The sequence below is a fragment of the Sphingobacterium pedocola genome (assembly GCF_015209965.1).
Classification (GTDB): domain Bacteria; phylum Bacteroidota; class Bacteroidia; order Sphingobacteriales; family Sphingobacteriaceae; genus Sphingobacterium; species Sphingobacterium pedocola.
Genome location: NZ_MU158691.1, coordinates 132,482 through 190,152, shown reverse-complemented (window position 1 = coordinate 190,152; position 57,671 = coordinate 132,482). Strand labels below are relative to the sequence as shown.

Genomic DNA, 57,671 nt, shown 5'->3' with positions numbered 1-57,671 from the left:
GCCATGTGGCTACAGTAGGTGGAGACTCATTTGGAAATAACAACTATATCCGTCTTTCCTATGCCGCATCTGATGAGAGCTTGGTAGAAGCATTAAGAAGAATAAAAGAAGCATTAGCAAACCTGAGCTTCTAACTACTCGAAACCAAAAAAGGCTGAATGATCAGCCTTTTTTGGTTAAGTACATTGTTACTTCAGTGTTAACAGGTAGAAACTAAAACTTCGAAGAGCAACCTATGCTCGTACCATTGGGTATAACGGCATTTTTTTTCACGACGACAATCCCTTCTACCACCGTATAATGTTCGAAATCACCATCTTCTAGATGTTTCCCACCCTTAATCCGCACATCGTTACCAATGCGGCAGTTCTTATCTAAAATTGCTGTCTCAATATAACAGCGCTCACCGACTCCAATTGGCGGGGGTGTCTGTGAGCTGCTTAATTCTACAACCTCATTCAGATCTTCATAATAGTCTGTTCCCATCATGTAAGTATATTTAATGACAGATCCCTTGCCCACCCTTGACCGTATTCCTATTACGGAGCGCTCTATTTTGTCTGCCATTAATATGCATCCGTCGGCAACTATAGCACTATTTAAGGTCGAGCCCGAAATTTTAGAAGGAGGAAGCATTCGCGCCCGTGTATAAACGGTTTCTCCAAACAAGTTGAAAGATGGAATATCGTCTGTCAATCCGATATTCGCCTCGAAAAAGGAAGGAATTGTACCAATATCGGTCCAATAGCTATCAAACTGATAACTCAATACTCGACAATTTTCGATAGCCTCAGGAATAATTTCCTTTCCAAAATCCATCCCCGGGTTTTCCGACAACAGCCTTCGCATTACACCCTTAGAAAAAACATAAATACCCATAGAAGCTAGATAATTACGTCCCTGCTGTTCCAAATCGGGGGCGACTTCCGAGGTCCAATCGGGAAGCAGGTCCTTAATCGGCTTTTCAATGAAAGATACAACTTCATTTGCCTCGTTAGATTTCAAAATTCCAAAACTAGAAGCTTCTTTTGCAACAACAGGAATGGTTCCAATCGTGATCTCTCCACCATTTTGAACATGGAAATCCACTATATCGGAATAATCCATTTGGTACAACTGATCACCCGATAAAATCAACACATAATCGTAATCTACATTAACCAAGTTTTTTTGTGTTCTACGCACTGCATCTGCCGTACCTTCAAACCACTTGTCACCATCATTTGTCTGTTCTGCAGCTAGGATATCAACAAACCCCTTACTAAAAATACTGAAATTATAGGAGTTTTTGATATGCTTATTTAACGAAGCAGAATTGTATTGCGTTAATACAAAAATCTTATTGTATCCCGAATTGAGACAATTAGAAATCGGAATATCCACTAAACGATATTTTCCTGCGATCGGGACTGCAGGTTTTGATCTTTGATCTGTGAGCGGGTAAAGGCGTGTGCCTCGTCCTCCCCCTAACACGATTGAAACTACTTTGTGTTGCGCCATACCTATTTGAGTAATTGGTTATATAATTCTACATATTTCTGAGCCGACCTTTTCCATGAAAAATCAAGCTGCATTGCCTTTTTACGAATACCTTTCCATATTTTATTATCAGTATACATATCCAACGACCGTTCAATTGTTTTAACAGCTTCGTCAGCATTTAGTTTTTCAAAAACAAAACCGTAACCCTCCTCAAGTACATCCACCACAGTATCCCTTAGTCCGCCTATGCCACGAACTATGGGAATAGTACCATATTTTAACGCATATAGTTGATTTAGGCCACAGGGCTCCACCCGCGATGGCATAAGTAACATATCAGAAGCCGCGTATACTTGGTGTGCAAGTTTTTCATCATAACCGAAAAACAAATTTATTTTTCCCTCAAACTGAAGCTGGAGCTCGATAAGTCCATTCTGAATCTCGCGATCACCCGATCCCAGTATAAACACACTCACATTCTGTCGAACAGAAAATAATTTCACACAAATATCAAAAAGCAAGTCTGCGCCCTTTTCTTTAGCAAATCGTCCAATAAAAGAAATAAGAGGAAAAGCCAGCGGAAGATTAAATTGCTTACACAACGCCTGCTTATTTTCTTCCTTACCTCTGTTTACTGTCACTCTATTGTAGTTTCTTTCTATTAACTGATCACTACTGGGATTCCAGTACGCTGTATCTATACCATTAACAATGCCATATGCTTTTCCCGATTCCGCGTTAAATAAAGCCTGTAATCCATTAGCATCTATAAAAAGCTCATTCAGATAACCATCGGAAACAGTAGTGTATGCGTCGCTACATTTAATAGCTGCCGCAAGTGGATTAATTACCCCGTCCCAATCTAACAGCCCCCACTTCCACGTATCAAAAGAGGGCAGCAATATCCCTTTGCTCCAGTTCATCCAGCCTTGATACTGGCCATTGTGAACTGTAAATATAGTCCTGATATCTGCCAGGTTTCTAAAATCTACACCATGTTGCAGTAAAAAGGCGATTAGTCCCACATGATGATCGTGACAATGAATAATGGAGGGGTATATACCGTGGTTTTGTATCCAATGTAAAAAAGCGTGCTGAAATGCGATCCATTGTTCCGCTTCATCAGGATAACAATACACCTCTTCCCTATCCAATTTTCCCGGTATTTTAATCAAAAAAAGTGGAAATCCCAACACATCGCTTTCTTCTTTATGGATCTCATATTGCAATTCATCAGATCCTTGAAAAAAAGAACCAGTTGTTACAACTTCAAATTGTTGCTCTTTAACAAAAGGACAATCAAACCAAGGCATAACTACTTTTGCATCTATCCCTAATGCACGTTGGTATTTAGGCAAAGCTCCCACAACATCGGCTAAGCCGCCAACCTTCGCAATAGGGAAGCATTCCACACTTAGATGTATAACTTCCATAACAAAATTTTTATATCGTTCTTTTAAGGACTAGACCACCCAAAGGAGGCAAATTAATTTTAATGGAATCGGTTTTATCCATCCAGGGAATCTGCTCCGATTTAGCATTTGGCGTTTCCATGCCAGAACCAAAAAAAGAAATATCATCCGAATTGAATATTACTTCCCAATTACCGGATTCCGGCACACCAATTCGATAATCCTGTCTCACAATCGGTGTTAAATTAAGAGCTATTATAACATCACTTGAAGGTATAAGTCCTTTTCTTATAAAAGCAAGTACGCTGTTATCATTATCACCATATTCCAACCATTCAAATCCATCAACACTGAACGCTTTTTCATATAAAGCAGGTTCTGATTTGTAGATCTCGTTTAGCTGTTTTATGTATTGATGCATACCTTTATGCGATGCGTAGTCAAGCAGATGCCAGTCTAAGGATTGATTTACATTCCATTCTGAAGTCTGTCCGAACTCTCCTCCCATAAACAAAAGCTTCGTACCCGAAAAAGTAAACATGTATAAATACAGGGCTCGCAAATTGGCAAATTTCTGCCATTCGTCTCCTGGCATTTTATATATTAATGACTGTTTACCATACACAACCTCATCGTGTGACAAGGGGAGCATAAAGTTTTCATGGAATGCATAGACCGTTGAAAAAGTCAATTTGTCATGATGAAACTTTCTATTAATTGGATCTTCCTTAAAATAATTGAGTGTATCGTGCATCCATCCCATCATCCATTTCATACCGAATCCTAATCCATTGCTAAAAGTGGGTCTACTCACACCAGGCCAAGAGGTGGATTCTTCTGCGATCATCTGTACGTCCGGATAATTGGCATATACAGCTTCATTGAGTTCCTTTAGAAAATGAACGGCCTCTAGGTTTTCACGTCCTCCAAATTCATTTGGAATCCACTGCCCTACCTCTCGCGAATAATCGAGATAAAGCATAGATGCAACAGCATCTACTCTAATCCCATCCACATGATAACGATCCAACCAAAATAAAGCATTACTGATTAAGAACGAACGAACTTCATTTCGTCCGTAATTGAAAATATACGATTTCCAATCCGGATGAAATCCCTTTCTCGGGTCTTCATGTTCATACAGCGATGTACCGTCAAAATTGCGAAGTCCATGATCATCACCCGGAAAATGAGAAGGAACCCAGTCCAATAGCACCCCAATTTCATTTTTATGAAGTTGTTCGATTAAGAACATCAAGTCCTGAGGGCTACCATACCGCGAGCTTGCAGCATAATATCCTGTAACTTGGTATCCCCATGAAGGGTAATAGGGATGTTCCATTATCGGCATAAATTCTACATGCGTAAAACCTAAATTTTTAACATACGGGACTAGTTTTTCGGCGATCTCACGGTACGATAGAAGCCGCTCTGGGTCATTTGGATCTCTGACCCAAGAACCTATGTGTATCTCATAAACCGAAATCGGACTATTCAGGTTATTATTCTCATTACGATGCCGCATCCATTTTTCGTCATTCCATTGATACCAAGTCGTACTTACAATAGACGCAGTATGCGGCGGTATTTCAGTCATTAAAGCAAAAGGATCACTTTTTTCTACATGATCGCCAGAAGAAGATTGTATGTAGTATTTATACACTTCTCCCATTCCGATTCCAAAAATAACGCCTTCCCAAATACCACTTCCGTCCCATCTTACATTTAAGAGATGGCCATGGGGATTCCAGCCGTTGAAGTTCCCTACGACAGATACAACCCGTGCATTAGGTGCCCAAACAGCAAAGTAAACACCTTGCTTGCCCTCTAAATAAACTGTTTGAGAACCCAACTTTTCATATAATCGAAAATGCTTCCCGGCTTTAAAGAGCTCAATATCAAAATCTGTCAGCAAAGAAAAAACTTCTACAGCTTTATTCATAATAGATTATTCTATGGTTATTTTTTTGAAATCATTATCTACAACTACATATTTATCGCCGTTCTCTTTGGACAACACGGGTACCACGATACCATCTGCTATTACTTGTCTTACTTCAAAGGGGAAACCGATCAGATAGATGTTGTAATCGTCATATCTTTCGGTAAATAATCCGTCTCGCTGCTGCAAAATTTTCGCGCTATTCGCTTCTGCTGTGAAAATAAAGTGTTTCTCCAAATACACATTTTGTTCAAAAGCAAACGTATCTCCATGATCCGTGTATCCATAGCTGTGATGTTCACCTTCAGAATAGTATACATTCAATTTTAATGCTTCTATCTTTTTTTCGCCTACGTACTGCATAACAGGATATTCAGGGAGAATCGTCCCCCCTTTAATAAACATTGGCATTTGATCTAATGGAGTCGGAATAGATACTTCTTCTTCTCCTTTAAATACTTCATTGGTAAAATAATAAAACCATTCTCCATTCGGAAGATAAACCACTTTAGACGTCTGGCCGGGATTCAAAACTGGAGATACAAGTATTTTGTCTCCAAATGCAAATTCTTCCTCTCGAAGTAAATTTTTATAGACATGTTGTTCCAGCAACGCGACAGGGCGTAGGATCGGAAGTCCATACTTGTGCTGTTGCCAGAAAATGGAATAAATATAAGGCAACAGGCGGTATCTCAACTCAATAAACTTTTTGCATATGGTTTCCCATTCTGGCCCGAAGCTCCATGGCTCTCTATCTCTCGTATCACCAGCCGAGTGGACACGCATAAATGGTGAAAACACCCCAAACTGCATCCAACGTGTATATAGTTCACCATCTGGATTACCTGTGAAACCACCTATATCTGTACCACAAAATGATAATCCAGAAATAGAGAGGCGCTGTAATTGTAATACACCTATACGTAAATGTTCCCAGGTAGCAATATTATCACCTGTCCATACGGATGAATAACGTTGCGTACCCGAATACGCCGCTCGTGTTAGCGTAAAAGGTCTTTTATTTTTGTATAATTTAAGAAGTCCTTCATACGTGGCACGAACCATTTGCATACCATATATATTATGCGCTTTACGATGCGATCCCCTATATCCGTCGTAATTATGACGGACATCATCCGGAAATGTACCTCGTCCAAAGACCGCCGGTTCATTCATATCATTCCAAAACCCAGCGACGCCATCTTCCACAAGTCCTTTATATAGTGTACCCCACCAAGTCCGTACTTCAGGATTCGTATAATCCGGAAACTGGCAACGTCCAGGCCAAACGAATCCTTCCATAAAATAATCATCACCTCGACGACAAAAATACTTATTGTCGTGTCCCTCCTTGAAAACCCAGTAATTTTCGTCCACTTTAATACCCGGATCGATCATTACTACCGTCTTAAAACCATTAGCCGACAAGTCACTGATCATTTTTTTCGGATCAGGAAAGTATTGTTTATTCCAGGTAAAGCACCTATAACCTTCCATATAATCTATGTCCAGATAAATCGCGTCGCACGGTATTTCCCGCTTTCGAAATTCAGAAGCTACCTCACGAACCATCTTTTCGGGATAATAACTCCATCTACACTGATGGTAACCAATTGCCCACATAGGAGGTAAAAAATGAGTCCCCGTAAGGGCATGGTAACGTTGTACTACATCCATTATCTGCGGACCATGAATGTAGTAATACTGCAGTTCCCCCCCTTCAGACCAGAAACTGGTTTGATCCTGATGTTCTGCAGCAAAATCGAAAAAAGTTTTAAACGTATTATCAAAAAAAACACCGTAGGCATCCCCTTGGGTCACACCAATATAAAAAGGAACTGTTTTATACAAGGGATCCTGATTAAAAGCGAAAGAGTAGGTATCCGAATTCCAATTCTTAATCCTCCGCCCCCGTAAATTCAAATTGGATGCTTTATCACCGCCCCCAAAGAAAACCTCATCTTCATATGCTTTTTTCGTACAGTAGACATAATAGCCTCCAAAGTCGGGGTTTTCCTCCCAATGCATAGGCGCATGATCTGCATTGAGCGTCTTACCGCTTATATCTGAAAATGACACCAGAAAATCTTTCTTTGTAATGGTACAGATCACATTATTTGTCTTAACATGAAAATTTTCATCATCTTCCTTCACATCATAAGAGTGTGTGTGTTTTTCCTGATCGATTACAGCATAAGAAAAATCATCCAAAAAAGCTCCCTGGGGAGCCAAGCGCACACGGATCACATCATCAGTAACCACTCTAACTTCAACTTGAGCCTTCCCATCTGTAAACACAAAATTATTTCCATCTTTGACATATCCAATTACCGATCGAAGGTATTTTTTTTCTATCTCTGGTAAATCGAGGATTGGATTATTTACGTGTTGGATATCCCCTTCCAAGGATTCTTCAGTTACCATTACTGAAGCTATTTCTTGCTTTTTTATATCACCCATAAAACATTATTCTATTTTTTATAACTGCCCATATTAGTTGCATTTAAAATACGACTAATTTTTAGAAAATCAACTTTTTAGGAGAAATAAATAAAATTGTTCTTTCTTAAGAAAGAACAATTTACCCCAAACTCAGTTCTACATTTTTATAACGCCAAGAATACCTCAATATCCAATAAAATACTTACCTTTGTATTCTTTTTTATCTCAATATATTAAGCAGGATAAAAATCATTAATATTGATTACACGATGAAATTATCACAATTCAAATTCAATTTACCAGAATCACTATTAGCATCTGAACCTTCGGAACACCGCGACGAATCTCGCTTAATGGTTTTACACCGTGATACTGGTAAAATAGAACATAGAATCTTTAAAGATGTTTTGGATTATTTTGATGACAAAGACGTCATGATCCTTAATAACACAAAAGTATTTCCTGCCCGTATGTACGGGAATAAAGAAAAAACAGGTGCTACTATAGAAGTTTTCCTATTGCGCGAATTGAATAAGGAATTACGTCTATGGGACGTATTGGTCGATCCGGCACGTAAGATACGCGTAGGTAATAAATTATATTTTGGTGATGATGATTTATTAGTAGCTGAAGTAGTGGACAATACTACTTCTAGAGGTCGTACCATCCGTTTCTTATTTGAAGGCACGGACGAAGAATTTCGTCGTAATATCGAAATATTAGGCGAGACACCATTGCCTAAATACATTAAACGTAAAGCTACTCCAGAAGATAAATTCCGTTACCAAACGATTTACGCAAAAAACGAAGGTGCAGTAGCGGCCCCAACTGCAGGTTTACACTTTTCACGCGAATTGATGAAAAGGTTAGAACTTAAAGGAGTTGACTTTGCAGAAGTGACACTTCATGTAGGATTGGGAACATTCCGTACCGTTGAAGTAGAAGATTTAACAAAACATAAAATGGATTCCGAGCAAATCATCATCACGGATGAAGCTGCCAAAACTGTAAATAAAGCTATTGATAATAAACGTCGTATCTGTGCGGTAGGCACTACCTCAATGCGAGCAATAGAATCTTCAGTATCAGCAGATAAGCACCTGAAGCCGGCGTCAGATTGGACCAGTAAATTCATCTACCCGCCGTATGACTTTAGTATCGCGAACGCCATGATTACAAATTTCCACACGCCTGAATCTACTTTGTTGGTTATGATTGCAGCTTTTGGTGGTTACGAAAATGTAATGAACGCTTATGAAGTAGCTGTTAAAGAAAAATATCGCTTCTATAGTTATGGCGATGCAATGTTGATTATCTAATTTAAAAAATATTCAATAAATTTAAGCGTGAATGGTGCATTCACGCTTTTTTGTTTAATTCACAGTTCATGGTCAACAATATTGTAATCATAGTGGCTGGCGGCAGGGGTTCCCGCATGCAATCGGATATTCCAAAGCAATATCTTTTACTGAAGGGTAAACCGGTCTTGATGCACACAATTGAAGCCTTCGCTCCTATCGCAACCCAGATTATTGTCGTATTACATTCCGAAATGGAAAAATACTGGACAGCACTTTGTCGAAGTCACGAATTCACTATTCCGCACGACATCGTATTCGGAGGTACCACTCGCTTTCAAAGTGTTAAAAATGGATTAAATTATCTAAAAAAAACGTATAGTGAGATGTTGTTACTCGACACCGTTGTCGCAGTCCATGATGGAGCAAGGCCGTTGACAGATCAAGTATTGATCGAGAAATCCTTCGAAATGGCCCACCAAGGTAAAGCTAATATTTTAGCTGTACCGAGTAGTAATTCAATACGTCACGGAACAATAGACGGTTCAAAAGCGATACAACGAGACAAAATATGGATAATACAAACACCACAAACTTTCCCATTGCAGCTTCTGATAAACGCTTATGAACAGAATGAACAGCCTGACTTCACAGATGATGCTTCCGTGGCAGAAAAAATGGGCAACCCCATCTATCTTATAGAAAGTAATCACAGAAATATCAAAATTACGTTTCCAGAAGACATCGAAATTGCCCAAATCTATTTAAAAAAATAAGGTATTAAGCGTTGCCGCGTATCACCCGCAATAACACAACAATTATTGCAATTACCAATAAAATGTGTATAATGCCACCGGTGGCATAACCTCCAAAAAAACTGATTGCCCAAATAATTACTAAAATTACCGCAATCGTGTAAAGTAAATTTCCCATAGTTTGAATAATTAATAAATTTTACCCCTTTTAACTAATTATTTATAGCGTTATAATAAAATAACAAACTGGGCTATGGAAAGTTTTGCAAGAGCCGATTTTTCTATCCTATTTCAATGCTCAATTGGTCAAAAGACACAAATACATTATTAGGTAGTAGGGATTGAATGTCTTCATGCGTACCGAAACGATGACTAATATGGGTAAGGTAAGCTTCACGGGGATTGATATCGTCAATAAATGCAAGCGCCTCTTCCAACGTAAAGTGGGATATATGTGGGATCATTTGAAGGGCATTTACAACCATAACCTTTACACCATCTAGGAGTCTCCTAGATTCAGGAGAAACAGTTTTCGCATCCGTAATATATGCAAAATCGCCTATACGAAAACCCATTACCGACATTTTGTAATGCATCACCTCAATAGGCATAATCTCGCTACCAAATAGATCAAAAGGTATTCCCGGTTCAATTTTTTTCAATTCTAAAAGCGGAGCGCCCGGGTATTTGGCATTACTGAATGCATAGTAAAATTCCCGTTTCAGTGCTTCATGCGTTGAAGCAGTGGCATATATAGGAACAGATGCTTGCTGTATGTAGTTAAATGCACGTACGTCGTCTAACCCCGCTATATGATCTTTATGGGAATGTGTCATTAATACCGCGTCTAAGTGTGTCACATGCGCTCTCAACATCTGACACCGAAAGTCTGGCCCTGTATCAATAACGATATTATATTTATCCAACTCGATGAGAACAGAAGACCTTAATCGCTTATCTCGCGTATCTGCTGATTGACACACTTTACATTGACAGGCGATAACAGGTACACCCTGTGAGGTTCCGGTTCCTAGAAATTGAATTTTCATCTATTCTTTTTTTTATCAATTGCTGATGAGAGCTCGAAGTAAATAATCCAATATTATTTACTTCTCGGTTTCAAAATTTATGCAGTTGTTTTAATTAAAGATTTAAAAAATGTATGCTGTTTTTCATCTAATTGTTCCTTCTCTAAATCGAAATCTTTCAAAAGTTGAATCAAGGACAAAATCTTAATTTCTAGATTAGAAAATCTATTGACCACAATAACTTTAGAATTCTGGATCACGCATGCACCCGTTTTAAAATTTCCTTTCTCATAACGGACTTTGTATCCCAACTCGTTAAGGAGGTTTTCTATTTTGTCTAAATTATATTGCGTAAACGATATCACCATATTATATTAAATATACTAATCCTATTTTTTTAAACAAAAGTTTACCGTACTGTATTTTTTTTCAACCCAACACGATCGATATAATGTTGAACAAATCCGCTCCCATATGCTATCAATTGTATAAAAGATGCTAAAACCGACAATATCGCCACACGAATACTTTTAGTCACCCAGAGACTATGTACGAATAAAATTCCACAAAAAAACAAGACTAATGTATTTCCAATCAATGCTAAATAATGTAATAGGTCGATTTCATCGAACGTAAGGATGTTAACAAAATTTAAAATCAGTAATCCGATAACGCCGACAGTAAAACAAGAAGGAAGTGCGTGAATAAGTTTCAATTCGTCGGGATATAATTGCGCAATATCTATTCTTCCTTTACCAAATGAATATGTTTGTCGATAAAACTGTGTAAAATTCGCTCTCCGTTTATGGTACACGAATGCTTCCGGAATTAGACCAACTTTATATCCGTTACCGATCATTCGAATACTAAATTCAATATCTTCCGAACGCCTAGACAGTTTAAACCCTCCTGTATTTTGCCATACCTCGCGGGATATCCCCATATTAAAGCTGCGTGGATGAAATTGCCCTACATGCCTTTTATTTCCTCGTATTCCACCTGTCGTAAAAGGACTTGTCATCGAATAGCTGATAGCCTTCTGAATAGGAGTAAAAGAATAATGGGTAGCGTCCGGACCTCCAAATGCATCCCAGTTATTTTTTTGAATACTAGACAAGACTATAGAAAGATATTCAGCAGGAACAATAATATCGGAATCGAAGACAATAAAATAATCACCCTTTGCCTTTTCAAATCCGTAATTACGTGCAAATCCTTGACCTTCATTCTCCTTGAAAACGTAATTAATTTGGAGATCGGTAGAGAATGATTCCACGATCTCTTTCGCCGAATCCATCGATCCATCTTCCACGACGATCACTTCAAAATTACCATAAGTCTGAGAAACTAAAGATTTTAAAAGTTCCTTAATTTCTTGAGGCCTGTTGTAAAGAGGAATAACAATGGAAAAAAACATACTGATTATATTACGCGTTCGATCTGATATTTATTTCGTTCCGAACTATTTCTAGCTATTAGTTCCGCGATAAATCCAGTCAAAAACAATTGCGTACCTATCACAATGGTCAACAAAGACAAGAAGAATAAGGGTTGATCTGTTACATTTCTGTAGGGTGTTCCTTGCGCTATACTCATTAACTTCTCACAGATCAAATAAAATGTAATGAAAAATCCGATCAAAAAGCTAATTACTCCAATAGGACCGAAAAAGTGCATTGGACGTTTACTAAACTTGCCAACAAAAAATATAGATAGTAGATCTAAAAATCCTTTTAAAAATCTTCCTGCACCGAATTTAGTCGTTCCATATTTCCGAGGATAATGCTGTACTATCTGCTCTTGAATATTCGTAAATCCTGCCCATTTGGCCAATACTGGAATATATCGATGCATTTCACCATAGACTTCAATGCTTTTAATGACATCTTTATGATAGGCTTTCAATCCACAATTGAAATCATGGAGATTGTGGATCCCGGACATGCTGCGCGTTACCGAGTTAAATAATTTAGTAGGTATCGTCTTTGTTGGAGGATCATATCGTTTTTGCTTCCACCCCGACACCAAGTCCGCACCCTGGTTTTTCACTCGATCATAAAGCGCCGGAATTTCATCAGGACTATCCTGCAAATCTGCATCCATTGTTATAACCACGTCTCCCTGAGCTGCAACGAAGCCCACATTGAGTGCAGCCGACTTCCCATAATTCCTCCGAAACTTAACACCAGAGATCTGTTCATTTTTCTTTTTCAAATCCATTATTACTTGCCACGAAGTATCTTTACTTCCATCATCTACAAGAATAATCTCGTATGAAAAACTATGTTGCTCCATCACCCGTTGGATCCATGCCGTCAATTCGGGCAATGACTCCGCTTCATTATATAAAGGTATAACTACCGAAATATCCATAAAAGATCTATAATTAATCGCTTAGTTAATTTTTTGTGTATTATTTTTAAACAATAAAGCTAAAATCAAAGCAAAAATAAAGTTCAACAATAAACTGATAAAAATTGGGGGAATGGTATTTCTAAAAGTCATCGAACTAAACGCAAATTCGCGATCCTGTTCGATAACCTCCATTTGTTGATCTATCTCTTCATTAGTAGCTCCTTGTTCTTCCATCTCTACTATTTTCAAGTTCATCAAATTTTGGTAACTTTCTTCCAACAAGACTTTATCCATGGTCTTCTGATAAATGGTAAGGCCGAGTGAACTAACTACTATACTAGCGGCCAAAAGGATATAGATACTTTTAAGTGCTTTGCTAAACACCCAATCTCCGCCACTACTGCGCCTAAGTAGGTATACAAAAAAAACAGGTATAGCTATAGATCCAACTATCTTCAATATTGTACTGACAACATATAAGTTAGAATAAGTTTCCGCATTTCGAGTATAATAAATACTCAGAATGGAAAGGATTATAGATATAACTCCTACGACTGCCCCATATATCAATCCGTTTTTTTTTTCCGTCGTACTTAAATCATTCATAAACTACTGTTGATTAAAACGGCTAATGATTTGATATAATGCCGTCTCGAGTGATTTATTTGAAGCGTGGCTAGTAAACTCAGCAAGTTGATCAGACGAAGGGTTTGGTTCGTAGAAGAAACTAACTATAGGATTAAAAAGCTCATATAATTCATCTTCATCATGTACGGTAGTAGATACTTTTGCAATTTCAGAATAATCACTTTCAACAAGGATTTGATTTGCGATTACTTTTTCATAGATTCGATACTCATCCTGAAATTCATCCTCTTCCACCAACAAGAATTCTTTCAAATAGTCTTCTAATTCTGGAGCAATCTTATCGTCCGCACATTCTTTGAGGTATAAAAATACATTTAACAATTCTGTACCCCTATCTAACGTATCTTCTTCTATGGCCTCCCACTCTTCAGAGTCAAGGTAATCCTCTTCCAGTTTTTGCACGTCCTCTGCAAAAAAATTGATCATTAACAAATCGAAAAACACTTCCCGAAGTTCTTCAAAAGATTGATAGTCGTCAAACACAGCATCTACCTGTTCAACCTTATCCATGAATTTAGCTTCCGAATCGAACGCAACTTCGAGCGCTTTTTGAAACGCTGTTGCATCTATTTTTTCAAGGGCAGCGTAGGAATTAATCCCTGCCTCTGCTGCTTTTTTTACTTTAATATCCATAATACTAATTATTAATAACCACTTGATTATTATTTATTACTGCTAATACTTTTCCTTTTAAAGTCTGGCCGAAAAACGGATTATTCCGACTCTTCGATTTATTTGTTCTATCGTTAAACTCCCAGGTATCCTCTAAACTAAATAAAACTACATTAGCCTCCTCACCTATTGCTAAGTTAGGTATTTTTAAGCCCACTATTTTACGTGAGTTTATCGCTAATTTTTCAACAATCTGATCTTCATTCAGCCCGGCTTCAAGCAACATCGGCAACACCGTTTGTAAACCAGTAATGCCATTTTTTGCAATCTGAAATTCAACAGCTTTAAACTCAATTTCTTGCGGGGTATGTTGAGAAACTATGGTATCTATCACACCATCTTTAAGACCATTTATCAATGCTTTTACATCCTTATGCGTACGTAAAGGAGGATTCACTTTATAATTACTATCAAACCCCTCTACATTGTCATCTGTAAACACCAAATTATGAGCTGCTACATCACAGGTGACTGCCAAGCCCTTGGCCTTCGCCTTTTTTATCAAATCGACTGATTCCGCTGTGGAAATAGTTGTAAAATGAATAGGTGCTTCATTATACTCAGCCAGATACAAATCACGCGAAACCATCAACGCCTCTGCCAAATTCGGGACACCCTTCATACCTAAGAATGTACTCATCACACCTTCATTCATTTGATTACCTCCGGCGATAGATTCGTCTTGTGCAAAAGATATTACTAACCCATTAAATCCACGAGCATACAATAATGCCCGTCCCATTAATCCCGCTTGCTGAATACTGTGATTACCGTCTGAAAAAGCTATCGCGCCATTTAGCTTCATATCATAAAGCTCTGCCATCTCCTTGCCTTCTCGCTTTTTGCTTACAGCGCCAACTGGATATACATCTACAAGATTACCTTTAGCCAGATTCACAATTAGCGAAACTTCCGATCGGCTTTGAATAGCAGGATTAGTATTCGGATGAACAGCAATACCTGTAAACCCTCCTGCCGCAGCAGCGGCAGTACCCGTCTGCAAATCTTCTTTTGTCTCGCACCCCGGTTCACCGATATTTACATTCAAGTCAAAAAAACCAGGTGCTAATACTGCTCCTTTGCCTGCAATAACCTGAATTTTCTCATCAGGTTGTTTAATTTTCTTATTTATATCCGCAATTTTACCTTTATTTATCAGCACATCAACTTCTTGTTGATGAAACCTATGCCCTGGTAAAATTAATTTTGCAGAAGTAATTAAGATCGTATTCATGGATATAATATGCTAGAAATTAAGTTTTGCTAGTTAATACAAAGAAACTGAAGCCATTTCGTAAAAAAACTTTCACGGCTCGCAGTCGTACCCACATCCATGAAAGTTTCGGGAAGGTTCTTGATGGCCATTGAAGGCAAACACTTTCAGAAAAAAAAAGTGGTTTAGCGTATTGCGCTAATAAAAGATTTCTTTCCGAAAACGTCGAAAAATCAAATTGCTCCATTAAAAAACAAATGTACAAAATACTTTAATTTTAAGTGTATTTATTATAGTTTATTCCTGTCCTGCCCCCATTCGTAACTATCGATCTTAAGACCAGCCAAAGAGATAACCCTGTCCACTACTGTCGAAGCCAGATCTTCCATGCCTTTCGGTTGGCTGTAAAATGACGGACTAGCCGGACAAATAATTCCGCCTGCTTGGGTTACTGCTAGCATGTTTTGTAAGTGTATTACATTTAAGGGGGTTTCTCTCGCGACAAGAATTAATTTTCTTCTTTCTTTCAGAATAACATCTGCGGCGCGAGTAGTTAAATCCGAAGAGATACCGTTTGCTATTCGCGCTAAAGTCCCCATCGAACAAGGACAAACAATCATCGTATCAAAGTTCGCAGATCCCGAAGCAAAAGGAGCCATAAAATCATTTTTTGAATAAAAAACGAGGGGATATGTGTTAAACGCTTCATTCTGCAATTCAAATTTCCAGACATCCTTCGCATTATCCGACATAACAACACCTATCTCTTCTACCTGATCCGTCAGCAGACTCAGTTTATCCAACAACAGTTTTGCATAAATTGACCCCGATGCTCCTGTGATCGCAACTATGATTTTTCGTTTCATGGAACAAAGCTATAAAATAAGGGTCGAATAAGAAAAATTCGACCCTACATCTACCTATGAAAAACATGCCCTTGGGGAGGGCTCTACAAAAGTACGCAACCTTTCTTTATTTGCAACCTTTCACCGCCACTTTGATCGTTAAAATTAAAAATTTGTAGTTTGAATACTACATAAAATACACTTTTTACGTTTTACGTAGTATATATAAGAGATCTTTAGCTAAGAACTCAAATCGTAGCATTATTAATCCACAAAAGAAATTTTACTCACAATTTGCGTCGAATCCATATTTTTTTCTTTATTTCGGAGCTAAAACAGGAAATTCGAAAATGAGCTTAACAGTACTAGAGGAATATATTGAAACGGGTAACTTTCAAGATTTAGATTTGTTACTAAGTAAAAACCCTTATTTGGTTAAAGAAAATACAAGCCATGATATTTCACCTTTATTATTGGCCTGTTATTATCACAAATCACAAATTGTACAGATAATTTTAAAATACATTACGTCGATCACCATCCATGAAGCATGTGCAGCGGGCTTAGCTCAACATGTTCAAATGATGGTCGAACAAAAAACAGATGTAATTAATGAAATTTCGTCTCATGGCTTTACACCTATTGGTATTGCAGCACATTTTGGGAAAGAAGATATTGTAAGAATTTTGTTAGCCCATCACGCAGATCCAAATATACCATCGCAAAATGGCTACAATGTACATCCATTGCACGCTTCACTAAGTATCAACCACGCGGCAATTAGCAAAATGCTTATTGAAGCAGGAGCCGAAGTAAACGTAATACAAACTGCCCGTATTACTCCGCTACATTTGGCCGCTCAACATGGCAATATTGAACTGATTATTTTATTATTAGAACAAGGCGCAGATATTTCCATCACTACGGATCTAGGGGCTACGGCAGCAGATTTGGCCGCAGAAAAAGGTTTTCATGAAATAGCGGAGATTTTAAAAGTGGGCTAGTATTTTAAAAGAGAAACACCGATAGCACATTCTAAACATTTTTTTGTATCGCAATAGTTATTTTTCAAATGCAGCAAAGCTTGCGAGTCGGCAGCAGTATCTGATTTCAAACTCATTTTTTTGAATCGTGTGATAATGGAATTGTTTTCCGTTTCAATTTCCTCTAACCATTGTATAGCCTTCTCCATGTATTTTTCTATGTTGTAAAACTTACCATAAGCAAATACTATTGGTACGAAACAATTAATAAAAAGATGGGATATAAAATCCTTAGACCATGAGATAGAATGAATTTTTGTACGTTTGTCAAACCTATAATGATCTCTCCAATATCGCTCCAGTTCAAAGGATTGAATTGCAGTCGAGATGGTCGGCCTATCTTCCCTTAATATAAATTCAAACCAATATGCTTTATGACACAATAAAGCCGACAGTTGTGCAATACGATAAGTGGGAAAATTGTATGGCCGCATCCTCAAAAATTTCCACTCCTCTGTCCGCATCGGTTGTAATTTATGGATTCTCTTCAAGTACTCGAACTCAGATAGCAGCGCTTTGGGGTAATCGTCATTCACATCGCGCTTCAATAGACCGGCGGTTCCAAAAAGCAAGCTACTCGTCTTTATATCATCATTTTGATACTTTTGAAACAAAAGCAAATCCACATCAGACATCAACTTTTCAAAAGCTTTTGCGTTTACCCGCATACCAAACGCTCTTCCCAATGCAATAGCCAACACACTTTCCCAATCCTGTTTAGTTTCCAGAATCATTTTTAAAAAATAGTCGTACTTATCCGCCAACCGCTCTACGGTAAGTCGCTTTAACCACGGATAAATCACAATGTCATTAATTTGAGAAATTTGATTTTCGCAGGGTATCCAATTCAGATTTTGCATAAGAGATTGATATTTCAACAATCTTCCTTCTTCTACATAAGGTTGTAAACATATGGAGGGAACCTTAGTTCCGTCGGATCTCAGTACAGAAAAGTCATTATTCCATACCACATGCAATACCGTATTATCATATGCGGGATCAGATGAGTGACCGTGCTTTCCCCAATCTTTGGCATTAATATGAATCTCTACATGACCATACCATAACACATCGCCAATTCGGATACATGCGAATTCAAAGTCGGGGCCGGCATTAACATTGTACTGTCCTATTTCGACCACCCGCAACGCCTCTCCATCAGAAGTTTTTAAATCTAATTGGTTATATAAGCGAAAACGCCAGATGAAGTGAAGTAACTCTTCTGGAAATGACATGGTTTAAATTTACCTTTTTAATGTGTAAATTTAAAATAAACTACTAAAGAATTGGACGATAGACCAACAAATGGTCGTCGGAGACCTGCAATTTTATATCTAAAGCGCCATTTATTTTTGGAGCAACCATTCCAACTCCCCAAGATTCTTCGGACACAAAAACCCGTGCTTCGTCCCACAGACCAGCATTGATAAACATCTGTAAAGTTTTAGCACCACCTTCAATAATAATAGACTGCACGTCCATCAGATACAACTGATACAAAACACTCTGAGATAGGTACAGGTCAAAATTTTCTATCTCGATATATTTGAGATTGGTATGCCATTCCGATTTAACGGCGTTAAAAACAATTGTTTCGGTAGACTGGTCCAACAGGTGATAATCGGCAGGAATATCTAGATCTCTATCGATCAGAATACGTTTGGGAGATTTGCCCGTCCAACATCGATTCGTTAGACTTGGATTATCAATTAGTGCCGTATTCTTCCCGACCAAGATAGCATCCTCTTCACTCCGCCATTTGTGTACTAATTGCTTACTAGCTGCATTGCTTATCCAACGCTGAACTGTATCCGCCGGTGCAAAATATCCATCGCTCGTTTCGGCCCATTTTAAAATCACATAAGGTCTATTTTCGTTTATCTGCATGAAGAATCTACGATTCATATATTGACACTCTTCTTCCAAAACGCCTGTGACAACTTCTATTCCGGCCAACTGAAGCTTTTCTATCCCCAAACCATTTACCTTAGAAAAGGGATCTAAACATCCTACCACAACTTTTGGTAAACCACAACTTATCAACATGTCCGCACAAGGCGGAGTTTTCCCAAAATGTGCACAGGGCTCCAAGCTCACATAGATGGTGCTAGTGGCGAATAGTTGTCGTGCTTTTTCCGTCCCGTATTTTGCAATCACAGACTGTACAGCGTTGACTTCTGCATGTGGCCCACCGTATGGAGAGGTATACCCTTCTCCAATAATAGCATCATGACATACGATGACTGCACCCACCATGGGGTTAGGGCTTACTGTTCCCATTCCCAACACAGCAAGATCTAAACATCTTTTCATATAACATTCATGCCTATTTATCGGGATATGTTTATTCATTAGTGTGAATCTTTAAGAATATTGTTCATTCGTGTTATGCTCAAAAGTATTAATGAGTTCGCAAGCTCCGTTCGCTTTTTAGCGAAACCTATTCACTACGGCGTGGAATATCCAGTGCTGACGACTCCGAAAACATACATATTTCAGATAACAAACTTAGTAAATAACACGTAGATAATGTAGAATCATTGTATGTTTGTATCATGAAATGGAGTGAGATAGAACAAGTATTTTTGGACGAATTATCTGATCTATATGATTCGACGGAAATTAAGGCAATTTTTCATATAGCGGTAGAACATGTCGCCCAGCAAAAAAGGCCAAATTTTCTCCTGAACAAAAACAATATCGTTATACCCGACCAACAGCGTCAATTGACTGAAATGCTCGATTTACTAAAATCAGGTAAACCGATACAGCATCTCACCGGTAGTGCACACTTTTATGGATTCGATTTTAATGTAAATGAACATACGTTGATCCCCAGACCAGAGACTGAAGAACTCGTCGATTTAATCGTAAAATCCCATGGCACACAGAAAAAGTTACGTCTCATAGATATTGGAACAGGCACTGGATGTATCCCTATAAGTCTTGCTAAACATTTAAGAGATCCACAGATTTGGGCTATAGATATTTCATCCGAAGCTCTTCTAATTGCAAAACAAAATGCAAAAAAACAAGAAGCAGATATCCAGTTTATTCGTGCGGATATTTTAGAATGGGAATTTTTGTTTACCAATGGCGAACGTTTTGACATTATCGTGAGTAACCCCCCTTACATTACGCCAATAGAGAAAGAAAAGATGCACAAAAATGTTGTTGCATTTGAACCGCATCTCGCCTTATTTGTTGAAGGTAGCGCTCCATTGATTTTTTATGATTACATTTCCGACTTTGCATTAGCGCACCTTGAGGAAACTGGTACACTTTATTTCGAGATCAATCAGTACCTAAGTAGTGAAACCACCTCTCTACTTCGCAAAAAAGGATTTACACAGATAAATATATTAAAAGACATTAATGGTTCAGACCGTATGATTAGTGCAAAAAAACAACCATCTCCTATAAAAATTAGCAAATAGATTGTTTTTTTTAAACTGAAAAACAAACACTTAATATCTTTTCCACAAAATAAAAACCATTTCATTTGGTCTATATCGTAGATTTTTCTACCTTTGCATCACTTCAAACAACGAAGGATAATTCATCACAGGATTAGGATTCCGTAGCTCAGCTGGTAGAGCAATACACTTTTAATGTATGGGTCCTGGGTTCGAATCCCAGCGGGATCACAAAAAAAGCTTCACTGAAAAGTGAGGCTTTTTTGTTTCCGTAAGATTCGAACGAAGGGTTGGGCTGGGTTCGATCCGAAGAAGGCTCAAGGTTTGTGTCTGGGGAACGTGTGGCTGAGCCAATCCCGGATCATACCGAAAGTTTGGGGGGTAATCCTTTTTAAGCATATAATTTCATTACCCTATAAAGAAAGAATTGGGTATCTCTAACCCCACGGAAGATACTTCTGAATGCTTTTAGTTTAGCATTAAAGGATTCTGCAGAAGCGTTTGTACTTTTGTTATCGAAGTAATGTAGGATATAGGGATGATGGGCAGCGATAGATCTGGCCACGCTTTCAAAAGATGCTATTCCTGAAGCTTCTACCTGATTATGCCATAGACCAAGTTTGGTAAAAGCGACTTTCTTGTCTTTGCATTTCTGGAAGATATCTCCCAATGCTATTCCCAGATCATGTGCTTTTTTGAGAAGAGGGAATCGTAGAAATAAGAGTTCTGCCCGGTGCTTTTGACTCTCGGTCCATCTTGTGGGATGCTTGAATAACAGATATCTAGACCTTGCCAACAATTGTTTAAGGGTATCACCGTTGGATAGCACTCCAGGGTCATAAGGAATACCGCATTTACGTGCCTGGGCAATCTTTTTACTTTCCTCATCTAACACCTGCCAGCGGTATCTGATACGAAGTTCCTGAACAGCATCATAAGCAAGTTTTTGTACATGAAACCGATCGATAACCCTTCGAGCATTCCGAAAACACCTACGGATAGCTTTTGCCATATTGGGAGCCATATCCATCGTTACTTCTTTAACTTTGTTTCTTAGCCTGAGTGGAATACGCTCTAATACGGTGATAATATCTTCTGCCTTTGTTCCTCTAATGGTGGCTAGAATAGTCCCCTTTTTGCCTTTGGAGGCTTTGCTGGTGACGATAGTATAAAGTTCGCCATTGCTAAAACTGGTTTCATCAATACTGAGCTGTGGGGATATATTGCCAGGAAATACAGTCCAGTACTCCGCATGAGGTTTTTGGTCCCAATCATGAAAGTCGCTCAAGTGATTCTTATACTGATCTTGAAGTTGTTTGCCATCCAGCTGAAACAGAAGCCCAAGAAGATGGGCACTGATCGGATAGTTATCCAAATATTCCCTTTAAAAAAAGCCCGAATTCCGTAGTCATTCGAGCACCTTCACGAACCAGGTTCCAATCCCGGGTAATGATTTTCCGGGTATCTGACACCGTCCAACGCCTGCGTTTAATGTGAAGAGTAACTTTCTGACCCCGAATCGGAAAGTCTTTAATCTCTGAAACAGGCATAAAGCCCTTGGATGCTAGTTTAGTGTTTTCATATCCTGAAGGAGCAATATTTTTTTCATCCAAATGGATGTGAAGTTCTTTGTCCTTCTGGACAACTTCCATGATATCGAAATAATCTAACAGCCCTTCGGGCATTAATAAGGCCAATAGTCTACGTTCAGCGTCTTGCAAGGTAATATGTTTTAAGACTGCTAAACTAAGAATTTATTTATCTCTCCCCAAAGATTCAGCTTGATCCCCAATCCCAGCGGGATCAACGAGGAATATTCACAGCCTATACCCAATGTAATTGAATAAAATGAAAACGTATCATATTAGTTAGTATTTGAGTTTGGAAATTCTACTGCTTTAAATCATGATTTGGCTCCATTCCCATTTCTATTTTCAGCATTCCTCCGTTTACCACGTCCTGGAATGGTATAGCTACTGATTGTTGTGCTTTACCATTTACGTTGAGCGATTGCACATACATATTTTCGGGAGCGTTGTTACGTACGTCAATAACAAACTTATCGCCTTTATAATATTTCTTATTTAACTTCACCTCTATACGATCAAATATAGGACTACCGATCTGAAATTCTGGATTGATCTGTGTTAAGCCTTTCACGTCAAACAACCCCATTCCCGCCATTACATACCAGGCACCAAGCTGTCCCTGATCTTCATCCTGACCATAGCCATAGCCGTGGAGTCCATCGACACCATAAAATTCATTACAGATTGTTCGCACCCATTTCTGTGTTAAATGCGGCTTACCAGAGAAATTGAACAACCAGGATACGTGTAGATTTGGCTGGTTACCATGGTTATACGCCGCATGTACACCAGCAAATGCATCTACTGTTTTGCCACCACCGAACATGTTTTTTTGCGAGTTAATAAAAATGCTATCCAAGCGATTGTTAAATACCTGCTGTCCCACTTTATCTATTAATTTCTTCGGCTCGTGCGGCACATAAAAGGTGTATTGTATGGCATTACCTTCCTGAAAACCCGCCCAGGCCGCCATGGGATCAAAGTTTTTCAAAAAATTCCCATCTAGTGTACGGGGTCGGATAAGTTCAGTTTCTGAATCGAATAGATTTTCCCAATTTGAAGCCATTTTAGAAAGACGTTGGTAATCGGATTCTTTATTCAAATGCTTAGCGAACTGCGCCACTGCATAACTGCTAAAGGAATACTCCATGGTGTGCGACGCACCAAACACGGATCCTTCATCCTGCTTGGTGATAAAGTAATCATCGCTTGGAATATACGGGCAGTAGCCACGGTCGACAAATGCACCGACATCTAACTTACCTGCACCGGCAGGGCGGTTGTGCCCATCGATCTCATTCTTTAACGCAGCTTCATAACCGAGATCGTAGTCGAAGTCCCGTATCCCACAATTATATGCAGCAGCAATAGCAAGACTAGTGAAGTTCGTACCAACACCCGAAACATATTTGCTATTCGCAATGCCATCACCCAGCCATCCGGTCTCTTTATACACCAACAACTGGCTTTGTACCCAATCCGAATAATATTCCGGATAGGCTAAAGCCCATAATTGGGTAAGGTTCCAATATCCGCCCCAGATTGCATCGCTATTGTAATAGTTGAACGTGGGCCGGCTCTTATCCATCGAAAGATAACCGATGGTGCCATCATTTTTAGGGTACGCCCCATTGACATCATTGGCCAGCCCACGTCCGAGCAAGGCGTGGTAAAGACCGGTATAAAATTTCACTTTATCTTCCTGGCGGCCACCTTCTACGTTAATCCGTCCAAGCATGTCATTCCATCTGATTGATGCCTTTTCTTTTGCCGTGTCGAAATTCAGATCCGAGCCTTCCGTCTCATAGTTCAGTCTCGCATTATCGATCGACGTGTAAGACTGACCGATTTTCACCGTAATCTGTTCCTCCTCACCGGTCGTATATTTTACAGCCAGACAGGCTCCTATACCTTTTACTTCTTTCGCTGTACCGACCAATTCTCCGCGCTTAAACGTCTTAACTTCGGCAAAAGGCTTACTCAGCTTGGCATAGAAATACATGTGCACAGTGGCTTCCGGCTGATATTTTTTGACATATTCCGGTTTAGTGATAACGTATCCCTCTATGGTCGTATCATCAACCACTTTTATATAAGCATCTTCGATAGCACCGCTTTCGCCCAGCCGGTTTCCGATGTCGAATAAAACATAGGACTCATCCGATTTCGGAAACGTATACCGCTGGTAACCGACACGATCTAATGCCGTAAGCTCAACTTTGGTATTGTACTTATCGAGTAAGACACCATAAAATCCAGCAGTAGCCTCTTCATTCTCTTTTTTAAATAAAGATCGATAGCCCTCGTCTGGCTTTTCTAGTGTCCCTGGCGTGGTTTTCAATGCACCAACAATTGGCATCAACATGACTCCACCTATCTGAAATTCGTGAAAGCAGGCAAACCCTTCGATAGAGCTATGATTATCTTCATATCCTACGGCTTCCCACCCGTTTGCGTTCCCATAGGAGCCATTCGTTGATGGGCCCAGTTTTGCCATCCCGAAAGGTACAGCTGCAGGTGTATAGAAAAACCACCGACTATGTACGGATCCGATGTTGGGATTTACGTATTCGGATAATTTTTCTACCGTTTCCTTTTTTCCTACGCAAGATAAAACAAGCATATATAAGACCGTTGGTAGTAAAAGTAGATTCGTTTTTTTCATCTGTATAAATTATTAATAACTTCGTTATTTTATTTTAAATATTCTTAGTCGGTTGTATTTACTTTCAAATTTGTTCGTGAGATCACTCCGCTGATTTATTGAATCTTAAGCGGTTGCCTTATTCTTTAATCTGGGCGATGCGCGCATACAATTCTACCATACAGGACGTATCTAATAACCATTTCGGCGTCTTATGCTCATCTTTTCGACCTGTCCAATCCGGGCAGGGCAAACCTTCTTGATCGCGAGCATATTCCCATGCCCAGTCTGCACGTTCGATTACCGCATTCACATATTTTGGATCTCGATCTATCTCATACAGCTCCTGATAACCTCTAAACAACACCAACGTAAACCACGGTATATCCTTGACATATGGAATCCCATCCGCAGTATAGCTGAAGTAGTATGCATACGAACCTTCTGCTAATGCGCGCGCGTCTTCCAGATATTTAAGCTGTCCGGTCACGTTATATAGTCTCACTGCCGACTGGATCATGGTGCCGGTATTATATGTATAGGCGTGCTGCTGTACTTCCGTTGTCGTACGCCCCCTTACCGTCCCATCCGGTATGAGCAAGGCATTCCATATGATATCCAGCGCCTCGTCGCGGAGGGTAGCCATCATCCAATCATACGACTTTAACGCATACTGCAGATATTTCTCTTCGCCGGAAGCTTGATAGATCTTCAACGCCAGCACCGTCGCCTTACCATTACTGCAGGCCGGCTTTTGGTCACGTACTCCTTCCAGCCAAGGGACGCCCCCGCCATAATCCTTGCTCCATCCGCTCTCAATGAACGTCATCACTTCTTGCGCCTTCGCTAAGTACGATGCATTTCCTGTTATGGTATAAGAATCGATATAATCGATACCGACCAATCCGTTATCATCGTAATACCGATCTACCGTCTCAAATTTGGATGGGTAAGCTTGGTATCCATAGGGAATGCGGGTCGTATCCAGGTACTGTTCCACTGCTATTACCATGGAATCAAGATATGGTTTATAGGCATTCGAATCTAGCTCCATTAGGATGTTGACTGATGAAAACACACCACTCATAGGCCACAGGTAGGATACCTCCTTAGCCCTATGCCCCTCGTCCTGGAAATACGTGAGGTCCGGTTTATAACTGTTGGGATAATATTCAGCGAATAATCCATGCTGGGGTACCCGATATTTATTCCATACGAGTCCAAATGTTTCTTCAGCCCGCTGGAGATAACTATCTTTTTGCTGTGCTTGCATGGCGGTCATAAACATACAGAGGGCGAAAACCAATGACAATCTTTCTTTCATATTCATCAATTTCTAGTTTCTCCGCTGTATAGGGCTAAAGCACCATACGATTCAACGACAGCGCCTTGCATGAGCAAGGAGTAATATCGACCTGGGCTGCCGCCAGTCCAGTCTTCATAAAAGAAACCAATATCGGTACGGGCTTTTTTATACCCATTGTTTATAAAATTGTAATACGTATTAATGTACGTTTTGGCCCTATCATCGTGCGCCGCTAAATCAATATAAGCACGCAACAATTTTGTGTTGAACCAGGGATCGGTCTCGGTATAGGACAGTATTCCATTACGGGTTTTGACGAAATAATCATAAGCCCCTTGCGCTGTAATTTTTGCTTCTTCCAGATACTGGCTATTTCCGGTAGCTTCCGCGAGCCGTATGCCATTTTGCACCATGACAGCCGCATTGTAGGTCCACAACCGCGTATTTATCGTACCGTTCGCATTTTTATCGTTCCAATAACATTTTGTTGCTGGATCATACAGGTTGGTACGCAACCAGCTGTATAAATCGGTTGCTAACTTTAGCACACGCGGTTTTTCTGCTGCTGGACAGACCTCATAATACATGAGTAGGAAAAGTGCCGCGTACCCATTTGAACATGTGGGCTTATTGGCATCTGCTAATGTCGGATTGTATCGATAATCTTCATTCCACCACAACGCACCGCCCAACTGATCATCAATCCCGCTTTCCAAAAATGGTACAATCCGGGCTGCACGTTCAATGTAGGTTACGTCTTGTGTGATATGATAAGCCTCTATTAAATTGACCCCGATGATGGAATTGTCATCGTAAAAACGTGTTCCACCACCCGTACTGCCGTTGGTAGAAGATCCATATCCGCCTATATTGTTACCGTGTGCGGTTTGCCTATAATATTTTTCGAATCCCGAAACAATTTCGTTGTATCGGACATCATAGCCCAATTGATGCAGTTGGGATGCCCCACTTACGACAGCATCATAAGGCCATAGAAAGGAATACGTAGCGTCTCCGGACTGCATCGGGTAATTTTCTTTGTATAGGTCTCCCGCTTTATAATATTGATTGATAAGATCAAAAATTTCTTTGGCCCTTGCTGGCGAATTTACCGCTTCTGTTGGCGGTCTATTATCTTCCGGTTTTACATAAGGCTCTGATCCATCATCACATGCTGTGCTGATAAACGCAATTAACAGTAAATAGCATATCTTTTTCATCGGTTTATAAATTTGTAATAGTAGAAAATTCATGTATCATCAGGTTTTCCTTATTTGTATTTATCGTAATGGTGGCTCTTTTCGAATTGAGGTCACCTTTCATTTTCCATAAGTGATCCCACTGGCTCCAGTTAAATTCCCCAATTTCGTAGAATGATAGCGGCTCACCGCCGGTAGGTCGTTCACTACTTACCCCATCCATTCGTCCCCAGCACTTGTCCGCACCATTCACTGCGGCGATAAAATAATATCTTTCCTCTATCCAGCTTAGCCATCCTGGCGGATTGGTTTCCGGCTTACTGGGATCGATAAATCGGATCGCTGTATTCTGAGCTGCAAATTTGCCACCACCCACGTAGGCCAACTGCCCGATCACATCGTAAGTGGCGCCCCAAATACAGCGTACATTCGATATCACTTCGGTCTTTACAGACAGCGTATTAAAATCGACGGTAATCCGGTAGGGGTTGGCATTTGGAGCGAGGTTGATCGTCCCTGCACCTTCCTTGAGCTTTGCACCGTCCAAATAATACCCAAATTCGTCCTCACCGATTTTTCCCTTCAATTCCAGGTCGCCATTTCCAGCTACCTTAGAATATATCACATAGATGCCATCCGAGGCCTCCCGAAATAGCGAACCCTCGGTGCCATTGCTTTCGTTACCCGCGCCATACAAATACAGGTTGTTCGGCATGTTGTCTATTCCCTCACCGCGGGTTACAGCAATGTCCTTTGCTAGATCGGTGGGTCTCACGTCTCCGCCTTTCGAGGTCAGTACTGACCAAGACAGTTCTCCGGTCTCGCCCGGCTTTATACCCGCTTTGCGCGCAATGGCATTCAGCGCAGCGTGGGTAAGTGTCAGTTTCGGTTCCGCACCGAAATCACTTTTAATCCGCTCGACAGGTTGCGATAAATCTGTCCCCTTTTTGGCGAAAACCACTTCGTATAACACATAGGATCCGTCGCCCGCCGCACCCCCACTCCAAGATAAAGCGATATTATTGGACGAGGTAACATCCAACTGGACTTTCTCGGGCGACGATAATTCAGTCGGTACTGTAAAATCGGCGGACAGCTGGTATTCTTTGGAGCAGCCGTTCAATAGCAATAGAAGGGCTGCTATAATGGATAAAGATAAATAGTTCATGCTATTCAATTTAAAAGTTACCATGGTGAATTTTGTGAGAGGTTGCTATTTAGATCTCGTTCATTTTGCGGAATCGGCCACAAATAATGCTTAGACGCATCGAACTTCCGATTTTCTACGCGTACAAAGCCGTTATCCGTACCCACTGCATCGCCGGTATAGATTCCATGAGTCCATCCGTTCAGTACCTGCTCCGCTATCCGCCAGCGGATGATATCCTTCTGCCTTAGCCCTTCGAGTGCTAGTTCGCTGCGGCGTTCCCGGCGCACGATGTCCCTCAGGTTACCACCTGTAGGGTATGCCAACGCCCGTGCATCCGTAAATCCAGCCCTAGCACGGATCGGCCGTATCGTGCGGTTCCATTCCGTCTCGTTCAACTGTCCCTGTTCGGCCAGTGCCTCGGCATGCATTAGCAGGATATCCGCATAACGCATTAAGATGATATTAAGCCCCGACATGAGGTTAGAACGGTAGGTGTTGTCCCAATACTTTTTGATGTAATAACCGGTAGCCGATGCATCAGACGAGAAGCCGAATCCATCGGGAGAAACGCCCGGCCGACTGTCGACAACGTGTTCCGAACCATTGGCTAAAGTGTAGGAATTATCCGGATAGATGATGGTCGCTTCCAAGCGTGGATCCCGGTTGGCAAAGGCGTTGCTCGGGTCGTAACTAGACGAAGGCGCTTCATCAATGGGATAGCCATCCAGTGTCAGGTAATTATCGACCAATTCCTGAAGCGGAGAAAGCTGTGAATAGCCTCCCAACGAGGGTGGCAGAAAATGGTACTGGACCTGATGTTCCCGATCAACGGGTTTGTATTGTACATCTAACATCACTTCGGTATTGTTCTCGTGCTGAATGGTGAACAATTGTTCGTAATCACCGTGTAACGAAAAGCCTCCCTCTGACATGATCTTATTCGTTAGGGGCGTAACCTCCTTGTATCGTTCTCCCCCTTCAAATAGCAGGATTCGTGCTTTCAGGCCCATGGCCGCCCAACGGGTTACACGTCCGGTGTTCTGTTCATCGTATGAAGGCGGCAGGTAATTGTTATCAATAACCGTAGACAGCTGACCCAGCAGGTTATTGACCACTTCCGATTTAGCAGTGCGGCCCAATGTCCGGGATTCCTCGATGGAGATCACTTTCGTGAAGTAGGGTATATCGCCAAACTTAGAATAGAGCTCAAAATAATGATACGCGCGGATAAAAGTCGCTTCACCCCTGTACCGGTTACGTAGCTCGTCACTTAGTCCGGGGATACGATCCAGATTATTAAGCAACTGATTACATTGGTGGATACCGCTATAGCGGTAGTCCCATACGCTGCGCACATAATTATCAGCCGTGGAGAATGTTCCATTTCCGATGGCCTGATTATGGGTATTCGATACTTTGGTATAGGCATTATCCGTCATCACATCGGAATACAAAACCTCATCGGCATTGTTCAACCCCTGATAACATCTGTTAACCGAATACAAGGCCGACTCGGGTTTATTCCAATACTCCGTATCCGTCTCCCTATCGTGTGGCGTAAGGTCTAGATCGTGGCATGATGCAAAAAGCATGCATGTGATAACTGTTGTTATGGTATATCTTAATAGGTGCTTGTTCATAATGGTACGTTTAAAAGTTAAGATTCAAGCCGACCGAATAGGTCCGGTTTACGGGGTAGATACGCCCGCCACCATCGGAAGTCTCCGGATCCCATCCACCTTTCATATCGGTTAGGGTCAGCGCATTCTGCACACTGGTATAAACACGAAGGCGATTTAACGAAATCCTTTCGGTCCATTTATGTGGAAACGTATAGCCCAATTGTATGTTTTTCAGGCGCAGATAGGCCGCGTTCTCGATCCAAAAACTGGATTTTGCGGCGTTGTTTGCCGATTCTGCTCCTACAGTAAGACGCGGATACCCCGCATCTGGATTTGTGGGTGTCCATCGATCTACATGAAAATCGAAAACCGGTCCTTCGTTATTGTTATGAAAAGCTTCCACAGACTCGCCTCTCAACCATACTTTTCGTTGTCCGACCCCTTGCCAGAACATAGAGAAATCTACACCCTTCCATCCTGCACCGTAGTTGAAACCATATAACATACGTGGGAATCGATTGCCCAGTACGAAGCGATCGTCATCTTCCCGCACGATACCGTCGCCATTTTTATCCAGGTAGCGAAGATCGCCCTGTTTCGGTGTGATCCCATCCAAATGGGGGCCTTGTGCGACCTCGCTGTCCGACTGGAAGAATCCGTCCCAACGGTATGCATAGTAAGATTCAATCGGATAGCCTTCGCGTACGACAGTGTTTACATCCGACCCATTGATCCATTGCGTCCCCTTGAGGTCGATTACCTTGTTCTTGCTATCGGATACATTTGCGGAGATGGTATGATTTACCGCTCCCGTGTTAAACTGGTAACGTGCCGCAAATTCCCATCCCTTGTTCTGCACTTTACCTGCATTCTGTATCGGTGTACCACCGCCAAACATACCTGGAACAGGGATTTCAATGAGAATATCGTAGGTATCATTCACATAATACTCCCCCGTAAGGGTCAGCGCATTGTTCAGGAAACCCAGGTCTGCCCCTACATTAAACATCTGCGTGGTTTCCCAGCGTAAATCCGGATTAACAGCATCAAAGGAGGCAACTGGATATATTGTATTACCAAAGTTGTATCCCTGCGTGACATTAACCGTGGCCTGGTAGCTATAATCGTCTATGCGGTTGTTACCGACCAGACCCCATGATGATCTGATCTTTGCGGACGGCATGATGTTTTTAAGACCCTCGGGATAGAAGTTTTCCTCGGAAAGCCTCCATCCGGCAGATAATGATGGGAACCAGGCAGAACGGTTGCCTTTCCTGAACTTAGACGAAATATCGTCACGCAGATTAAACTCGAACAGGTACCGATCGGCAAAATTATAGTTCATCCGTAAAAATGCGGAATAGATCGACCATTCGTGCTGCCACTCCTCGTTACCGGTATTCGCCGTCTGTGCACCCCCCATGATGTCTCTATTGGACTCGTCGACGAGCCGAAACGTTTCAAAACGGTTGTCCGTGCCGCCCTCATAAGAGTAGCCGACGATGGAGTTGAACATATGTTCTCCCCACGACTTATCGTATGCTAAGACGAGATTAGTGGTGATGTTCTCTATGCGCTGTGAACTATTTGTCATGCGGTTCTCCAGATCGCCCGATCCCGGAATCGACTTGCGGTTTTCTTTCAGTCGGTTGTTATACAACTGTGCGCCCACCATCCCGCGTAGTTTCAATCCGTCCAGAATCTTAAATTCGGCATTCAGGATACCCGATAGATCGTCGTTGGCACTGCGTCGTAGCCCCCCCTGCTCTAGGCGGGCCAAGGAATTCGAATTGCTACCGCCTGGGTAGGTATAATCGCCATTTTCGTTTCTTATCGGGTAGATCGATGGCATACGGGTAGCCTGCTCAATGATCCAGTCCGTCCAATAAGCATGATCTTTCACGGTATTCCGTGCATAGGCAGCCAACAGACCTACCTTGAGACGGTCGGAAACTTGCGTTTCCACATTGGTACGAAAATTAAACCGTTCTAATCCGTAATCTGGCCCCTTAAACATACTCTCCTGATCGGTATAAGCCCCGGAGATTAGGTACGTCGTCTTGTCGTTGCCACCAGAAAGCGACAGGTTGTGCGACTGCTGCGGCGCACTGTTGCGGTATATTTCTTTCATCCAATTGGCATTGGGTCCGTTTTCCCGAAAGTTCCGTATCTGTCCCGAGGAGAACTGCGTTGGTCGGCCCGAGTTAACGAGTGCTTCGTTCCGTAGTTCGGCATACACCCACGAGTCGACTATCTTAGGCAAAAAAGTCGGTGTCTGTGCCGCATGTATATAATCATACGATAGGCGTGTCAATCCTTTGCTGCCCCTTTTCGTCGTGATGAGGATAACACCGTTGGATGCACGGGAACCATAGATCGCAGCGGATGCCGCATCTTTCAATACAGATATGTTTTCAATATCCGCCATATTCACGTTCTGGATATCGCCCTGAATACCATCGATGATAACCATCGGATCATTGTTATTCAAGGTATTAATCCCGCGGATATTGATCGACGGGCGGCTTCCAGGCTGCGAATTGCTTTGTTGGATAGTTAACCCTGGTGTAGTGCCCTGTAAAGCTTCAACAACATTCACAACCGGTCTACCTTCCAGTTCTTCCATATTTACCGAAGATATTGCACCGGTTACATTTATTTTCCTTTGGGTGCCGTAACCGACCACTACCACTTCATCCAGTTCCTCGCTTCTGGACAGGAGAACAATCCGTACACTCGCTCTTCCTGCTACGGCGATCTCTTGTGTCTGGTACCCGATGTACGACACCGTTAAGGTCGCATCGGATGAAGACACGTTCAGCGCGAAGCGGCCTTCAGAATCCGTTAGCGTCGAATTGGTTGCGCCGAGCTCCTTTACGGAAGCGCCAGAAACTGCCGCACCGGAAGCATTAACGATTACGCCCTCCACTGGAGTATCAACATCCTGTGCAGCTATTGAAAACGCTTGTAAACCTAAAATAACGCAGAAGAGATACCGAAGAAATATAGTATGTTTTTGGGCAAAGAAGGAGGAGGTCTGTCCCCGGCTCTTGATAATGGATAATTTATTTTTCATATCATCATAATTTAATCTTTAGCGATTTATAATCTAATTGCCCAATGCATGTAATGCATAGGCATAAGCACCTAATGAAATAGCTTTACTCGTTCCAAGCGCTGTTTTCATGATGAAGGTTCTTTTATGGGGGTTGTAGTTTATTGTCTTAGTTGTATTTGGAATGGTTATGGTTCGCTGCATTTCTGTCCTGGCCCGTTCTACGCTGCCGTCCGCCATGGCATCGATGACCTGCATTTGCAGACGCGGAAGGATATCTCCCGAAAACGTGTTTAACGTGGAATTTAGTTCGTTGATCAGCGCGGGCATAATGTATTTCGCTGCGCCCATAATCCCCCCGCCAATAACAACGATACCGTCTGCAAATGTCAATAAGTGTGCGATGGCATCTCCTGCTACCTCGCCGAACTGGGCAAAACTAGCTAGAGCGGCGTCCCGATTGCCGGGGGCATCGCCTTCGGCGATGCAAAATATGTCCTGCGGTGTTAAGTTATCGTCCTGGACACCCGCCCGTTCACGATACACCCGCGTAATGGCACGTATGCTCACACTTTCCTCTGCAATCTTTTCCGGATAAAGTTTGTTGCGGAATACCCACACATCGCCTCCGCAATCGTTATCGCCGGTCAACAAATGATTATTGATTACTACTCCGGATCCAAAGCCGGTACCGAAGGTGATCCCGATAAGGTTGCGGTATGTTTTGCCGTAGCCTAGCTCTTTCAACCGGCTATTCAACGCGGGCAAAGCACCTGCCAGCGCTTCACCATAGGCAAAAAGATTACCGTCGTTATTGATAAAAACAGGGATTTGGAAATGTTCTTGTAAGAAAGGTCCAAGCGGAACCCCTCCCCGAAAAGAGGGAAAATTGGGCAGATCATGAATAATCCCATTTTTGTAATCTGCGGGTCCGGGAAAGGCGAAGCTTATGGCTACAGGCGCCTTAGGCAACTGCTGCCTTATATGCGTAAATCCGTCGACCAATGTCTGAAGACATTTTTTTAAATCATCAGGATACGCTGGTAAACGATAAGGAGCTACTATTTCCTTATTGGCTTGAATGGCGGAAAACACCATGTTTGTTCCACCTGCATCCAATGTTAGTACTATGCGGTTATCGTAGTCGTACATAGGTTAGTTTTTGAATTTAAAGGAAATGGAAGCCATAATAAGCATACTGATCAGTACAATAGATAGCCCTGCCGTAAAATTTAAGTTATCGGTAATCACACCTTGTAAAGGCAGCAACAGGGCTCCACCCGAAACCCCCATAATCATCAATGCCGATATCTCATTTGCGTGCTTCATATCATGTTGTAACGCCAAGGAAAACACAATCGAAAATACATTTGCGCAGGCAAGTCCTACTAGGACAATAAACAGCAGTAATATCCATAGCGCGGAACTAATCATTATACCAACAAAAGCAAAAACAGCCAATACAATCGTTCCCCGCAGGAATTTTCTGGCAGAGAACCTAACCAGCAAGAGTGCACCAACAAAGGTTCCGATGGTACGCGCTGCAAAATAAAGGCTTGTTCCCAAAGCAGCGTCTTCCAGCGGTATGGCCACCCGGTCAATAAGCAGTTGGGGTATACTCGTGTTGAGTCCCACATCAACGCCCACAATCAACACCACAATGAGGATGCAGTTGATCAGGTACCGGTCTTTCAATAAAGCAAAAAGCTGTCGGAAAGACGACGCCTTTTCCACGGTTTTTACCGGGTCGTCGGGATGCAGCGTATAAAGCACCGCAATAGAAAATATGGTTGCCAGGCCGTAAAACAGGAAGGTAAAACGCCAGTCTCCTAGTTGTGTAGCTGTAACGCCTATCAATATAGGACCTAAAAACGAGGAAATCGCTTTGACGAACTGCCCCATTGTGAGGGTGCTGGTCAGTTTTTCCGTTCGCACGACGGCTGCTATCAGCGGATTGAGCGAGACCTGCAAAATTGTATTTCCGATGCCCAGCAGTGCGAAAGCGAGCAATACTCCAGGGTAGGTGTAGCCTAGGAAGGGAATAGCCATAGCGAGCGCCGTAACCAACAACGAAACAGCTACTGTCTTCTTACGGCCGATTTTACCCATGAGGATTCCAGTCGGAACAGAACATATGGCAAACCACACGAAAACCATCATCGGTATAAGACTGGCCATAGTGTCCGACAATGCAAAATCTTTCTTCACATAGTTTGTGGCTACTCCGACGATATCTACAAATCCCATGATAAAAAAATTGAGAAATATCGGAATCAGTACGAGAGGTGTTTTTTTTTCTGGGTTGTATTGCATAGCGTATGGGCGTTAAATCAAGTAATTAAATTCTTACCGATGCTTTAATAGTCATGCATGTTTTACCCACAGACGCGCCATGCGGCCGAATACGATAGGCTTCGACCGCAGCTGGAATGATGAACGTCTCAGCGTAGTGAATAATCATTGGTTCAAAGTCGTCCGTCGGACTTTCCACAATAATTTCTTCACCCTCCACCAGATTCAGTACATTGACGCTGTCTGCTGTATAATGTGTAACCGGAACAGAAAAAGTATGCCGACGTGTTTCGATAAATTCACTTTTATGCAGACCCGTCTTTTCTTCGACCCAGCCATCACCCGTCACAACCACCTCGACATCATTTACCAATTGGGTCATAGTGTATGCCGTATCGCAATCTAAATTGAGCACTTCTTTGCCGCGTTGCACGTTAATAGGCCGTGGTTTTCCGTCTAAACCCAACCGTTGCCAGTCCCACAGTTTAAACGTAAATAAATTTGGTGTCGAACTAATTTCGAGTACTACGGCATTTATTCCTGAGCAATGTATGGTCCCTGCCGGAATAAGGAAATGATCGTGTTTTTTCGTTGGAATTTTATTCACAAATTTATCTGCATCGAACACAAGTTCACCTTGTTCCGCACGTTCCAGCTCGTGAATCATCGCTTCGCCATCGACGCTCGTTTTTAGTCCGAGGTAGACAAAGGCATCTTCTTTCGCATCCATGATATAGTAGCTCTCATCCTGCGTGTAGGGTAATCCAAAATGATCACGGGCATACTGTGTGGTGGGATGCACCTGAAGACTCAGGTTGCCGCCGTCCACCGTATCCAAAAAGTCAAAACGGATCGGAAAATCTTTTCCAAAACGGGCTTCCACCGGTTTGCCGAGCAATGCGCTGCTCCGGGTATACACCAGATTCACGGAAGGCATCTCGAATATGATATCGTCGACATCAAGGAGCAAACTATTCTCCTCTGGTACACAATCAAAACCCCAACCATAATTCACTTTCGAGGATTCAAGATCAAACTCATCTTTCATCCACTGGCCACCCCATGGCGCCGGATCAAAAAAGGGCACTACACGAAAAGGTGAAGCAGCTGCTTTGTCCATACCTGCAAAGAATGTCTGCCGATCAATCATTTTAGGCGCTTGTGGCATTACGGTATCAATCCAAAAATCCACCTTCTCGTAAATTGTACGCTTGTGTTTGTCCAGCACACGCCAATCGTTAAACAATCCACGCTTATATTGAAGCGAAAAAGGTTCCTTCCTGTTGTCTATACCTAATGCCGTTGCTTCCTGCTTACGCATGCGTAGCTGTATTTCCCATCGCGGCATATCGGCATAGATCAGCGTATCAGCGTTTGCCACCAGCTGTGCCCCATGGCCGAAAACCACTACACGCCCTTCAGCCTCCTGAATCGCCTGTTGCGCGGCTTTCAATTTTTTTGAGTCGAAATATTCAACTAGGGAAATATTAGAATTGTATCCAAACAGCACATCGTCGGTCATAAAACGAGCGGTCAATACTGTGGCATCCGATTCCGGGATAAATAAATCTTTGGTGTGGATAAAGAGATCCGATTCCAGTTGCGTAATTTGCGTTTGTAGCTCTTCGTGGCTTATTCCGGTGTAACAGTCTATTACCACGGTACTTTTGTCGGTGCTATGCTTTTTCAAAACAGAAATAATAGCGCTCCAACCTTCTACAGCAAAACCATTTAATCCGATAGCGGGCTTCTTCTTGTAAGTACTTAACATGTTTATAATTGTATAATTGTTCATCTATATGTTCAGTATGTATAAACATATAACAAAAGCAAATATATTAGCATTTCATTAAAAAACAAACAAATCACATTATTTTTTTTTATTTTTGTGCACAGACATGGAATTACAAATAGATCATAAAAGCTCCGTACCCTTTCATAAACAGGCAGAAGAGCTTATTCGTAAGCTTATCGAAGAACCGCAGTATCGGGATGGACAGTACCTTCCAAAGGAAGTCGACTTGTCTGAACAATTAAAAATATCACGGAATACCTTACGACAGGCCATTAGTACATTGGTAACAGAAGGACTGCTTGTTCGGAAAAAAGGGGTCGGCACACGTGTACAGAAAAAGAAAATATTTAGTGGTGTCAGTAACTGGCTGAGTTTTTCCGAGGAAATGCGGATCCTAGGTATCGAGATCCACAATTTCGAACTGCAGATATTTAGGCATGAGGTATCAGCGGAGGTTGCGGCCTTTTTCAACATTGAGGTGTCTACAAAAGTTATGAGACTTGAACGGTTACGTGGAAAAAAGGGCACACCTTTCGTTTACTTCATTTCAGAGTTTAATCCAACGATACCCATTTCGGCATCCGAAAACTTCAACCGGCCGCTTTATGAGATTCTTGAAACCGATTATGGTGTTGTGGCTTTTAATTCTAAGGAGGAAATCAGCGCTGCCGGCGCGGATGCATTTCTGGCGTCCAAATTGGAGATCAGACCGGGTGATCCCATCCTTATTCGGAAACGGTATGTATACGACATTGACAACAATCCTATTGAATTCAATATAGGTTGTTATCGCGCAGACTCTTTCACCTATACAATCGAGAGTAAACGGAACATCCGGTAGTTCAAACCTCCCTTAAGAATCACAAAATAAGTTCAATCAAAAGATTGGGCTTTTTTCTGTATTCAAGGAGATGAGAACAGAAAGGCCTTATTTGGTAGGCAATTCAACAGGTGTCCTTTTACCGGTAATCATTTTGATCATTACGGGTGCAGTGGCCAATATGACAATCCCTAAGATAACATATTCGAGATTTCGTTGAACCCAGGCATTTTCACCAAGTAAGTAACCAAGCGTAACCAAGCTGCTGACCCAAATAACACCACCAAGAACATTATAAAACACAAATTTCTTAAAATCCATTCCGACTATTCCCGCAACGATCGGAGCAAACGTACGCACAACGGGAAGAAACCTAGCCAAAATAATAGCAACCCCACCCTGCTTTTTATAAAAAGCCTGTGCCTTGTAAATGTATTCTTTCTTGAATAGCCAATTATCTTTCATTTTTAGCAAACGATGTCCAAAATATTTACCACACCAGTAGCCTACGAAATTCCCCAATATAGCGACAATTGAGATCAGGGAGATCCAATATAATAGTACCAATAAAGGGTTGGAATCTCCAATTTCCATGTTGGCAATAATTATTCCGGCTATAAAAAGAATCGGATCACCAGGTAAGAAAAAACCGATCAAAATTCCTGTTTCTGCAAAAATAATGAACAGTAACAAATAAAGACCTCCATGCGCTACGATCCAATCCGGATCCGTTAGATGGTTAAAAAACACTAAAAGCTCTTCCACAAATAATTATATATATACTCACAAATTAACAAACCAATACTGGAAACAATTAGGAAGAATCGAGCCAGAAATAAAGACTTTAGAAAATGTACCAATAAATCCCACTTCACCCCTTGATTTCATTCTTTTCCTTATCGTAAAAACGTACCAAACGGCGATAATTCAAAACGTTTTTAAATCCATTTTTTTGCTTTCCTCTATTTTAAGCTGAACACGAAAACCGAAGCATCTGTCGACCGGCGAAAGCAGTATGTAGCAAAATCGAACTTGGATTTCCAATTTTATCACTGGCTAAATTACAAAAAAAAACGATCCGTACGGCATCATGTATGGATGGAAGCACAAACTTAACATCAGATTCGAATTGTTTTACGAAAAAAAAACAAAACTATCCGCAGATCGTCATCGAAAAGTAAACGAAGCCTAATCGAAAGACTGGTTTTTTGTTTCAACAATTTCCTGTATTATTGCACAGACTCCTATCAACTCGACAAGTGAAGATTAAACTTTATGAAGAAAAACAAAAAAAGCTGTGATTTAAAAAGTTGTTTTATGTGCCGACTAGCGATCGACGATTGGAAACATTCCATCGACCTTAATCGTAAAAACATCGTATTTAAAAAAGGAGAACAGATCATTCGCGAGGGAGATCCAGTTAATGGGATTTACTTTGTGCACAATGGAAAAGTAAAAGTGCATAAAAAATGGGGTGAAAAAGAAATTATTATTCGGTTCGCAAATAATGGAGATATTATTGGTCATCGCGGCTTAGGAACGCACAACTCTATTTTTCCTATATCCGCGACTGCCTTAGAAACAACGACAATTTGTTTTATCGAACTTGATTTTTTCTTATCGACACTGAAAGTAAATACAGACTTAACCTACCAGCTCATGTTATTTTTTGCAGACGAACTTAAAGAGTCAGAATCTAAGATGCTGAATCTAGCCCATATGATGGTAAAAGGTAGGATTATATTAGCCATTCTCAAATTAGAAGCACAATTTGGAACCAATGAGGCGGGGTTCATTGATATCAACTTGAGCAGACAGAGTCTGGCGGATTTCGCCGGAACAACCTATGAAACTGTTTTTAGAATATTAAATGAACTGTCATTACAAAATCTCATTATTACAAAAGGGCGTGCTATACATATTAAAGAACACGAGGAGCTTAAAAAACTAATAGACGGCGCTCTGTAAAATTCTGCCATGTCATCTACGCTAAATACTGTCGAATAAGGGTAAATCAAAAAATTCCGTCACTAACAATACGTATAGTCACACTAAAATTTCTCGATTATTTTATCGGCAAACTCACTCGTTTTTAATAAAAAAGCGTCGTCCATAAGATTGTAAAAATCCACGGTCACAGTTTTATCTTTAATCGTTTGCGCCAACGCTTTTACAATCAGATCTGCTGCCTCTTGCCAGCCCATATATTCCAACATCATTACTCCACTTAAAATAACCGAGGAAGGATTCATCGTATTGGTATTTGCAAATCTTGGAGCCGTACCATGAGTAGCTTCGAAAATAGCGTGTCCGGTTTTGTAATTTATGTTAGCGCCCGGAGCAATCCCAATTCCACCTACCATGGCAGCTAAAGCGTCAGAAATATAATCTCCATTTAAATTCAAGGTCGCTATTACCGAGAAATCTTTCGGGGCAAGTAGAATCTGTTGTAGAAAATTATCCGCAATCATATCCTTTATAATGATCTTACCCTGCTCTTCAGCCTCTTTTTGTGCTGCATTAGCTGCTTCCTGCCCTTTCTCTGTACGTGTTTTCTCCCATTGTCCCCATGTATACGTAAGATGACCATATTCCGTTTCCGCTACCTCAAAACTCCAATTTTTGAAAGCACCTTCCGTATACTTCATAATATTCCCTTTATGCACAACTGTAACCGAAGGCAGGCCATGTGCAATTGCATATTCTATTGCCGATCGCATTAATCGTTTGGACCCTTCTTCTGAAACCAGTTTAATTCCAAGCCCGGTTGTATTCGTAAAATTGTACGTTATATGAAGTTCTTCTTCCAAAAATCGCTGAATTCGCTGTGCATCATCCGTACCCGCAGCAAATTCGATACCTGCATAAATATCCTCCGTATTTTCCCTAAAAATCACCATATTGACGTTTTCAGGATTCTTTACCGGGGAAGGAACACCTTCATACCATTTAGTAGGCCGTAGACAAACATACAAATCCAACTCTTTTCGCAACGCAACATTCAGCGACCTTATCCCCTCACCGATAGGAGTTGTAAGGGGACCTTTAATACCCACCAAATGCGATCTAAAAACATCCAGCGTTTCTGCGGGGAGCCAGTTTCCATTCTGACTAAAAGCCTTTTCCCCAGCCAACACCTCCTTCCACGAGATACTTCGTCGGCCGTCGTATGCCTTTCTAACGGAAGCATCAAAAACTCTCACCGCTGCCTGCCAGATATCCGGCCCTATACCGTCTCCAATAATAAAAGGAATAATCGTATTGTTTGGAACAGACAGACGCCCGTCCGACCCCATAGTAATTTTCTCACTCATAAACATATTAATTATAATACTATAACTTATCTCTACCAAACATATTGCCAATTTCGCGACTTATCTTTCTAAAGATCGGTGCAGTTTGAATATCTTCATACTCATCGATATGAAGATTTTCACGTCTACTCGGAAATACCAATATTAAATTTTGATTTTGATAATAGCGTCCAACCCGTTTGGCCAAGCCATCCAACGAATCTCTATAAGATACGTCGCCACTTCTAGAAGAAACAAATATCAGAAGCGAATCAGAATTGGAAAACGTGGCAAGTCCATATATATCATCCCAGTCTTCATAGTTCTCAAATGAAGAAATTACGTTGCTATTTAGCTTATCCAGCGTATTCTCCAATGAATTTTGAGTATGTTGATTACAAACAAATGAAATCGGAAGAGAGAGCTCTTGCGATAATTTCAACATTTTCTCCATCCAAAATTCAAATCCCACTTCTGACTCCGCTAAAGGGGGGACAAAAATAGTAATCAATTTATTTAAGATAAATGGTTTATCCAGACGGCACATAAATAAATTCGTATCTGTCCGGTTAAGTATACTTTCTGTCTTTTCTCCTACTATTTTTTCTACGAAACTAACTGCACTGGGCCACCCCATTATAAGACAGTCAGCAAAAATTTCCCTGGAGGCGTTACTAATACCTCCAGCGATATTATAGTTTATTTCGGTAATCAGTTCTACCTCCGTTTCCGCTCCGGAAGCATACCTCACCATTTTATCTAGATTCTCACGGGCTACCACTTTATTTCGCTCCCCCTGTTCCACGTCCGTTACAACACTCAAAATATTCAACGGCCGAGGGGACTTTTTTGATTTGATCAATGTAGCAAAGTCCAAGATAGGTTCCATATTACCTAAATTAGCAATAGGAATTAAAATCTGTTCATCATTTTCCTGAATAGGCTCAACATGCTGTTCATCCTGATATCCCTCCAATACAACCTTTTTAGAGGCATTCTCGGTTACAAGCGAGGCAATTATACAGGTAAAAAGGATCAACACGATTGTGCCGTTCAATACGTTTTCATCTATTAACTTGCTATTATAGCCTACCATGATAATAGCCAAAGTAGCTGCCGCATGCGCATTACTTAGTCCAAATATTAAATTTCGTTGACTTTTGGAATACTTAAATGCAAACTGAGTCGCTGTTGCCGCCAAAAATTTCCCAAAAACAGCTACTAATGTTAAGGTTCCAGCGACGATAAGCGCCGTTGGTCCTTTTGTCAGCACACTTACATCCACAATCATTCCCACAGAAATAAGGAAGAATGGTATAAATATGGCATTTCCTATAAACTCAATTCGATTCATCAAAGCAGAAGAATGAGGAATCAGTTTATTAAGTGCTAATCCAGCCACAAAAGCACCAATAATATGTTCAAGGCCTGCAATTTCCGCTAGAAAAGCTGAAAAAAATACGACTGCCAAAACAAATATATAGTGCGCTGTTTTTTCTCCTTCTATTCGAGAAAAAAACCATTTAGCGAGCCTAGGAATTAACCCAAACATGATAAAGAGAAATATGGCAAAAGACACGCCTAGGGTAACCCAGAATTCAGACCCAATATTGCCTTGATTTACGCCCTTTATAACAGCCAGTATAATCAAGACCGCTGTATCCGTTAGTATTGTCCCTCCTATTGTAATCGCTACAGCCTCATTTTTAGATATACCGTAGCTGGTAACTATAGGGTAAGTTACTAAGGTATGCGTAGCAAACATACTGGCTATCAATACACTCGGCAGTAAACTATAGTCTAATAAGTAATAACAAACAGGGAACCCAATAGATATAGGGATAATGAATGTCAAAAAGCCGAACAACGCACTTTTATTTTTCGTCTTTTGAAATTCATTCATATCTAATTCCAGCCCCGCAATAAACATAATATACAAAAGACCAATTGTCGAAAATAAATCTATTGCATCTACTCCCGTCATATTAACAGCCTTCTGATCAATTTTCGACAACCAATTGAGTCCATGAGGGCCTAGAATTACACCGAATAAAATGAAACCAATAATACCTGGTACTTTAATAGGTCGAAGAATGATCGGAGAAAGTAGTATAATAAATAGCACCAGCGCAAAAACCAATACAGGATTGGTAAGAGGTGTTCTAAACGCGTCGCTTAAGTGATCTAAAAAATTATTCATAAAAATATACTACGGATCTATAGCCCTAAAAACGCAGGAATATACGAAAAAAATAAGTTTTTCACCAAAGACGACGTTTAATTCATCTGTATTATTTAAATTGAATAGTCTTAATGGGTGAAATACGGGATATCAACATCGAAGGAATATACAAGGTAATCAGTGCGATAAAGACTATAGCAATATTCAAAAGAATCACATCGTACCACGCTATCGACATCGGAACGTATCCAATATAATAAATCGATGGGTCCAGTTTAAAAAACTTGGTATTTGTTTGAAACCAGTATAAACTTATCGTAATGATATTACCAATAATTAATCCATACCCTATAAGATAAATGGAATTGTAAAGAAATACTTTTCGGATTTGCCTATTTGCCATACCCAATGATTTCAAAACTCCTATCATGGAAGTACGTTCTAATATCGATATGAGTAAAGCAGAAATCATATTTATTATTGCCACGATCACCATCAATACAAAAATAATATCGTCATTCATATCCAACATCTTTAACCAATTAAAGACGTCCGGAAATTGTTCAATGATATTCGTTGCTTTCAACGCTACCGGCAACTCTTCATCAACCGCAGCAGTAGTTTTCTGTATTTCCTCAAAATTTTTCACCCGCACTTCATAAGCCCCCGCATCCCCCGGGTCAAGATTATTAAGCCGTCTTATTAAATCCAAAGAACCTATCACATACATCTTGTCCAATTCTGCCGAATTTGTTTGAAAAACACCTTTAACAAACATTTTCCGTTTACGGATTGGTGTTTGAACAAAGTACATAATAAAGTCGTCACCTACTTTCAGATTTAATCGATCAGCCAATAGCTTGGAGATTAATATTTCTGTATCGGAATCTTGGTTTGCAAAGTTCAGCGTATCACCGACGACTAGCGTCCGGGCGAGAAAAGATTGATTGTAACTCTTTTCCACCCCTTTCAGTAATACCCCTTCTACTTCACCATCCACATTCATAATCCCCGCTTTTGTCGCAAACGGCACCACATCCACTACGTTGGGAAGCTTTATAATCCGGTCTAGGTTTTCCCGCGAAAGAGAAATAGGAGAATTTTCATACGAGTCATTAAGGTCATTTTTAGAAATGATGACATCGCTAAAAAAACCCCTTTGCTTAGCCGTTACTTCATCTTTAAATCCCCTCAAAATAGCAACAGAAAGTATAATAGCAATTACAGCCAAAGCTAACGCACCGATAGTCACCCTCACGATCAATTTCGAAAAAGTTCGATGCCCTTTAAACACGATTCGCTTCGCGAGAAAAAATGGAAAATTCAAGCTTAAATTAAATTTGTAACTTCGCAAAGTTAATAAAGTTTTGCCACTTAATAAGTACAATCGTCCATCACAATATAAAGACTAATTATATATGAGAATAATTTTCATGGGTACTCCTGATTTTGCTGTCGCTTCTTTAAGAGCACTACTTGAGGCAGGCGAAAACGTAGTTGCTGTGGTAACTGCTCCCGACAAACCTGCCGGCAGAGGTCAAAAACTACATCAGTCTCCTGTAAAAATATTTGCCGAAGCGCATGCCCTTCCTGTATTACAACCCGAAAAACTAAAAAACATCGAGTTCATCGATATGCTAAGATCTTTCAAGGCCGACCTGCAAGTTGTAGTCGCCTTCCGTATGCTACCCGAGGTCGTATGGAACATGCCGTCTTTAGGGACTATAAACGTACATGCTTCTTTACTTCCGCAATACAGAGGTGCCGCCCCCATCAACCACGCAATTATCAACGGTGAAAAAGAATCTGGAGTAACCACCTTCCTTCTCCAACATGAGATCGATACCGGGAATATTTTATTATCAGAAAACATAACCATTGACGAGAAGGACAATGCTGGTTCGCTCCACGATAAATTAATGAAGGCCGGGGCGAATACGTTGATAAAAACCATTCAGAAGTTGAAGTCAAACTCGCTACGTCCTATGCCTCAGAAAGACGTGGTAGAAACTCAATTAAAACATGCCCCTAAAATATTTAAGGACGACTGCCTTATCGACTGGAATTCCGATATCCAAACCATTTATAACAAAATAAGAGGCTTGAGTCCTTACCCGGCTGCATTTACTTATTTCGACAAAAAAGTATTGAAAATTTACGAAGTGGAAAAAGAAAGGAAAAGCCCCCCACCCCAACCCGGATCTTATGAGACGGATGGAAAATCATACCTGAAATTTTCGGGAAACGACGGGCTATTATCGGTTAAACAACTTCAGTTAGAAGGAAAGAAAAAAATGTCAATAGAAGAATTTTTACGAGGTTATCGATTTGAAGATTAATCTTCATATACAATGATATCGCCCGGTTGGCAATCTAATGCTTTGCAAATAGCTTCTAATGTACTTAACCGAATTGCTTTCGATTTCTGATTCTTTAGAATGGAGAGATTCGATAAGGTGATACCAACCCGGTTGCTAAGCTCATTTAAAGACACCTTTTTCTTAGCCATTACTTCATCCAAACGTATTTTGATGCTCATAATCTTTAACGTGACACAATATTTAATCTAATTTAGCATTAATTACTTGTATTTAAAAACAATTCTTGATCTAAAAGGTTTTCAGAGATATGGAAATATTTTTGAATACAGAAATCCTAGTAAAAATAATACAAAAAAAACAACGAATATTTTTAAATATGGAACGGTTTTTGACACCCAGTAAGCATCCCTATGGTCTTCATAACCACCTCAAAATGAGTCAATAAATTACACATTCTTTACAAAAGAATGGAGATATTTTAGTATTTTTGCAAACATTTCAAGAAGGAAGTAATAAAAATTAATGAGACAGCTCAAAATTACGCAATCGATCACTAATCGTGAATCACAATCTTTAGACAAATACTTACATGAAATCGGTAAGGTAGATTTAATCACAGCCGAAGAAGAAGTTATCTTAGCTCAACGGATTCGCGAGGGAGATCAAGTAGCATTAGAGAAGTTAACCAAAACCAACCTACGTTTCGTGGTATCCGTTGCTAAACAGTACCAAAATCAAGGCCTTACATTGGGTGATTTAATCAATGAAGGAAATTTGGGCCTTATCAAGGCCGCTAAACGCTTCGACGAAACGAAAGGTTTCAAGTTTATCTCTTATGCAGTGTGGTGGATTCGTCAATCTATTTTGCAAGCTATTGCTGAACAATCGCGTATCGTACGCTTACCTTTAAATCAAGTAGGTTCTTTAAGTAAAATCAGCAAAGCTTTCTCCAAATTAGAACAGGAATACGAACGTGAGCCTTCTCCAGAAGAATTAGCAGATATCCTCGAGACGACAGTAGATAAGGTTTCGGATACATTGAGTAATTCGGGTAGACATGTGTCAATGGACGCACCCTTCGTACAAGGTGAGGAGAATACATTATTAGATGTATTAGAAAACTCTGATCCCGATACGGATAGTTCGTTAATTGATGAATCTTTATCCGAAGAAATCAAACGGTCTTTATCAACGTTAACAGAAAGAGAAAGAGAAATCATCGTGTTATTCTTTGGACTTGGTTCAAACCACCCATTATCACTTGAAGAAATTGGTGAGAAATTTAATTTAACGAGAGAACGTGTACGTCAGATTAAAGACAAGGCTTTACAACGATTACGTCACACTTCTCGAAGTAAAATTTTAAAATCTTATTTAGGTTAATTTATTTTGACCACATACAGGAAAAGCGCTAGACACATCTAGCGCTTATTTTTTCCTTTATAAATTCAATTTATTGTCCGTAACTTGCCTTTATCGTGATATTCGCCGTTTTTAATCTCGATGTCGTGTTAAAGACTCCGCCATACGAATATTCTTCATTATCATTCTGACCTGTGATTTGAAATATCCCTAAATCCGCTTTATTTAATCCTCCAAGACGACTTCCAGATTCCTTTGCAATATTGTCAGCTCTCAGTTTGGCATTTTGAGACGCCTCCGCAATCAGCGCCAATTTCAAATCCTCTAATTTGGAGTAATAATAGTTTGGAGAATTGGAACTTAATTCCAGGCCTTGCGATATTAAAGTAGATATCTCACGAGAAGCATTATCCACTTTGTCTAGATCTTTAGACTCTACACTTACCGTTTGCGTAAGACTATATCCTGTAAACGTATTATAGCTATGACCGCTACCGTCCGTTTGATACGTAAAATCCCGATTAATATTCACTGCATTAAATAGAATTTCACCGTCTTTAATTCCTTGGCGGACAAGAAAATCTTTCACCAGATCCCGATCTTGTTTTAATTGTTCGGAAGCAGCGCTTAAATCCATGGATTTTCGACTGTATGTGGCAGACCACTTTACGATGTCAGATTCAAAATCCTTTTTTGCATTACCCGTTACATTAATGGTATTAGTTACTTTATACTTATACTTATAAGCATTCGCCAGTATGCTCGCAAAGGCAATACATGCTATTGCAGCAATAATACTAATTGTTATACCGATATATTTCATATTTATATGATTATTTATGAGTGTCAGTTTTCATTGGTATAAATGGATTCGTTTCACTCGGTTTGATTTTTAACGGTCACATGGAATACCCATGTAATATTATCCGTGCTATCCATTACTCCACATGATATTTCATATGTATATAATTTACCTGATTTAATACTATAAAATATGTGCCAAAATTGTTATATACACTTTATACGAATATAACTATTTTTGAATACATACAATTTATCTACGGCATGTTACAAACAAAATATCTTTTTACAGTTGTACTCTCTACAATTTCTTTTTTTTCCCCGGCCCAAAAAAAACCTTTAGATCATTCAAGCTACGATGCATGGCAAAGCATTACAAGCCCAGTCATCAGCAACAGCGGATCGTACATCTATTACACCATTTCACCACAGGAAGGTGATGCTACCACGGAATTCAAAACAAAAACGAATCAATTAATCACAAGTATTCCCCGGGGCTACAACCTTACCCTTACACATGATGAAAAATTTTTGATAAGCCTAATTAAACCCCTATTTCAAGAGATTAGAGCCGCAAAGATTAAAAAGAAAAAACCAGAGGAAATGCCTAAAGATTCGCTGTCCGTATTTGATATAGCGACAAAAAATACATTAAAATTCAATAATATCAAAAACTATAAAGTAGCTAGGGAAGCTCGTAACAATCTGGCATTCATTCAAGAAATAGAAATACCCACTGCAAAAGATACACTTTCTACCGCTGATAAAAAAAGTAAGAAGAACGGAAAAGAAAGCACTCTTGTATTATATAACCTACCTACCGGAGACACCATACAATTCAGGAACGCCGAAAATTACGTAATCAGTGCTAATGAAAAGTACCTTGTATTTAATAAAAAAACAGCAGAAAAAGACAGTTCAGATGCCGACGGTTTATATTTTTACGATATAGCCGCAAGACAACTAAAAAAAATATCTACCGGAAGAGGCACCTATAAGAATATAACATTCGATGATGCCTCCAAGCAATTGATATTTTTAGCAGACAAATCACCGGCTAAATCACTTCTAAAAGATTTCAACTTATTCTATTATACGCCCAACCTCGACACGGCAGCTATAATTGCAACCAAGACTTCCGCCCTAGTTCCAAACAACTGGCATGTATCCGGAGACGGCGACTTATCCTTTAGCGAAAATGGCGAAAAATGTTATTTTGGATTAGCTCCGATTCCGCAGATAAAAGACACGACATTAGTGGAGTTCGAACACGCGAAAGTAGACATTTGGCATTGGCAAGACGATTACCTCATGCCGCAACAATTGGCCAATCTAAAAAGAGATCAATCAGCCAACTATCCCGCCGTTTTTCACATCGGCCAAAAGCGTATTGTTCCGCTCCTAGACGACACCTTTAATCGCATATCTTTTACAGATAGCGGAAATGAAGAGTGGGGGTTAGCCACTACCGATCTTGGCAACCGTATCGCAGCGCAATGGCAAGGCTACACGTTGAATAACATCTTCGCTGTCTCCACGCAAACCGGCAGCAGCATACCTGTAAAAACGAAATGGAACGGATCCAGCTATCTATCCCCCAACGGACAACATATTGTACTATTTAATAGAGATGAAGGCAATTGGTTAAGCTATAACATCACAACCACTGAGACCATTCCACTCACCAAAGATATAGCAATCAGCTTTACCGATGAGCAGAACGACGTTCCCGCTCTGCCCGGAGCTTATGGCATAGCCGGATGGAGCAAAGACAACCAAGGTGTATATATTTACGACAGATACGATATCTGGTATTTTTCATTTGACGGAAAGCACCATCAACTTATCACAAAGGGATTTGGCAGGAATAATAAAATAACATTGCGGCTGATAGCCTTTAAAAGCGATAATCCGCGTGCTAAAACAGTGAGAATAGATCCGCAGACGAAGTTACTTCTGTCTTCTTACAACGAAACGAGTAAACAAAACGGTATCTTTCAGTTGAACTTAACGAAAGGCGATTTACAGGAAATTATCCAATCGCCATTTACATACAGGCAATTCGCGTCGGACAAGAAAAAAGACCAGATAATTTACACAAAAGAAAACTACAATCTACCACCGGATCTATATCTTTCTAAAGATTTCAATAATGAAACTAAAATATCCGCGATCAATCCACAACAAGGACAATACAACTGGGGAACCGCCGAACTGGTAAAATGGGTCACACCAACCGGAACAGCGGCAGAAGGAATCCTTTATAAACCAGAAGATTTTGATCCGGATAAAAAGTACCCCATAATCGCCTATTTTTACGAAACCCTCACGGAAGGTCTCTATACCTATCAAGCCCCGGCACCAACCCCTTCGCGGTTAAATATTTCTTTTTTTGTAAGTAACGGGTATTTGGTATTTGCTCCAGATATACGGTATAAAAATGGCTATCCTTGCCGTTCTGCAGAAGAGCATGTTAATTCCGGAATGCAATTTTTGGCCCAGGAATTTCCGTGGGTAGACGCCAACAAGATGGCTATTCAAGGGCAAAGTTGGGGTGGATATCAAGTAGCACATTTGATAACCCGAACGAATAAATATGCCGCTGCATGGGCGGGAGCTCCAGTGGTCAATATGACTTCCGCCTACGGAGGGATACGTTGGCAGTCGGGAATGTCCCGTCAATTCCAATACGAAAATACCCAGAGCAGAATTGGGCGTACCCTGTGGGATAATAAAGATCTATATATAGAAAACTCACCCCTATTTTTCTTAGACCGGGTAAATACTCCCGTGGCCATCATGCACAACGATCAAGATGGCGCGGTTCCGTGGTATCAAGGAATAGAAATGTTCACGGCTTTGCGAAGGTTAGGAAAACCCACCTGGCTACTCAATTATAATGGAGATGGTCACAATCTGATGGAACGACAAAACAGAAAAGACATTCAAATACGGCAACTTCAATTCTTCGATCATTTTTTAAAAGGAAAACCCGCAGCAAGTTGGATATCAAAAGGCGTACCTGCCATAAAAAAAGGAATAGAATGGGGATTTAATACTGAAAAGGACTAAAATAAAAATATAAAAACATAAATTAATCAATGTAAAAGGCAAAAAATAGAATATTTTTCAATTTTAAAGCGCTATTTTCATTAAAATTTTAAAAAAGTATTTAATTTATTAAAAAAAGTACCTATTTTTGAAACGAAATTTGAAGGGATATCAAATTCAAAACAAATACATAACGCATTATAAATAAATAATTAAATGTCTAACCTTAGATTTGAATCCGTAAAAGCTGCTTCTTCACGCCAAATCAACTCTGAAGAAAAAGTAGAGACAAAAAAAGCAACTGCGATTTTCGGCAAGAATGTCTTCACTATTGCCAAAATGAAAGACTACCTTCCTAAAACTACTTACAGAGAGCTAACAAAAGCAATAGAAGAAGGAGAGCAAATTACGCGTGAAATCGCAGAGCATATTTCACAAGCCATGAAAGCGTGGGCGCTGAATGACGGTGTATCTCACTATACACACTGGTTTCAACCTTTAACAGGTTCCACTGCTGAAAAACATGATGCATTCTTTGAACCAGATGAAAACGGTGAAGCCATTGAAAAGTTTACAGCCGACGCACTTGTACAACAAGAACCGGATGCATCTTCATTTCCAAATGGAGGTATTCGTAATACATTTGAAGCAAGAGGATACACCGCTTGGGATCCATCTTCTCCAGCTTTCATTTATGAAACAGGCGCGGGTAAAACACTTTGTATCCCCACAGTGTTCGTCTCTTACACAGGAGAATCATTAGACTACAAGGCACCTTTGCTTAAAGCAATCAATGCAGTAGATAAAGCAGCTACGGATGTTGCACAATATTTTGACAGATCCATTAACAAAGTTACTGCCTCTCTAGGTATTGAACAAGAATATTTTTTAGTTGACCTGTCACTATATAATGCACGTCCAGATTTACAATTAACAGGGCGTACTTTATTCGGACACATGTCCGCTAAAGGACAACAATTAGAGGATCATTATTTTGGAGCTATACCTGAGCGCGTATTAGCATTCATGGTCGACCTTGAAAACGAAGCCTTAAAATTAGGCATTCCATTAAAAACCCGTCACAACGAGGTTGCCCCCTCTCAATTCGAGTGTGCTCCGATGTATGAGGAAATCAACCTTGCGATTGACCACAATCAATTGTTGATGAACTTAATGGAACAAGTTGCTATCCGTCACAATTACAAAGTGTTATTACACGAAAAACCATATAGTGGTGTAAATGGATCCGGCAAACACAATAACTGGTCATTGATTACCAATACAGGTGTAAATCTATTATCTCCTGGAAAAACACCTAAGAACAACCTGATGTTCTTAACGTTTTTCGTAAACACCATCAAAGCCGTTTACGAGCATGCAGACTTACTACGCGCTTCTATCGCGAGTCACTCCAATGACCATCGTCTTGGCGCCAATGAAGCTCCCCCTGCGATTATTTCTATTTTCTTGGGTTCTCAATTAGATGAGCTATTAGAAGAAGTAGAATCTGCACGTGTAGCCAAGAAAGTAAAAGCAGAAGCCAACTTGTGGCATGGTATTCCAAAAATCCCTGAATTAAAAATGGACAATACAGACCGGAACCGTACTTCACCATTTGCATTTACAGGCAATAAATTTGAGTTCCGCGCAGTAGGTTCATCGGCTAATTCAGCGCTACCAATGACCATCTTAAATGCTATTGTAGCTACTCAACTGATTGAGTTCAAAATAGAAGTTGATAAGCAAATCAAGAAAGGCACGAAAAAAGATCTGGCACTATTAAATGTAATCCGAAAATATATCAAGGACTCGAAATCGATTCGATTCGAAGGAAATGGCTACAGTGAAGAGTGGGAAAAAGAAGCAGAAACACGCGGATTATCCAACATTAAGTCTACCCCTAAAGCATTAGATATATACGTAGCCGAAGAGTCGTTAGAACTGTTTGAAAAACTGGGTATTTATACCAGACGTGAGTCGGAAGCACGTCACGAGATTTTGTTAGAAAATTTCTACAAAAAATTACAGATTGAAGCACGTGTTATTGGCGAAGTAGTAAATAGCCAAATCGCTCCGGCTTGTTTCACATATCAAAATGAATTGATTACGAATGTAAAAGGTCTGAAAGATTTAGGATTAAACAAAGAGTCTTATAGTTCACAGATCAATCTAGTTGAACGTATTTCTAAACACGCTAATACTATACTTGAACAAGCAGAAGAAATGCGTCAAGAACGTAAGAAGGCTAATAGTATCGAGGATATCCGCGAAAGATCTATCGCATATGACGAAATCGTAAAACCATATTTTGACGAGATTCGTTATCATGTCAACAAATTGGAGAAAATCGTAGATGATTCAAAATGGCCTCTGCCAAAATTACGTGAATTATTATTTGTTCACTAAGAATAATTCATTCCATAAAAAAAGTCCATTTTTCAAAATGGACTTTTTTATTTAGTTTTCTGCAACAACTTCGGTAAGTACATATACATCCTCGTTGTCTTTTTTCATTTTATATTTCTCCCGGGCTATACGTTGAATTTCACTCGGGTTAAACTGTACATCTTTAATGGATTTTTCGATATAAGCAATCTCCGAGACATAGAATTCCTTTTCCTTCTCTAATTTGGCTTTTTCCTGATAATAATTGTATTGCGCAGCAAAATCATAACGATCGAAGAAACACATCCAAATCACGAAAGCTATAACGGCCAATAAAAACTTATTCTTAATTAAGTTGAGAAAACGTTTCATAGTGTAAAGATATAAAACTCCGTATTCAATTTGTAGTTAAACTTAGGTAATTTTCGCCATATATAAAAAAAGGGAGATGTTATCCATCTCCCTTGATATAACCGAACTCCAATTAACTACTTCTTTGGAGCATATTTAAAATCTTTTCCGATAAACTTGGCATTTACACCTAATTCTTCTTCGATACGCAACAATTGATTATATTTCGCAATCCTATCAGAACGGGAAATCGACCCTGTTTTAATCTGTCCACAGTTCAATGCCACAGCCAAATCAGCAATGGTTGTATCTTCTGTTTCTCCAGAACGATGAGACATCACAGATGTATATCCCGAATTTTGAGCCAACGAAACCGCATTGATCGTCTCGGTCAACGATCCAATTTGGTTTACTTTAACCAAAATTGAATTTGCCGTATCATTATCAATTCCCTGCTGAAGACGTTTGGTGTTCGTAACAAATAAATCGTCTCCTACCAACTGTACGCGATCTCCGATTTTTTCTGTAAGCACTTTCCAACCGTTCCAATCATCTTCTCCCATACCATCTTCAATAGAAATAATTGGGTACTTTTCAGATAATTCAGCTAAATAAGATGCTTGTTCTTCACTCGAACGAACAGCACCTTTATCTCCTTCAAATTTTGTATAATCGTATTTACCGTTCACATAAAATTCAGAAGCAGCACAATCTAACGCCAAACAAATATCTTGCCCTGGCGTATAACCAGCGCTTTTAATCGCCGTCAAAACAGTTTCGATAGCATCTTCAGTACCTTCAAATGTAGGAGCAAAGCCACCCTCATCCCCTACTGCAGTAGACAAATTCCGGTCATGTAATATTTTTTTCAATGCATGAAATACTTCAGCTCCCCAACGTAAAGCTTCAGAGAACGAAGGAGCACCAACAGGCATAATCATAAACTCTTGAAATGCAATAGGTGCATCCGAGTGTGATCCACCATTGATAATATTCATCATTGGAAGAGGCAAAGTATTTGCATTCACGCCACCAATATAACGGTATAATGGCTGGTGACTTTCCTGTGCCGCAGCTTTTGCTACAGCTAAAGAGACACCCAAAATAGCGTTTGCTCCTAATGCTCCTTTGTTTTCGGTTCCATCAAGATCGATCATGATCTTGTCGATTGCATTTTGTTCAAAAACATCGACACCTTCCAGAGCTTTCGCAATTTTGGTATTTACATTTTCGACCGCTTTAAGAACACCTTTTCCCAAATATTTTGTCTTGTCACCGTCACGTAGTTCCACTGCTTCGTAGGCACCGGTAGAAGCCCCAGAAGGAACCGCAGCACGTCCAACAAAACCGTTTTGTGTAGTTACATCTACTTCAATAGTAGGATTTCCGCGCGAATCCAAAATCTGACGCGCATGTACATCAATTATTAAGCTCATTTCTTTATGTATGGTCTATTAAATTCAATATCAACTTAGTGTATCAACAACACTAAGTTAGCAAAAATTATTACTATTCCAAAAATAGCAAATATTATTAAATTATTAACTAATCCTACGCGGTTTTTAGACATTATTATGATATCGCCCCATATTGGAGGTAAGAGGAAAATAATAAAAACGAAGGTTTTTTAATCAATTTTTTTTGTCGCTTAGCCCGCGACAGGGGTCTTCTTTTTACCTCAAAAAGAAGCAAAAACTCGTCGCTGTGCCGGCTCGCCAGAACGGATCACCATTCCTGCTATTGGCGACCCATCAAGGCGACATTTTTCGGGTATGAAAGAATAGTGCTTTGTTATTAATTATCTACTTAGTACTTCAGCCGAAGTTAGAAAGGACGACCTAGGTCGATGTAGAAGAAAGCTTTTGGATTTGCGTTAAGAACAGATCCCCGAAGCGAAGCGGCTTGGAGATGTTTAGTAAATCCAAAAGCTTTTAGCGTAACATTGACCCAGTCTTGACTTTTTTGCTTCGTTTTTTGGTCAAACAAAAAATGAAGGCCCCGTCGCGGCGAGCGACAAACTGACGAATTTAAATGTTCCTTTAAAATAAATTTCCTCCAGAAGTCTCCCTTAATTCTAGCACAAAAAAGCCGGGCTTTACACTGCCCGGCTTATTATTTCACTTTTTATATTTCAATTCTTTATCATAGAAACAAAATCGTCAAACAAATAACGGGAATCATGTGGACCCGGAGAAGACTCCGGATGATATTGTACCGAGAAAGCCTTCTTTCCTTTCACGCGAATACCTTCAATCGAATTATCATTCAAATTTATATGCGTTACCTCTATTTTATCTGAATTTTCAATATCTTCCCTTACTACGCCGAAACCATGATTTTGAGAAGTAATCTCACAGCGATTAGCAATAACGTTTTTTACCGGATGATTAATCCCACGGTGCCCGTTAAACATTTTCTCTGTACGGATATCATTTGCTAAAGCTAAAATTTGATGACCTAAACATATCCCAAACATAGGCTTATCTGCATTTAAAATTTCTTTCACTGTACCAATTGCATAATCCATTGCAGACGGATCTCCTGGACCATTTGATATGAAATAGCCATCAGCACCCCAGGCCTCCATATCTGCAAAAGAAGTTTTAGCCGGAAAAATTTTCGCATACACTTGTCTTGCATCAAAATTACGCAGGATATTCTTCTTAATACCGAGATCCAATACCGCAATACGCGTAGGCGCATCCTCTTCACCATAGAAATAAGGTTCGGGTGTAGACACGCGCGAAGAAAGCTCCAATCCCGCCATTGAAGGCACTTCGGCCAACGCAGCTTTTAAGGAATCAGCATCCAAGTTCTCAGAAGAAATAATCGCATTCATCGCTCCTTTGTCACGGATATGACGCACCAAAGAACGTGTATCGATATCAGAAATTCCTACTAAATTTCCTTCTTCAAAATAAGTTTGGATAGATTCATCCGCCATTTTACGGCTATAGTTAATATTATAATTCTTACAGACCAGTCCGGCTATCTGAATCTCTTTTGACTCCGTATCATCTTCATCAATCCCATAATTACCAATATGTGCATTGGTCGTCACCATGATCTGTCCATAATAAGAAGGATCTGTAAAAATCTCCTGGTAACCTGTAGTACCTGTGTTAAAACAAATCTCACCTGTGGTGGTACCTATTTTTCCGGCAGCTTTGCCGTGAAATACAGTACCGTCCTCAAGGACTAAAATTGCCGGTAATTTACTATAGTTGGTCATCTTTATATATATAATATTCTACTATCTTCCTTTACAATTTCCTGTTTAAAAATTAAGATACAAAAAAAGCCCAAACGGGCTATCGGTATCATCAAATGATTTTTCGATGTCGACATTAGACATGTTGTCAGTTGAGATTAAATAATAAACATCAATTTTCACGGGAGACAAAGGTAGGAATAAAATTAAAAATTAAAGAATTAAAAAGTTAAAAAAATCAATCGTCTTCCTCCACTATCTCTTGAACGCGACCGATCTGTCCGTCTTGGAGACGTACTTTAATTCCCCTGTGGTGAAAAGCCGCAGATGTTAATAAGTCTTTTACAATACCTTCCGTTAAAATACCGGTACGTTGGTCTTTCTTCAGTACAATATTTACGACCATACCGGGTTTTATATTTGCTCTCGTTTTTCCGTCCATCTTTATTTAAATATTATCTCCCACTTTCCTGTTCACATTTCAGTCTCCCCACCACGTGAAAGCTTCCTTATGTTATTAATTTAGAATTTTAAACACCATTTCCCGCATTAAATCGGCCGTCGTCGTATTTGGCCCCGTATTCAACCCTTTCGATTTAAGATCGTATTCCCGCAGCGTACCTATAATATCGAATGTTTTACGCTTATTAAAATTACGGGCAGCCACATCATACTCTTTAGTAAAAAAAGG

48 protein-coding genes and 1 tRNA gene (2 of these 49 running past the window's edge) are annotated in these 57,671 nt (G+C 40.3%); 12 read left to right on the top strand and 37 right to left on the bottom strand.

The features are described 5' to 3' along the window. On the top strand, positions 1-134 hold the 3' end of the coding sequence (locus tag C4F40_RS16735) for a pyridoxal phosphate-dependent aminotransferase (RefSeq protein WP_196940565.1). 1,012 nt of this gene lie to the left of the window's left edge; 134 of the gene's 1,146 nt are visible here — the last part of the coding sequence; its start codon lies beyond the left edge, outside the window; its stop codon occupies positions 132-134. Positions 135-213: 79 nt separating this feature from the next. Here C4F40_RS16735 and C4F40_RS16730 read toward each other — a convergent pair whose 3' ends face one another. Genes C4F40_RS16730 through C4F40_RS16715 form a run of 4 tightly spaced genes read right to left on the bottom strand, consistent with a single transcriptional unit; the run spans position 214 to position 7,296 of the window. Then, positions 214-1,500, bottom strand: coding sequence for a glucose-1-phosphate adenylyltransferase (locus C4F40_RS16730; protein WP_196940564.1), 1,287 nt, complete (start codon positions 1,498-1,500; stop codon positions 214-216). 2 nt (positions 1,501-1,502) lie between these two features. Further along, positions 1,503-2,915: a glycogen synthase gene (locus C4F40_RS16725; RefSeq protein ID WP_196940563.1), complete on the bottom strand. Its 1,413-nt coding sequence runs from the start codon at positions 2,913-2,915 to the stop codon at positions 1,503-1,505. A 10-nt stretch (positions 2,916-2,925) separates the two neighbouring features. Beyond that, positions 2,926-4,836: a 1,4-alpha-glucan branching protein GlgB gene (glgB, locus tag C4F40_RS16720; protein ID WP_196940562.1), complete on the bottom strand. Its 1,911-nt coding sequence runs from the start codon at positions 4,834-4,836 to the stop codon at positions 2,926-2,928. 6 nt (positions 4,837-4,842) lie between these two features. After that, the gene (locus C4F40_RS16715; RefSeq protein ID WP_196940561.1) at positions 4,843-7,296 is read right to left on the bottom strand and encodes a glycoside hydrolase family 31 protein; all 2,454 of its coding nucleotides are present in this window, start codon (positions 7,294-7,296) and stop codon (positions 4,843-4,845) included. A gap of 251 nt (positions 7,297-7,547) precedes the next feature. Between C4F40_RS16715 and queA the strand changes: the two genes are divergently transcribed. Both queA and C4F40_RS16705 read left to right on the top strand, forming a co-directional pair. After that, a complete protein-coding gene (gene queA / locus C4F40_RS16710; RefSeq protein ID WP_196940560.1) occupies positions 7,548-8,597 on the top strand; it encodes a tRNA preQ1(34) S-adenosylmethionine ribosyltransferase-isomerase QueA in 1,050 nt (349 codons plus the stop codon). 68 nt (positions 8,598-8,665) lie between these two features. Next, positions 8,666-9,352, top strand: coding sequence for a 2-C-methyl-D-erythritol 4-phosphate cytidylyltransferase (locus C4F40_RS16705; RefSeq protein WP_196940559.1), 687 nt, complete (start codon positions 8,666-8,668; stop codon positions 9,350-9,352). Positions 9,353-9,356: 4 nt separating this feature from the next. Here C4F40_RS16705 and C4F40_RS16700 read toward each other — a convergent pair whose 3' ends face one another. The 9 genes from C4F40_RS16700 to C4F40_RS16660 form a co-directional block, all read right to left on the bottom strand. Further along, a complete protein-coding gene (locus C4F40_RS16700; protein WP_136820368.1) occupies positions 9,357-9,509 on the bottom strand; it encodes a lmo0937 family membrane protein in 153 nt (50 codons plus the stop codon). A 103-nt stretch (positions 9,510-9,612) separates the two neighbouring features. Further along, on the bottom strand, positions 9,613-10,380 hold the full coding sequence (locus C4F40_RS16695) for an MBL fold metallo-hydrolase (protein WP_196940558.1): 768 nt from the start codon (positions 10,378-10,380) through the stop codon (positions 9,613-9,615). A 77-nt stretch (positions 10,381-10,457) separates the two neighbouring features. Beyond that, the gene (locus C4F40_RS16690) at positions 10,458-10,727 is read right to left on the bottom strand and encodes a hypothetical protein (RefSeq protein WP_313785748.1); all 270 of its coding nucleotides are present in this window, start codon (positions 10,725-10,727) and stop codon (positions 10,458-10,460) included. Positions 10,728-10,768: 41 nt separating this feature from the next. After that, complete coding sequence (locus C4F40_RS16685) at positions 10,769-11,776, bottom strand: glycosyltransferase (RefSeq protein WP_196940557.1); 1,008 nt, start codon at positions 11,774-11,776, stop codon at positions 10,769-10,771. Positions 11,777-11,781: 5 nt separating this feature from the next. Then, positions 11,782-12,732 carry a glycosyltransferase family 2 protein gene (locus C4F40_RS16680; protein ID WP_196940556.1) on the bottom strand — a complete coding sequence of 317 codons (951 nt, stop codon included), beginning with the start codon at positions 12,730-12,732 and terminating at the stop codon, positions 11,782-11,784. A 21-nt stretch (positions 12,733-12,753) separates the two neighbouring features. Continuing rightward, entirely contained in the window at positions 12,754-13,320 is a 567-nt protein-coding gene (locus tag C4F40_RS16675; protein WP_196940555.1) for a DUF4199 domain-containing protein, read from the bottom strand. Positions 13,321-13,323: 3 nt separating this feature from the next. Then, complete coding sequence (locus C4F40_RS16670) at positions 13,324-13,995, bottom strand: hypothetical protein (protein ID WP_196940554.1); 672 nt, start codon at positions 13,993-13,995, stop codon at positions 13,324-13,326. 4 nt (positions 13,996-13,999) lie between these two features. Continuing rightward, complete coding sequence (locus tag C4F40_RS16665) at positions 14,000-15,268, bottom strand: dihydroorotase (protein ID WP_196940553.1); 1,269 nt, start codon at positions 15,266-15,268, stop codon at positions 14,000-14,002. Between the two features lie 269 nt (positions 15,269-15,537). After that, positions 15,538-16,113 (bottom strand): UbiX family flavin prenyltransferase, encoded by a 576-nt coding sequence (locus C4F40_RS16660; protein ID WP_196940552.1) that lies wholly within the window; start codon positions 16,111-16,113, stop codon positions 15,538-15,540. Positions 16,114-16,442: 329 nt separating this feature from the next. On the opposite strand from C4F40_RS16660, the gene C4F40_RS16655 reads away from it, so the two are divergent. Beyond that, entirely contained in the window at positions 16,443-17,096 is a 654-nt protein-coding gene (locus tag C4F40_RS16655) for an ankyrin repeat domain-containing protein (protein WP_196940551.1), read from the top strand. On the opposite strand, the gene C4F40_RS16650 is transcribed toward C4F40_RS16655, so the two are convergent. Together C4F40_RS16650 and ribD are read right to left on the bottom strand one after the other, a co-directional pair. After that, positions 17,093-18,370 carry a DUF2851 family protein gene (locus C4F40_RS16650; protein WP_196940550.1) on the bottom strand — a complete coding sequence of 426 codons (1,278 nt, stop codon included), beginning with the start codon at positions 18,368-18,370 and terminating at the stop codon, positions 17,093-17,095. The two genes, C4F40_RS16655 and C4F40_RS16650, sit on opposite strands and share 4 nt — an antisense overlap. 43 nt (positions 18,371-18,413) lie before the next feature. After that, complete coding sequence (ribD, locus tag C4F40_RS16645; RefSeq protein WP_390881658.1) at positions 18,414-19,469, bottom strand: bifunctional diaminohydroxyphosphoribosylaminopyrimidine deaminase/5-amino-6-(5-phosphoribosylamino)uracil reductase RibD; 1,056 nt, start codon at positions 19,467-19,469, stop codon at positions 18,414-18,416. A 221-nt stretch (positions 19,470-19,690) separates the two neighbouring features. On the opposite strand from ribD, the gene prmC reads away from it, so the two are divergent. Both prmC and C4F40_RS16635 read left to right on the top strand, forming a co-directional pair. Continuing rightward, positions 19,691-20,572 carry a peptide chain release factor N(5)-glutamine methyltransferase gene (prmC, locus tag C4F40_RS16640; protein ID WP_196940548.1) on the top strand — a complete coding sequence of 294 codons (882 nt, stop codon included), beginning with the start codon at positions 19,691-19,693 and terminating at the stop codon, positions 20,570-20,572. A 137-nt stretch (positions 20,573-20,709) separates the two neighbouring features. Then, a tRNA-Lys gene (locus C4F40_RS16635) sits at positions 20,710-20,782 on the top strand. Between the two features lie 160 nt (positions 20,783-20,942). Here C4F40_RS16635 and C4F40_RS16630 read toward each other — a convergent pair. From C4F40_RS16630 to C4F40_RS16580, 11 genes are all read right to left on the bottom strand, one after another. Beyond that, on the bottom strand, positions 20,943-21,926 hold the full coding sequence (locus tag C4F40_RS16630; protein ID WP_196937955.1) for an ISAon1 family transposase: 984 nt from the start codon (positions 21,924-21,926) through the stop codon (positions 20,943-20,945). Beyond that, positions 21,919-22,272, bottom strand: coding sequence for an ISAon1 family transposase N-terminal region protein (locus C4F40_RS16625; RefSeq protein WP_196937956.1), 354 nt, complete (start codon positions 22,270-22,272; stop codon positions 21,919-21,921). The genes C4F40_RS16630 and C4F40_RS16625 overlap by 8 nt, the downstream gene beginning before the upstream one ends. Positions 22,273-22,441: 169 nt before the next feature. Continuing rightward, complete coding sequence (locus C4F40_RS16620; RefSeq protein WP_231390101.1) at positions 22,442-24,805, bottom strand: GH92 family glycosyl hydrolase; 2,364 nt, start codon at positions 24,803-24,805, stop codon at positions 22,442-22,444. 118 nt (positions 24,806-24,923) lie between these two features. Next, complete coding sequence (locus C4F40_RS16615; RefSeq protein ID WP_196940547.1) at positions 24,924-26,108, bottom strand: glycoside hydrolase family 76 protein; 1,185 nt, start codon at positions 26,106-26,108, stop codon at positions 24,924-24,926. A 5-nt stretch (positions 26,109-26,113) separates the two neighbouring features. Next, positions 26,114-27,310 carry a glycoside hydrolase family 76 protein gene (locus C4F40_RS16610; protein ID WP_196940546.1) on the bottom strand — a complete coding sequence of 399 codons (1,197 nt, stop codon included), beginning with the start codon at positions 27,308-27,310 and terminating at the stop codon, positions 26,114-26,116. A 4-nt stretch (positions 27,311-27,314) separates the two neighbouring features. Continuing rightward, a complete protein-coding gene (locus C4F40_RS16605) occupies positions 27,315-28,457 on the bottom strand; it encodes a SusE domain-containing protein (RefSeq protein ID WP_196940545.1) in 1,143 nt (380 codons plus the stop codon). Between the two features lie 17 nt (positions 28,458-28,474). After that, on the bottom strand, positions 28,475-30,079 hold the full coding sequence (locus tag C4F40_RS16600) for a RagB/SusD family nutrient uptake outer membrane protein (RefSeq protein ID WP_196940544.1): 1,605 nt from the start codon (positions 30,077-30,079) through the stop codon (positions 28,475-28,477). Positions 30,080-30,089: 10 nt separating this feature from the next. Then, positions 30,090-33,137 carry a SusC/RagA family TonB-linked outer membrane protein gene (locus C4F40_RS16595; RefSeq protein WP_196940543.1) on the bottom strand — a complete coding sequence of 1,016 codons (3,048 nt, stop codon included), beginning with the start codon at positions 33,135-33,137 and terminating at the stop codon, positions 30,090-30,092. Positions 33,138-33,170: 33 nt separating this feature from the next. Continuing rightward, positions 33,171-34,268: an ROK family protein gene (locus C4F40_RS16590; protein WP_196940542.1), complete on the bottom strand. Its 1,098-nt coding sequence runs from the start codon at positions 34,266-34,268 to the stop codon at positions 33,171-33,173. Positions 34,269-34,271: 3 nt separating this feature from the next. Beyond that, positions 34,272-35,429 carry an MFS transporter gene (locus C4F40_RS16585; protein WP_196940541.1) on the bottom strand — a complete coding sequence of 386 codons (1,158 nt, stop codon included), beginning with the start codon at positions 35,427-35,429 and terminating at the stop codon, positions 34,272-34,274. Between the two features lie 25 nt (positions 35,430-35,454). Further along, entirely contained in the window at positions 35,455-37,203 is a 1,749-nt protein-coding gene (locus C4F40_RS16580) for a class I mannose-6-phosphate isomerase (protein WP_231390100.1), read from the bottom strand. A gap of 103 nt (positions 37,204-37,306) precedes the next feature. Here C4F40_RS16580 and C4F40_RS16575 point away from each other — a divergent pair, with 103 nt between their 5' ends. Continuing rightward, positions 37,307-38,044, top strand: coding sequence for a GntR family transcriptional regulator (locus C4F40_RS16575; protein ID WP_196940540.1), 738 nt, complete (start codon positions 37,307-37,309; stop codon positions 38,042-38,044). A gap of 87 nt (positions 38,045-38,131) precedes the next feature. Here the strand turns inward: C4F40_RS16575 and C4F40_RS16570 are convergent, their stop codons facing one another. After that, positions 38,132-38,788: a DedA family protein gene (locus C4F40_RS16570; RefSeq protein ID WP_196940539.1), complete on the bottom strand. Its 657-nt coding sequence runs from the start codon at positions 38,786-38,788 to the stop codon at positions 38,132-38,134. Positions 38,789-39,298: 510 nt separating this feature from the next. Between C4F40_RS16570 and C4F40_RS16565 the strand changes: the two genes are divergently transcribed. Then, on the top strand, positions 39,299-39,991 hold the full coding sequence (locus tag C4F40_RS16565; RefSeq protein WP_196940538.1) for a Crp/Fnr family transcriptional regulator: 693 nt from the start codon (positions 39,299-39,301) through the stop codon (positions 39,989-39,991). An 83-nt stretch (positions 39,992-40,074) separates the two neighbouring features. Here C4F40_RS16565 and icd read toward each other — a convergent pair whose 3' ends face one another. The 3 genes from icd to C4F40_RS16550 all read right to left on the bottom strand — a co-directional run bounded on the left by icd (position 40,075) and on the right by C4F40_RS16550 (position 44,825). Continuing rightward, a complete protein-coding gene (gene icd, locus C4F40_RS16560) occupies positions 40,075-41,337 on the bottom strand; it encodes an NADP-dependent isocitrate dehydrogenase (protein ID WP_196940537.1) in 1,263 nt (420 codons plus the stop codon). 19 nt (positions 41,338-41,356) lie between these two features. Beyond that, the gene (locus tag C4F40_RS16555) at positions 41,357-43,516 is read right to left on the bottom strand and encodes a cation:proton antiporter (RefSeq protein ID WP_196940536.1); all 2,160 of its coding nucleotides are present in this window, start codon (positions 43,514-43,516) and stop codon (positions 41,357-41,359) included. A gap of 91 nt (positions 43,517-43,607) precedes the next feature. Beyond that, a complete protein-coding gene (locus C4F40_RS16550; RefSeq protein ID WP_196940535.1) occupies positions 43,608-44,825 on the bottom strand; it encodes an ABC transporter permease in 1,218 nt (405 codons plus the stop codon). 91 nt (positions 44,826-44,916) lie between these two features. Between C4F40_RS16550 and fmt the strand changes: the two genes are divergently transcribed. Next, a complete protein-coding gene (fmt, locus tag C4F40_RS16545) occupies positions 44,917-45,837 on the top strand; it encodes a methionyl-tRNA formyltransferase (RefSeq protein WP_196940534.1) in 921 nt (306 codons plus the stop codon). Here fmt and C4F40_RS16540 read toward each other — a convergent pair. Beyond that, positions 45,834-46,037 carry a helix-turn-helix domain-containing protein gene (locus tag C4F40_RS16540; protein ID WP_140939616.1) on the bottom strand — a complete coding sequence of 68 codons (204 nt, stop codon included), beginning with the start codon at positions 46,035-46,037 and terminating at the stop codon, positions 45,834-45,836. The genes fmt and C4F40_RS16540 overlap by 4 nt on opposite strands. 304 nt (positions 46,038-46,341) lie before the next feature. On the opposite strand from C4F40_RS16540, the gene C4F40_RS16535 reads away from it, so the two are divergent. After that, positions 46,342-47,202: a sigma-70 family RNA polymerase sigma factor gene (locus C4F40_RS16535; protein WP_079642450.1), complete on the top strand. Its 861-nt coding sequence runs from the start codon at positions 46,342-46,344 to the stop codon at positions 47,200-47,202. Between the two features lie 70 nt (positions 47,203-47,272). Here the strand turns inward: C4F40_RS16535 and C4F40_RS16530 are convergent, their stop codons facing one another. Next, positions 47,273-48,004: an SIMPL domain-containing protein gene (locus C4F40_RS16530; protein WP_196940533.1), complete on the bottom strand. Its 732-nt coding sequence runs from the start codon at positions 48,002-48,004 to the stop codon at positions 47,273-47,275. 242 nt (positions 48,005-48,246) lie between these two features. On the opposite strand from C4F40_RS16530, the gene C4F40_RS16525 reads away from it, so the two are divergent. Both C4F40_RS16525 and C4F40_RS16520 read left to right on the top strand, forming a co-directional pair. After that, on the top strand, positions 48,247-51,054 hold the full coding sequence (locus C4F40_RS16525; RefSeq protein WP_196940532.1) for an alpha/beta hydrolase family protein: 2,808 nt from the start codon (positions 48,247-48,249) through the stop codon (positions 51,052-51,054). A gap of 195 nt (positions 51,055-51,249) precedes the next feature. Beyond that, positions 51,250-53,439, top strand: coding sequence for a glutamine synthetase III family protein (locus tag C4F40_RS16520; RefSeq protein WP_196940531.1), 2,190 nt, complete (start codon positions 51,250-51,252; stop codon positions 53,437-53,439). A 51-nt stretch (positions 53,440-53,490) separates the two neighbouring features. Here C4F40_RS16520 and C4F40_RS16515 read toward each other — a convergent pair whose 3' ends face one another. From C4F40_RS16515 to holA, 5 genes are all read right to left on the bottom strand, one after another. After that, a complete protein-coding gene (locus tag C4F40_RS16515; RefSeq protein ID WP_196940530.1) occupies positions 53,491-53,790 on the bottom strand; it encodes a septum formation initiator family protein in 300 nt (99 codons plus the stop codon). Between the two features lie 116 nt (positions 53,791-53,906). Beyond that, positions 53,907-55,205: a phosphopyruvate hydratase gene (gene eno / locus C4F40_RS16510; RefSeq protein ID WP_196940529.1), complete on the bottom strand. Its 1,299-nt coding sequence runs from the start codon at positions 55,203-55,205 to the stop codon at positions 53,907-53,909. Positions 55,206-55,900: 695 nt separating this feature from the next. After that, positions 55,901-57,001: a glutamine-hydrolyzing carbamoyl-phosphate synthase small subunit gene (carA, locus tag C4F40_RS16505; protein ID WP_196940528.1), complete on the bottom strand. Its 1,101-nt coding sequence runs from the start codon at positions 56,999-57,001 to the stop codon at positions 55,901-55,903. Between the two features lie 217 nt (positions 57,002-57,218). Further along, entirely contained in the window at positions 57,219-57,422 is a 204-nt protein-coding gene (locus C4F40_RS16500) for a YwbE family protein (protein ID WP_196940527.1), read from the bottom strand. Between the two features lie 75 nt (positions 57,423-57,497). Beyond that, positions 57,498-57,671: the end of a DNA polymerase III subunit delta gene (gene holA / locus C4F40_RS16495; protein WP_196940526.1), read on the bottom strand. It continues 837 nt past the right edge of the window; only the last 174 of its 1,011 coding nucleotides appear in the window; the start codon falls outside the window, past its right edge — the gene reads right to left on this strand; its stop codon occupies positions 57,498-57,500.

What these genes read in the sequence shown, in the direction of transcription:
- C4F40_RS16580 (WP_231390100.1), bottom strand. Translation starts at nt 37,203, where the DNA reads ATGAACAATTATACAATTATAAACATGTTAAGTACTTACAAGAAGAAG.
- C4F40_RS16595 (WP_196940543.1), bottom strand. Translation starts at nt 33,137, where the DNA reads ATGAAAAATAAATTATCCATTATCAAGAGCCGGGGACAGACCTCCTCC.
- C4F40_RS16660 (WP_196940552.1), bottom strand. Translation starts at nt 16,113, where the DNA reads ATGAAACGAAAAATCATAGTTGCGATCACAGGAGCATCGGGGTCAATT.
- C4F40_RS16500 (WP_196940527.1), bottom strand. Translation starts at nt 57,422, where the DNA reads ATGGACGGAAAAACGAGAGCAAATATAAAACCCGGTATGGTCGTAAAT.
- glgB (WP_196940562.1), bottom strand. Translation starts at nt 4,836, where the DNA reads ATGAATAAAGCTGTAGAAGTTTTTTCTTTGCTGACAGATTTTGATATT.
- C4F40_RS16705 (WP_196940559.1), top strand. Translation starts at nt 8,666, where the DNA reads ATGGTCAACAATATTGTAATCATAGTGGCTGGCGGCAGGGGTTCCCGC.
- carA (WP_196940528.1), bottom strand. Translation starts at nt 57,001, where the DNA reads ATGACCAACTATAGTAAATTACCGGCAATTTTAGTCCTTGAGGACGGT.
- C4F40_RS16590 (WP_196940542.1), bottom strand. Translation starts at nt 34,268, where the DNA reads ATGTACGACTACGATAACCGCATAGTACTAACATTGGATGCAGGTGGA.
- C4F40_RS16620 (WP_231390101.1), bottom strand. Translation starts at nt 24,805, where the DNA reads ATGAAAAAAACGAATCTACTTTTACTACCAACGGTCTTATATATGCTT.
- C4F40_RS16585 (WP_196940541.1), bottom strand. Translation starts at nt 35,429, where the DNA reads ATGCAATACAACCCAGAAAAAAAAACACCTCTCGTACTGATTCCGATA.
- C4F40_RS16725 (WP_196940563.1), bottom strand. Translation starts at nt 2,915, where the DNA reads ATGGAAGTTATACATCTAAGTGTGGAATGCTTCCCTATTGCGAAGGTT.
- C4F40_RS16535 (WP_079642450.1), top strand. Translation starts at nt 46,342, where the DNA reads ATGAGACAGCTCAAAATTACGCAATCGATCACTAATCGTGAATCACAA.
- icd (WP_196940537.1), bottom strand. Translation starts at nt 41,337, where the DNA reads ATGAGTGAGAAAATTACTATGGGGTCGGACGGGCGTCTGTCTGTTCCA.
- C4F40_RS16685 (WP_196940557.1), bottom strand. Translation starts at nt 11,776, where the DNA reads ATGTTTTTTTCCATTGTTATTCCTCTTTACAACAGGCCTCAAGAAATT.
- C4F40_RS16670 (WP_196940554.1), bottom strand. Translation starts at nt 13,995, where the DNA reads ATGGATATTAAAGTAAAAAAAGCAGCAGAGGCAGGGATTAATTCCTAC.
- C4F40_RS16600 (WP_196940544.1), bottom strand. Translation starts at nt 30,079, where the DNA reads ATGAACAAGCACCTATTAAGATATACCATAACAACAGTTATCACATGC.
- C4F40_RS16700 (WP_136820368.1), bottom strand. Translation starts at nt 9,509, where the DNA reads ATGGGAAATTTACTTTACACGATTGCGGTAATTTTAGTAATTATTTGG.
- C4F40_RS16610 (WP_196940546.1), bottom strand. Translation starts at nt 27,310, where the DNA reads ATGAAAAAGATATGCTATTTACTGTTAATTGCGTTTATCAGCACAGCA.
- prmC (WP_196940548.1), top strand. Translation starts at nt 19,691, where the DNA reads ATGAAATGGAGTGAGATAGAACAAGTATTTTTGGACGAATTATCTGAT.
- C4F40_RS16690 (WP_313785748.1), bottom strand. Translation starts at nt 10,727, where the DNA reads ATGGTGATATCGTTTACGCAATATAATTTAGACAAAATAGAAAACCTC.
- queA (WP_196940560.1), top strand. Translation starts at nt 7,548, where the DNA reads ATGAAATTATCACAATTCAAATTCAATTTACCAGAATCACTATTAGCA.
- C4F40_RS16650 (WP_196940550.1), bottom strand. Translation starts at nt 18,370, where the DNA reads ATGTCATTTCCAGAAGAGTTACTTCACTTCATCTGGCGTTTTCGCTTA.
- C4F40_RS16530 (WP_196940533.1), bottom strand. Translation starts at nt 48,004, where the DNA reads ATGAAATATATCGGTATAACAATTAGTATTATTGCTGCAATAGCATGT.
- C4F40_RS16525 (WP_196940532.1), top strand. Translation starts at nt 48,247, where the DNA reads ATGTTACAAACAAAATATCTTTTTACAGTTGTACTCTCTACAATTTCT.
- C4F40_RS16555 (WP_196940536.1), bottom strand. Translation starts at nt 43,516, where the DNA reads ATGAATAATTTTTTAGATCACTTAAGCGACGCGTTTAGAACACCTCTT.
- C4F40_RS16695 (WP_196940558.1), bottom strand. Translation starts at nt 10,380, where the DNA reads ATGAAAATTCAATTTCTAGGAACCGGAACCTCACAGGGTGTACCTGTT.
- C4F40_RS16565 (WP_196940538.1), top strand. Translation starts at nt 39,299, where the DNA reads ATGAAGAAAAACAAAAAAAGCTGTGATTTAAAAAGTTGTTTTATGTGC.
- C4F40_RS16665 (WP_196940553.1), bottom strand. Translation starts at nt 15,268, where the DNA reads ATGAATACGATCTTAATTACTTCTGCAAAATTAATTTTACCAGGGCAT.
- C4F40_RS16520 (WP_196940531.1), top strand. Translation starts at nt 51,250, where the DNA reads ATGTCTAACCTTAGATTTGAATCCGTAAAAGCTGCTTCTTCACGCCAA.
- eno (WP_196940529.1), bottom strand. Translation starts at nt 55,205, where the DNA reads ATGAGCTTAATAATTGATGTACATGCGCGTCAGATTTTGGATTCGCGC.
- C4F40_RS16730 (WP_196940564.1), bottom strand. Translation starts at nt 1,500, where the DNA reads ATGGCGCAACACAAAGTAGTTTCAATCGTGTTAGGGGGAGGACGAGGC.
- C4F40_RS16575 (WP_196940540.1), top strand. Translation starts at nt 37,307, where the DNA reads ATGGAATTACAAATAGATCATAAAAGCTCCGTACCCTTTCATAAACAG.
- C4F40_RS16675 (WP_196940555.1), bottom strand. Translation starts at nt 13,320, where the DNA reads ATGAATGATTTAAGTACGACGGAAAAAAAAAACGGATTGATATATGGG.
- C4F40_RS16615 (WP_196940547.1), bottom strand. Translation starts at nt 26,108, where the DNA reads ATGAAAGAAAGATTGTCATTGGTTTTCGCCCTCTGTATGTTTATGACC.
- C4F40_RS16655 (WP_196940551.1), top strand. Translation starts at nt 16,443, where the DNA reads ATGAGCTTAACAGTACTAGAGGAATATATTGAAACGGGTAACTTTCAA.
- C4F40_RS16715 (WP_196940561.1), bottom strand. Translation starts at nt 7,296, where the DNA reads ATGGGTGATATAAAAAAGCAAGAAATAGCTTCAGTAATGGTAACTGAA.
- C4F40_RS16680 (WP_196940556.1), bottom strand. Translation starts at nt 12,732, where the DNA reads ATGGATATTTCGGTAGTTATACCTTTATATAATGAAGCGGAGTCATTG.
- C4F40_RS16515 (WP_196940530.1), bottom strand. Translation starts at nt 53,790, where the DNA reads ATGAAACGTTTTCTCAACTTAATTAAGAATAAGTTTTTATTGGCCGTT.
- C4F40_RS16540 (WP_140939616.1), bottom strand. Translation starts at nt 46,037, where the DNA reads ATGAGCATCAAAATACGTTTGGATGAAGTAATGGCTAAGAAAAAGGTG.
- fmt (WP_196940534.1), top strand. Translation starts at nt 44,917, where the DNA reads ATGAGAATAATTTTCATGGGTACTCCTGATTTTGCTGTCGCTTCTTTA.
- C4F40_RS16605 (WP_196940545.1), bottom strand. Translation starts at nt 28,457, where the DNA reads ATGAACTATTTATCTTTATCCATTATAGCAGCCCTTCTATTGCTATTG.